Genomic DNA, 57,671 nt, shown 5'->3' with positions numbered 1-57,671 from the left:
GACAGGCATCATGAATCCGGACTTTGGCATGCCGAAAAACGGCCCTGTCGGCCCTATCGCTGTTGTCGGTATGTCGTGCCGTTTTCCGGGTGCCGAGGGCGGTCCTGGGGAGTTCTGGGAGGGGCTGGTCCGGGGTTTTGATGCGGTGGGCGAGGTGCCTTCGGACCGTTGGGACGGGGAGGGTTTTTATGATCCCGATCCGTCGGTGGTGGGGAAGTCGGTGGCTCGGCGTGCGGGGTTTTTGAGTCGGGTTGATGGTTTTGACGCGCGGTTTTTTGGTATTTCGCCGCGTGAGGCTGTGGCGATGGATCCGCAGCAGCGGTTGGTGTTGGAGTTGGCGTGGGAGGCGTTCGAGGACGCCGGTGTGGTGGCGGGTTCGGTGCGGGGGTCTGCCGCGGGTGTGTTCGTGGGGGCGATGGCGGACGATTATGCGGTTTTGGCGCGGCGGGGTGGTGTGGAGGGGATTGGTGCTTTCACGTCGACGGGTCTTGCGCGGAGTGTGATCGCGAATCGGGTGTCGTTTCTGTTGGGTTTGACGGGTCCGTCGTTGGTGGTGGATTCGGGTCAGTCGTCGGCGTTGGTGGCGGTTCATCAGGCGTGTGAGGCGTTGCGTCGTGGTGAGGTGTCGTTGGCGTTGGCGGGTGGGGTGAATTTGATGCTGGCGCCGGAGTCTTCGGTGGCGGTGTCGAAGTTCGGTGGGTTGTCGCCGGATGGGCGTGCGTTTGTTTTCGATGGTCGGGCGAATGGTTATGTGCGGGGTGAGGGTGGGGGTCTTGTTGTTCTGAAGCGGCTGGAGGATGCGGTCGCTGATGGTGATGATGTGGTGTGTGTGATCGCGGGGGGTGCGGTCAACAATGATGGTGGCGGTGATGGTCTGACGGCTCCGCGTGTGGAGGGTCAGGCCGGGGTGCTGCGGCTGGCGTGTGAGCGGGCGGGGGTGGCGCCCGGCGAGGTCGGTTACGTGGAATTGCACGGGACCGGAACGGCGCTGGGCGATCCGGTCGAGGCCGCGGCTCTAGGCATGGTGCTGGGGAATGCGCCGGGGCGGGTCGAGCCGTTGGTGGTGGGCTCCGCAAAGACGAACGTCGGGCATTTGGAGGGCGCGGCGGGCATTGTCGGTCTGATCAAGGCCGCGTTGTCGGTGCGGTATGGGGTGGTGCCGGCGAGTCTGAACTTCGAGTCCGCGAATCCCGCGATTGATCTGGACGGGCTGAATCTGCGGGTGCAGACGGAGGCGGGCGTCTGGGAGGGGTCTCGTGTTGCGGGTGTGTCGTCGTTCGGGATGGGTGGGACGAACTGCCACCTGATTCTGCGGCCGGCACCCGAGCGGGCTCCTGTGGTGCAGGGTGTGGAGCCGGGGCTGGTTCCGTGGTTGGTGTCGGGGCGGAGCGCGGAGGCGTTGCGCGCGCAGGCGGGGAAGCTTGCCGAGTTCGTACGTACTTCTGACGCGTCTTTGCTGGACGTGGGTTATTCGCTGGTCTCCTCGCGCACGGTTTTTGAACACCGTGCGGTGGTGGTGGGCGCGGACCGCGAAGAGCTAATCGCTGGCCTGGAGAAGGTTCGTACTGCGGGCGCCGTAGGCGCTGCGGGGACGGCATTCTTGTTCACCGGGCAGGGGTGCCAGCGGGCGGGGATGGGCCGGGAACTCTATGAGGCATTCCCCGTCTTCGCCCAAGCCTTCGATGAGGCGTGCGCGCACCTGGACGGACACCTGGGCCGGTCGCTGAAGGATGTGGTGTTCGGGGGTGATCCGGTGCTGGATCAGACCCGGTTCACGCAAGCCGCGCTGTTCGCGCTGGAATCCGCCCTGTTCACGCTGGTGTCGTCGTTCGGGGTGCGTCCCGATGCGCTGATCGGTCACTCGATCGGTGAGGTGACCGCCGCATGGGCGGCGGGGGTGTTCTCGCTGGAGGACGCGTGCGCTCTGGTCGCGGTACGAGGCAGGCTGATGCAGGCCGCCCGTGCGGGTGGGGCGATGCTCGCGATCGCCGCCCCGGAAGCCGATGTTCTGCCCGAGCTGGTTGAGGGTGTGTCCCTCGCGGCGGTGAACGGTCCCGCAGCCGTGGTCGTCTCCGGTGACGCGGACGCGGTCGGGATGCTTGAGGACCTGTTCCGTGGGCGTGGCGTCAAGGTCAAGCGGCTCACGGTCTCGCACGCGTTCCACTCCGCGCACATGGACACCGCCCTGACGGAGTTCGAGCAGGAGATCAGCTCCCTCACGTTCAACGAGCCCCGGATCACGGTCATATCGAACGTGACCGGTCAGGTCGCGGACGAGCTGACCAACCCCGCGTACTGGGCCCGCCAGATCCGCGCGGCGGTCCGCTTCCACGACGGCATCCGCACCCTGGACGCCCAGGGCATCACCACCTACCTCGAACTCGGCCCCGACCCCGTCCTGACGTCCCTGGTCCAAAGCACCCTGGACACCCCCACCGCCGCATCCACACTCAACGCCCGCAGCGAAGAGCCCCGCGCCCTGCTGCGGGCCCTGGCAGCCGCCTACTCCAGCGGGACCGACGTCGACTGGGCCGCTTTCCTTCCCGGTGTGAACCGGGTCAAGCTCCCCACCTACGCCTTCCAGCGCAAGCGCTACTGGATCGACGTCCCCGATGCCCCTGCCGGCCCCGTCGCCGTGGCCGCGCAGGAACCGGAACCGGAGCAGGAGCCGGAAGGCGTACTGGGGGAGTGGGCGAGCCGGGTGCGCAAGCTCACCGGCAAGCAGGGGGATCTCCTGCGCCAGAAGCTGATCGCGGGTCTGATCTGCCGCCACACCGCCGAGATCCTCGAATACGACAGCGCCGATGCGATCGACTCCGAGCTGCCCTTCAAGGACCTGGGCTACAACTCACTCACCTCCGTCGAGCTGCGCAGCCGCCTGGCCGCCGACCTCGGTATCGCTCTGCCGTCCTCGCTCGTCTACGACTACCCGACCCCCGCCGTTCTCGCCCGCCACATCGTGCGCGACCTGGTGGGCGCGCCCGACCCCGACGCCGTGGACGCGGTCCTTGCCGGAGTCGAGGACGTGTCCGATGAGCCGCTGGCGATTGTGGGTATGGCGTGCCGGTATCCGGGTGGGGTGGTCTCGCCGGAGGGGCTGTGGAGCCTGGTCGCCGAGGGCGGGGATGCCATTGGTGGTTGGCCGGAGGATCGTGGCTGGGATGCCGAGGGTCTGTACGACGCCGAGCGGGGTGTGCCGGGGAAGTCGTATGCGCGGTACGGCGGCTTCTTGCAGGGGGCGGACGGGTTCGACGCGGAGTTCTTCGGGATCTCACCGCGTGAGGCGTTGGCGATGGATCCGCAGCAGCGTTTGCTGTTGGAGACGTCGTGGGAGGCGCTGGAGCGGTCGGGGATTGTTCCGCAGTCGCTCAAGGGCAGCCGGACGGGTGTCTTTGTCGGTGCGATGACGGGGGAGTACGGTCCGCGTCTGGCGGAGCCGATGCCGGGGACGGAGGGGTATCTCCTCACCGGTAACACGGCGAGTGTCGCTTCGGGCCGTATCTCCTACACCCTGGGCCTGGAAGGCCCGGCGCTGACCGTGGACACGGCCTGTTCCTCCTCCCTGGTGGCCCTTCATCTGGCGGCGCAGGCGCTCCAACGGGGCGAGTGCTCGCTCGCCCTGGCCGGTGGTGCGACGGTGATGTCGTCGCCGGGGATGTTCGTGGAGTTCTCGCGGCAGCAGGGTTTGTCGCAGGACGGCCGGTGCAAGGCGTTCTCGGCGAGTGCGGACGGGACGGCGTGGGGCGAGGGCGCGGGCATCCTGCTGCTGGAGCGGCTGTCCGATGCCCAGGCCAACGGTCACCCGGTCCTTGCGGTGATCCGGGGTTCGGCGGTCAACCAGGACGGCGCGAGCAACGGGCTCAGCGCGCCGAATGGCCCCTCGCAGCAGCGGGTGATCCGCCAGGCGCTGGCCAACGCCGGGCTGGCGGGTACGGATGTCGATGTGGTGGAGGCGCACGGTACGGGGACCAAGCTCGGTGACCCCATCGAGGCGCAGGCCCTGCTCGCGACGTACGGGCAGGAGCGCACCCCCGAACACCCCCTGTGGCTGGGCTCGTTGAAGTCCAACATTGGGCACACCATGGCCGCCGCAGGCGTGGGTGGTGTGATCAAGATGGTCATGGCGATGCGTGAGGGGGTTCTTCCCCGGACGTTGAATGTCACTGATCCGACGTCCCATGTGGACTGGTCCCAGGGTGCGGTGGAGCTGCTGACCGAGCAGCGGCCGTGGCCTGAGCTGGATCGTCCGCGCCGTGCGGCCGTGTCGTCGTTCGGTATCTCGGGCACGAACGCGCACATGATCCTGGAGCAGGCCCCGGAGGCGTCGCTTCCGGAGGTCTCCGCCGGTGGTGTGGTGCCGTGGATGGTGTCCGGTCGGACTGAGGAGGCCGTGCGTGATCAGGTGGCCCGGCTGACGGAGTTCGTGGAGAGTGCCTCCGCGCTCGCGCCGAGTGCCGTTGCGACCGCTCTGGCCGCGCACCGCACGGTGTTCGGGCAGCGCAGGGTCGTGGTCGGCAGCACCCGTCAGGAACTGCTGGACGCCCTGCGCGCGGACGCCGGTGCATCGGGGGAGGCGGTCACGGGCGGTAAGACCGTGTTCGTGTTCCCGGGCCAGGGCTCGCAGTGGATCGGTATGGCGGCGGGCCTGTTCGAGGCGTCGCCGGCGTTCCGGGCCCGCCTGGAGGACTGCGCGCGTGCCCTGTCCGCCTACACGGACTGGGATCTGCTGCCGGTGCTGCTCCAGGGCGATCCGGAGGGCCTGCTGGAGCGGGTGGACGTGATCCAGCCCGCGTTGTGGGCGGTCATGGTCTCCCTCGCCGAAGCATGGCGTTCCTACGGGGTCGTCCCGGACGCGGTGGTCGGCCATTCGCAGGGCGAGATCGCGGCGGCCGTGGTGTCGGGTGCGCTGTCCTTGGAGGACGGCGCTCTCGTGGTGGCGTTGCGGAGCCGGGCCATCATCGCTCTGGCCGGTCGGGGCGGGATGCTCTCGGTTGCGCTGCCCGCCGATGCGGTCCGCCCGTATCTGACGCGGTGGGCGGACGATCTGGGTGTGGCGACGGTCAACGGCCCGTCGTCCACGGTCGTGTCGGGCACGGACAGCGCTCTGGACGAGCTGGTCGCGGTGCTCGACGCGGACGGGGTGCGTTCGCGTCGTATCGCGGTGGACTACGCCTCGCACTCCCCGCATGTGGAGTCGATCCGGGACGAGCTGGCGCGGCTTCTGGCACCGGTCACGCCGCGCCAGCCCGAGATTCCCTTCTACTCGACCGTCACGAACGAGGTGGTCGAGGACGCGATCCTGGACGCGGGGTACTGGTACCAAAACCTGCGTCAGACGGTCGAGTTCGAGAAGACGACCAGGGCCCTGCTCGCGGACGGTTTCACCACGTTCATCGAGTCGAGTGCCCACCCGGTCCTGACGATCGGCCTCCAGGAGACCTTCGAGGCCGCCGATGCGACCACGGCGCTCGCGGTGCCGTCACTCCGCCGGGACGAAGGCGGCCTGGAACGGTTCCTGCTGTCCGTCGGTCAGGCATGGACCCACGGCGTCCCCGTCGACTGGACGACGGCCCTCCCCGAGCCCCAGCGCCCCTTGACCTGCCCACGTACCCCTTCCAGCGCACCCGCTACTGGCTCGAATCCGCCCCCGCCACCGGCGACGTCACGATGGCCGGCCTCACCTCTGCCGAGCACCCCCTCCTCGGAGCGGTGACCGAGGTCGCCGGCAGCGGGTCCGCGGTGCTGTCCGGGCGGCTCTCGCTGAAGTCGCACCCGTGGCTCGCCGACCACGCCGTCTCCGGCACGGTCCTGCTGCCCGGCACCGCCTTTGTCGAGCTTGCCCTCCGCGCCGGGTACGAGACCGGCTACGAAGTCCTCGAAGAGCTGACCCTCCAAGCTCCGCTGCTGCTCGGCGCCACCGGGGCCGTCCGCCTCCAGGTCGTTGTCGACGCCGAGGAGGGCGGCCGCCGTGCCGTCACCGTGTACTCCCGCCCCGAGAGCGCGGAGGAGAGCGGGGACGACGGGACGGAGTGGACCCGGCACGCCACCGGCGAGCTGGGCCACGGCGGCGTCCCCGGCGCACCGGCCGATGGGGTGTGGCCCCCGGCCGGGGCGGTCCGGGTCGACACGAGCGCGCTGTACGAGGAGCTGGCGGCAGCCGGTTACGAGTACGGGCCCGCGTTCCAGGGCGTCCAGGCCGCATGGCGCAATGGCGACGAGGTCTTCGCCGAGGTCGCGCTCGCCGAGGACCAGCACAGCGACGCCGGTACCTTCGGCATCCACCCCGCCCTCCTCGACGCCACCCTCCACACCGCACTCCTCACCCCCGGCACCGCACTGCCCGCCCCCCGCCTCCCGTTCGCCTGGTCGGGCATCCACCTCCACGCCACCGGCGCCACCACCGTCCGCGTCCACATCACCCCCGCCCACACCGACAGCATCACCCTCCACATCACCGACACCACCGGACAACCCGTCGCCACCCTCACCTCCCTCGCACTCCGAGAGGTGCCGGCGGGCGGACTGGCGCCCGCAGCCGCTGCCCGTGCCGTCCCCTACGTCGTGGAGTGGGCCGAGGCAGTGCTCCCCGACGCGGACGCCTCCGAGGCGACGACTGTGCTCGGCGGTTCCCCCACAGCCCGCGCACTCGCCGAGGCACTGGGTGCCGGGCTCCACGAGGACGCCGCCGCCCTGCTGGAAGCCGTACAGCAGGGGACGGCCGCACCGGAGTCCGCAGTGCTCCTCGTCCCCGGGGCTTCCGCCGAGGACGGGCCCTCGCTGCCCGAGCGGGTCCGGGCCGAGGTCGGCCGGGCTCTGGAGGCGGTCCAGAAGTGGCTGGCCGACGAAGGACTCGCCGGCACCCGGCTGGTCGTCGCCACCCGCGGCGCGCTGGCCGCGCAGGAGGGCGAGGACGTGCGGGACCTCGCGGGCGCTGCCGTGTGGGGTCTGCTGCGCACCGCGCAGGCGGAGGAGCCGGGCCGCTTCGCCCTCCTCGATCTGGACCCGAGCGGCAACGACGACCCGGACGCCCTGGTCCGCGCCCTGTCGGGCGCGCCCTCCGAGCCCCAGCTCGCGGTGCGTGGCCGGGCCGTCCACGCGCCCCGGCTGGTCCGCGCCACCGACAGCCCGGCCGCGCTTCCCGCCCTCGATCCGGCCGGGACCGTACTCGTCACCGGGGCCTCCGGGACGCTCGGCGGGCTCTTCGCCCGGCACCTGGTCACCGCCTACGGGGTACGGCACCTGCTGCTGGCCAGCCGCCGGGGCGCCGACGCGCCCGGTGCGGCCGAACTGGACGCGCAGCTGCGGGAGATGGGCGCCGAGGCCACCTTCGCGTCCTGCGACGTCGGCGACCGGGACGCGCTCGCGGCCCTCCTGGCCACCGTCCCGACCGACCACCCCCTCACCGCCGTCATCCACACCGCGGGCGCCCTGGACGACGGCACGGTCACCGCCCTCACCCCCGAGCGCGTCGACACCGTCCTGCGCCCCAAGGCCGACGCCGCCTGGCACCTGCACGAACTCACCCGCGACACCGGCCTCGCCGCCTTCGTCCTCTTCTCCTCCGTCACCGCCACCCTCGGCAATCCGGGCCAGGGCAACTACACCGCCGCCAACGGCCTGCTCGACGGCCTCGCCGCCCACCGCCACGCGCTGGGGCTGCCGGCCACCTCCCTGGCCTGGGGCCTGTGGGGTCAGGCATCCGGACTGACCGGTCACCTCAGCGACACCGACCTGTCCCGGATGACCCGAGGGGGCATCGCCGCGCTCGACACCGGGGAAGGGCTCGCGCTGTTCGACGCCTCGCTGGCGACCGGGCGTTCCGCGACCGTTCCGGCCCGCCTCGACCTGGGCGCGCTGCGCGGCGAGGCGGCGGCGGGCCGGCTCCCGGCGCTGCTCCGTTCGCTGGTCCGGGTCCCCGCCCGGCGGACGGCCGCCGCAGCGGGCAGCGCACAGCCCGGCGCCTGGGCCGAGCGGATCGCCGCACTGCCCGAGGACGGGCGGGCCGAGGCGGTCGCCTCGGTCGTACGAGCCAGTGTGGCGACGGTCCTGGGGCACGGTTCGCCGGACTCGGTGAACGAGCAGCGGCCGTTCAAGGACTTCGGCTTCGACTCGCTCGCCTCCGTGGAGCTGCGCAACCGGCTCGCGGCCGCGACCGGCCTGACCCTGCCGGCGACCCTCGTCTTCGACTACCCGACGCCGCGCGCGGTCACCGGCTACCTGCTGGAGCGGGTCCTCGGCGCGAGCACCCCGGCCGCCGAACCGCTGCGGGACACGGGCACCGCCGGGGAGGACGAGCCGATCGCCGTGGTCGCGATGAGCTGCCGCTACCCGGGCGGGGTCACCTCGCCGGAGGACTTGTGGCGCCTGGTCGAGCAGGGGACCGACGCGGTCGGCTCCTTCCCCGCGTCCCGGGGCTGGGACGAGGAGAAGCTGTACGACCCGGACCCGGACGCGGTCGGCCGTACGTACTCCACGCAGGGCGGATTCCTGCACGGAGCCGAGGACTTCGACGCCGAGTTCTTCGGCATCAGCCCGCGTGAGGCCCTGGCCACCGACCCGCAGCAGCGGCTGCTGCTGGAGACCGCGTGGGAGGCCTTCGAGCGGGCCGGGATCGACCCGGCCACCGTGCGCGGCAGCCGTACCGGTGTCTTCGCCGGCGTCATGTACAACGACTACGCCTCGCGGCTCAAGCCCGCGCCCACGGGGTACGAGGGCTACCTCGGCAACGGCAGCATGGGCAGTGTTGCCTCCGGCCGCATCGCGTACACCTTCGGGTTCGAAGGCCCCGCGATCACCGTGGACACGGCCTGCTCCTCCTCGCTGGTGGCCCTGCACCTGGCCGCCGGGGCGCTGCGCTCGGGCGAGTGCACGATGGCGCTGGCCGGCGGTGTGACGCTCATGGCGACGCCCACCACCTATCTGGAGTTCAGCCGTCAGCGGGCCCTGTCGCCCGACGGCCGCTGCAAGGCATTCGCCGCCCAGTCCAATGGGACCGGCTGGGCCGAGGGCGTCGGCCTGGTGCTCCTGGAGAAGCTGTCCGACGCACAGGCCAACGGCCACCAGGTGCTCGCCGTGATCCGCGGCAGCGCCGTCAACCAGGACGGTGCGAGCAACGGCCTGACGGCCCCCAGCGGCCCCGCCCAGCAGCGGGTGATCCGCCAGGCGCTCGCGGACGCCGGGCTGAGCGGCGCCGAGGTGGACGCCGTGGAGGCGCACGGCACCGGCACCACGCTGGGCGATCCGATCGAGGCGCAGGCGCTGCTGGCCACCTACGGCGAGGAGCACAGCCCCGAACTCCCGCTGTGGCTGGGCTCGCTCAAGTCCAACATCGGGCACGCACAGGCCGCGTCCGGCGTCGCCGGAGTCATCAAGATGATCATGGCGCTGCGCAACAGGGTCCTGCCCCGGACCCTGCACGTCGATGCTCCGACCCCCCATGTGGACTGGTCCTCCGGGACGGTGGAACTGCTCACCGAGCAGCGGCCGTGGCCCGAGCTGGACCGCCCGCGCCGCGCGGCCGTCTCCTCCTTCGGCATCTCCGGCACCAACGCGCACCTGATCCTGGAGCAGGCGCCGCAGGACTCCCGGCCCGAGGGCGCGGCGGAGGCCGGGGCGCCGGCCGGGCCCGTTCCCGTGCCGTGGGTGCTGTCCGCCCGTACCGAGGAGGCGTTGCGGGACCAGGCGTCCCGTCTGCGCGACCAGGTGGCCGCCGAAGAACCGGCGGTGGCGGACGTGGCCCTCGCGCTCGCCACCACACGCGCCCGCTTCGAGCACCGCGCGGTGGTCGCCGGCACGGACCGGGCAGAGCTGATGGAGGCGCTGGCCGCACTCGCCGCGGGCACCGGCACGCCCGCCGTCGTCCGGGGGACGGCAGTCGGCATACCGAAGACCGCCGTGATGTTCACCGGCCAGGGCAGCCAGCGGCCCGGCATGGGACGCGATCTGTACGAGACCTTCCCGGTCTTCGCCGCCGCCTTCGACGCGGTCTGCGCCCACCTCGACCCCGAGCTGGGACGCCCGCTCAAGGAGATCGTCTTCTCGGTCCCGGACAGCCCCGAAGCCGACCTGCTGGACCAGACCGTGCACACCCAGGCCGCGCTGTTCGCCCTGGAGACCTCGCTGTTCAGGCTCGCCGAGCACGCGGGCCTCGCCCCGGCGCTCCTCATCGGCCACTCCGTGGGCGAGATCAGCGCCGCGCACGCCGCGGGAGTGCTGAGCCTCGCCGACGCCTGTACCCTGGTGGCCGCCCGTGGCCGGCTCATGCAGGCGGCCCCGGCCGGGGGCGCGATGATCGCGATCCGGGCCGCGGAGGCCGACGTACTGCCCCACCTGGAGCGGCACGCGGGCCGCCTCAGCCTCGCGGCCGTGAACGGGCCGGACTCGGTGGTGGTCTCCGGCGACCCGGACGCGGCCGACGAGGTCGCCGAGGACTTCCGCGCGCAGGGGATCAAGACCCGTCGGCTGACCGTCTCGCACGCCTTCCACTCGCCCCACATGGACGGCGTCCTCGCCGAGTTCGAGGAGGTCACCCGCACCCTGGACCTGCGGGAACCGGCCATCCCCGTCGTCTCCAACATCACCGGCCGGATCGCCGGACCCGGCGAGCTGACCGACCCCGGCTACTGGGCCCGGCACATCCGGGCCGCCGTCCGCTTCCACGACGGCGTACGCACCCTGCACGAGCAGGGCGTCACCAGCTACCTGGAACTCGGTCCCGACCCGGTGCTGACGGCCATGGTGCGCGGCGCCGTGGAAGGCGCCGACGCGGTGTCCACCCTGCGCGCCGGGCACCCGGAAGGGCGGTCCCTCCTCACGGCACTGGGCACGGTCCATACCCGGGGCGCCGCCGTGGACTGGCCGTCGCTGCTGCCGGCCGCGCGCACGGTGGAACTGCCGACGTACGCCTTCCAGCGCACCCGCTACTGGCTGGAGGCCCCGGCCGTCGCCCAGGACGCGGCCGCGGCGGGCCAGGAGGGCGCCGGCCATCCGCTGCTGAGCGCGGTCGTCGCCCTCGCCGGCGGCCAAGGGGCGGTGCTGACCGGCCGCATCGCCTCGGCCGGGCTCCCGTGGCTCGGCGATCACGTCGTCGCGGGCTCGGTCCTGCTGCCGGGTGCCGCCTTCGCGGACCTCGCGGTGTACGCCGGGGACCAGGTCGGCTGCGACACCGTCGAGGAACTGAACCTGGAGGCGCCGCTGGTGCTCCCGGAGCACGCCGCGCCGCGCCTGCAGATCCAGGTCACCGACACCGGCGACGGCAGCGGGCGGCACACCTTCACCGTCCACTCCGGCGGCGACGGCGGCGACGGCGACTGGACCCGGCACGCCACCGGCACCCTGGCACCGTCCGCGCCCACCGCCCCGCCCGCCGCGCCCTGGGCCGAGGCATGGCCCCCGGCCGGCGCCGAGCCGGTGGACGTGGACGCGCACGCCGACCGGCTCGTGGCCGCCGGGCTCGGCTACGGCCCCGCCTTCCAGGGACTGGTCGCGGCCTGGCGGGACGGCGACGTCCGCTACCTGGACGTACGGCTGCCCGAGGAAGCGGGCGCCGCCGAAGGGGACTTCGGCCTGCACCCCGCCCTGCTCGACTCGGCCCTGCGCACCCTCGCGCTGGGCGGCCACGGCCGGAGCGACGACGGGGAGGGCGAAGAGACCGACCGGATCCACGTCCCCTTCCTGTGGAGCGGGCTCCGCCTGCACGCCACCGGGGCGGGCACCCTCCGCGTCCGCGTCGCCCCCACGGGCGCCGAGGGCACGTACCGACTGGACCTCGCCGACCCGCAGGGGCGGACGGTCGCCACGGTCGACGCCCTCGCCGTACGCCCGCTCCCCGAAGGCGCCCTCGCCACCGCCGCCCGGAGCGGCCAGGGCACGGACGGCGGACTCCTGCGCCCCGACTGGATTCCCCTGCCGCTGGCGCAGAACGGCCCGGCAGGACCGGCGGACTGGGCCCTGCTCGGCCCGGTGCCCGAGGCGGCCGTCGTACCGCCGGAGACCACGCGGTACAGCGGGCTCGTCGCGCTCACCGAGGCCGTCCGGTCGGGGGCATCTGCGCCGCGCTTCGTCGTCACCGACGCCGTCGCACAGGCCGTGGTCCCGCCCGAGTTGCCGGCCGCCGCGAACACGACCCCGCCCGAGCGGCTCCGCGAAGCCATCGGCGGACTGCTGGGGCTCCTCCAGAGCTGGCCGGCCGAGGACGCGCTCGCCGACAGCACCCTCGTCCTGCTCACCCGGGGCGGCGCGCCCGTCGGCGCCGACGTCCCCGACCCCGTGGCCGCCGCCGTGCTGGGCCTGCTGCGCTCCGCCCAGGCGGAACACCCCGGACGCCTCGTCGTCCTGGACCTGGACGGGGATGCGGCCTCCGCGGCCGCCGTCCCCGCCGCGGCGCTCCTCGCCGTGGAGCACGGCGAGCCACAGCTCGCGGTGCGCGCGGGGGCCGTCCACGCTCCCCGCCTCGTGCCGGCCCGGCCCGACGACCCGGCCCCGGCCCCGGCGTTCCGGGAGGGCGGAACCGTCCTGCTCACCGGCGCCGGCGGGTTCCTGGGCGGGCTGGTCGCCCGGCACCTGGTGACCACGTACGGCGTACGGCACCTGCTGCTCGCGAGCCGCCGGGGTGCCGACGCACCTGGCGCGGCGGAACTGGGCGCGCAGCTGCGGGACCTGGGCGCCGAGGCCGTCTTCGCCGCCTGCGACGTCGCCGACCGCGACGCGCTCTCCGGCCTTCTGGCGCGGGTGGCAGAGGACCATCCGCTGACCTCGGTCGTGCACACCGCCGGTGTACTGGACGACGGGGTGCTGACCGGGCTCACCGCCGAGCGGTTCGACACCGTGCTGCGGCCCAAGGCCGACGCCGTGTGGAACCTGCACGAGCTGACCCGGGGGACCGCCCTCGACTCCTTCGTCGTGTTCTCCTCGGTCGCCGCGCTGCTCGGCACCGCGGGGCAGGCCAACTACGCCGCCGCCAACGCCTTCCTGGACGCCTTCGCCCATCAGCGCCGCGCGGCCGGACTGCCCGCGCTGTCCCTCGCCTGGGGGCTGTGGGGCGGCGACGGCGCCGGCATGGCCGAAGAACTCGGCGCCGCCGACCGCGCCCGGCTGGCCCGTACCGGCCTCGCCCCGATGTCCGCCGAACAGGGCCTGGCCCTGCTGGACGCGGCCCTGGCCGCCCGCTCGCAGCCGGCCCTCGCCCCGGTCCTGCTCGACTCCGCCGCCCTGCGGACCCGGGCCGGGGCGGGCACCCTTCCCGCGCCGCTGCGCGGCCTCGTCCGCACCCCGGCCCGGCGCAGCGCCGCGGCGGCCGCCACCGGCCCGGGCGGAGCGGCGACCTCGCTCGCGGACCGGCTCGCCGCACTCGGTGCCGAAGAGCGTGCCGACGTCGTCCTGGCCCTGGTGCGGGGCGAGATCGCCGGGGTGCTCGGCCACGCGGACGACCGGCAGGTCGATCCCGTACGCAGCCTCCAGGAACTCGGCTTCGACTCGCTCACCTCGGTCGAACTGCGCGACCGCCTCACCACGGCCACCGGGCTGCGCCTGTCGGCCACGCTCGTATTCGACCACCCGACGGCCCAGGCGCTCACCGCCGAACTGCTGGGCCGGCTCATACCGGAGGACTCTGCGGTCGGCGGGCTGTCCCGGGAGCTGGACCGGCTGGAGGCGGCCCTCGAAGCGGCCGAGGCCGGCACCGACGACCACGAACGCGCCGGCGGCCGGCTGCGCGAACTGCTGCGCAGGTGGCAGGCGGCCGCCGACGGCGCCGCCGAGCCGTCCGACGAGGGGCTGGCGGACATCTCCGACGCCGAACTGTTTTCCGCACTCGACGAGGAACTCAGTCAGTGAGACGTGGGCCCGGCTCCAACGGGCCCTGGTAAGTGGGGCATTGACATTTTCGGGTCACTGTCCCAGATTTTAGAGGCGAGCCACTTCGGTGGAGGACGAGGAGCATCCGTGAGTAAGTTGCGCGGGAACCCGTGGGCGGTCTTGATGACGCTCGGTCTCGGGTTCTTCATGACACTGCTGGACCTGACGATCGTGAACATCGCGATCCCCGACATGATGGAGAGACTCGGTTCCTCCCTTGACGAGGCCCTGTGGGTGGTCAGTGCCTATGCGCTCGTCCTCGCTGTCACCCTGATCACCTTCGGCCGCCTCGGTGACCTCCGCGGCCCCCGTACCCTGTTCGCCTCGGGCGTCGTGCTGTTCACCCTGGCCAGCGTCGCCTGCGGTCTCGCCGTCGACCCCGGCATGCTCATCGCCACCCGTGCGGTGCAGGGCCTGGGCGCGGCCATGATGGTGCCTCAGACCATGGTGATGATCATCGCGGTGTTCCCGGCGGACCGGCGCGGTGCGGCCATGGGCGTCTGGGGTTCCATCGCCGGCGTCGCCACCATCTCCGGGCCGACGCTCGGCGGGCTGATCGTCAGCACCGTCGGCTGGCGCTGGATCTTCTTCATCAACGTGCCCGTCGGCATCGCCGTGCTCGTGCTGACCTTCCTGCTCGTGCCCGACATCCGCCCGGCCCGCAGCCACAAGTTCGACATCGTGGGCGTTCTCATCGCCACCGTCGCGCTGTTCTGCCTGAGCTTCGGTCTTCAGGAGGGCGAACGCTACGACTGGAACGCGGGCATCGTGGCCCTGATCGTCGGCGGAGTGGCCCTGCTCGGCGTGTTCGTGCTCTACCAGCGCCGCAAGCAGGACGACGAGCCGCTCGTACCGTTCGCGCTCTTCAAGGACCGGAACTTCACCGTGATGACCGTGATCGTCGCGCTCATCTCGATGGCCCTGCTCGGTCTGGTGCTGCCGGTGAACATCTACCTTCAGTCCGTGCTCGGCATGTCCGCCGTGCAGGCAGGTCTGACCCTCGCCCCCTCGCCGCTGCTGTCGATGATGACCGCCCCGTTCGCGGGCCGCATGTCCGACAAGATCGGCGGCAAGAACGTGCTGCTGTTCGGCCTCGTCGTCTACGGCACCGGCATCTCGCTGGTCCTCGCCGTCGCCGCGGTGGACAGCCACTGGTACACCTTCACGCTGCCGATGGCCGTGGTGGGCCTGGGCACCGGCTGCCTGCTCGCGCCGATGGCCACCGAGGCCATGCGCAACGTACCGCCGCGCCTGGCGGGCGCCGCCTCCGGCGTCAACAACACCATCCGTCAGATCGGCTCGGTCCTCGGCGCTTCCGTCGTCGGCGCCGTCCTGCAGAGCCGGCTCGCCACCACCCTCCACGAGGAGGCCGCCACCCGCTCCTCCGGGCTGCCCGCCCAGAGCCGCGAAGGCTTCGTCGACGCCTTCTCCTCCGGCGCGAGCCCCGACGCCGGCACGATCAAGGAACTCGCCCAGGGCCTGCCGACGGCCGCCGCCCGGCAACTCGCCGCCGCGGCCGAGGCCGTCTACGACCACGGGTTCGTCACCACCATGCACAGCACGCTGATCCTGCCGCTCGGCGCCATCGTCGGCTCCGTGCTGCTCTGCCTGGCGGCCAAGAACCACCGCTCGGCCCAGAAGGCCGCCGCGGCCGAGCCGGTGACTCCGCCGCAGCCCGAGCCCTCCCGCTGATCCGCCGCTTCCGGCGGATCCCCCGACATCCGGCCCCCGCGTCATCCCCCGCCGCGGGGCCGGATCATGTCCTGGCACAGGACGCCGGGACACGAAGAGGCGGCGCGCCCCCACGGGACGCGCCGCCTCTTCGCGTGTGCGGACTACCAGGTGACCGGCAGCGAGGCCAGACCACCCGTCAGGGTGTCGTCACGGAACTGCAGCTCCGCCGGGTCCACCGCCAGCCGCAGGTCCGGGAACCGGACGAACAGCGTGGAGAACAGCGCCTGGAGCTCCAGCCGGGCCAGACCCGAACCGAGGCAGAAGCGCGGACCGTGACCGAAGGCCAGGTGCTGCGTGCTGTCCCGGGTGATGTCGAAGACGTTCGGGTCGGAGAAGATGTCCGGGTCGCGGTTGGTGGCCGTGAACGCCAGCATCACCAGGTCGCCCTTGGGAATGGTGGTACCGGCGATCTCGATGTCGTCGTGCGTGTAGCGGGGCAGCACGTCCTGCGTGGACGGCGCCGCCATCCGCAGGATCTCCTCGACCGCGCCCTGCACGAGGCCCTTCGGGTCCGCCTGGAGCTTCTTGCGCTCCTCGGGGTGGGTGAGCAGCAGCAGCGTCCCGAGGTCCAGCCGGGTCACCGTGGTCTCGTGCCCGGCGAACAGCAGACCGGCGGCCATCCGCGCGATCTCGTCGTCCGCCAGGCCCTCCTTCTCCTGTACGGCGACGAGGTCCGAGAACACGTCCTCGCCCGGGGTCCTGCGCTTCACCTCGATGAGGCTGCGCATGTAGCCGTGCAGCTCGCCCCAGGACGCCTTGGCCTTCTCCACGTCCGTCAGGCTGGTGGCACCCGCCGACATCCGGCGGAACTCCTCCCGGTCCTCGCCGGGCACGCCCAGCAGCTGGCAGATGACCAGCACGGGCAGCGGGAAGGACAGCGCCTCGTGGAAGTCCCCGGGGTTCGGGCCCTTCTCCAGGTTGTCCAGCAGCTGGTCGATGAGCTGCTGGACGCCGCCCTGGAGCTTCTGCACCCGGCGCGCCGAGAAGGCCGGGGCCAGCAGCCGGCGCAGCTTCGTACGGGTGGGCACCTCGTCCTCGGGCTTGCCCAGCGGGCCGGTCAGCACGGCGGCGTTGGCCACCCGGGAGGCCGTCTCCGGCGCGTGGTGGGAGCGGCCCAGCCGGGAGTCGTTGAGGAGCTGCTTGACCTCGCCGTAACGGGTGACGAGCCAGGCCTCGTCGCCGGCCGAGGTGGTCACGCGGACCACCGGCGACTCGGTGCGCAGCGAGCGGAACTTCGGCGCGATGCCGTTGACATCGTCGGGATCACGGTCGAAGGGAAGACGCGGCAGGTCCTGGATCTGGGTCACGATCGTGCTCCTCGGTGGTGTGGCGATACGCCCGTCGTCGCCGAAGGCTAGGAGGAGCTTCTAAAGCAGCCTTAAACCGCCGGGTGGCCGCCTCAGCGCGATGCCTGCTCCACCGCGGGAGCCAACAGGTCCAGGGTCCGGGCGAAGAGGTCGTCCAGATCCGGCTCCCCGTCCTGGTCCACCCAGAAGCGCAGGGTCTCGGCCACCGCGCCCCCGATCGCCGCCGCCAGCACCCGCGTCCGGTACCCCTCCGGCGCGTCGGGGTCCGTCCCGTCCCGGGCCGCCAGCAACCGGGCCAGCTCCCGCAGCCCCTCCTGGGTGCGCTGGGCGTTGAGGGCCCGCAGCTCCGGCACCCGGTTGATCATGCGCAACCGGGTCAGCAGCTCCGCACGGCCCTCGTCGAAGGCCCCGCTCTCGCGAACACCGGCCAGCATGACCCGCAGCCCGGCCAGCAGGGAACCGCCCTCGGGCAGACCGCCGTCCGCGAAGTGGAGCGGGTGCGCGTCGGGGGACGCCGCCGCCTCCGGCCCGCGGTCGTAGACCCCGGACAGGATCACGTCCTCCTTGGAGGAGTAGTAGCGGTAGAAGGTCGTCGTGGACACCTCCGCCGCGGCGGCGATCTCCTCGACCGTCGTCGCCCGGTATCCGCGTTCCTCGAACAGGCGCAGCGTCTCCCGCTGGATCGCCTGTCTGACCTTGAGTTTCTTCATCTCCCGCAGCCCCACGCCCACATCATGCTGCAAGCGCCACGAAAGAGCCGCACAAGGGCCGCCTGGGAAGGTGCCCCGTACCCTCCGAGGCTCTTCTGAAAGCGGGCGCACAGGATGAAAGTGGACAACGTGTACCTGGCCGGGATCGGCAGCTGGATACCTGACCGGGTCAGCGTCGACGAGGCCATCGAAAAGGGCTGGTACGACGAGACCCTGCGGGCGTCCAGCGGCATGATCTCGGTCGCGGTCGCCGGGGACGTGCCCGCCCCCGACATGGCGATCGCCGCGGCCGAGGAGGCCCTCAAACGCTCCGGGCACGAGCCGGAGGAGATCGCGGCGCTCATCCACACGCCCGTCTTCCACCAGGGCCCCGACATCTGGTCGGCCCCCCACTACATCCTGCACCGCACGGTGGACCGGCCCGTGCCCGCCCTGGAACTCCGCCAGGGCTGCCTCGGCATGATCACCTCGCTGCGGTTCGCCGCCACCATGCTGACCGCCGACCCGGCCGCCGGCGCCGTCCTGATCACCGCCGGCGACAACTTCTCCACCCCGGGCCTGGACCGCTGGCGGGTCAGCTCGAACTACGTACTCGGCGACGCGGGCTCCGCCGCCGTGCTCTCCCGGCGAGAGGGCTTCGCCAAGCTGCTGTCCGTCACCTCGATCTCCATTCCGGAGGCCGAGGTCCTGCACCGCGGCGGCGACCCGCTCTTCCCGCCGAGCATCACCCTGGGCCGCCCCCTCGACCTGGAGGCCCGCACCGACCACATCCGCGCCCAGTGGATGCAGGGCGTGGCCCCGCCCGTCTTCCACCTCGGTGACATCGTCGTCGAAGCCGTCACGGCCGCCCTCGAGGACGCCGGCCGCACCCTCGACGACATCACGCGCGTCGCGCACAGCGCCGTCGCCTTCGACCAGATCCGGAACGGCTTCCTCGAACCGCTCGGCATCGAGGAGTCGCGCGGGACCTGGGAGTTCAACCGCCGCGTCGGCCACTCCGGCGGCACCGACCAGATCGTCGGCCTCGAACACCTCCTCGCCTCCGGCGAACTGCGCCCCGGCGACCACGTCCTGCTGCTCGCGGCCGCCGTCGGCATGGAAGTGGGCTGCGCCGTTCTGGAGATCGTCGACATCCCGTAGTCCCGGACAGGACCAGAGAAGAAAGGGGCCCACCATGAGCCAGACCACCACCGCACCCACCGCCGACGAGATCCGCGAGGCCGTCGCCGAACTCGTCGGCTTCCACGCCCGGGACATCGCGGACGACGCCAACCTCATCGCCCTCGGCCTCAAATCGCTGCACATCATGCAGCTCATCAACGTCTGGCGGCGCGCCGGCCTGACCGTCTCCTTCAAGGAACTCGCGGGCGAGCCCACCGTGGCCGCCTGGGCACGCACATTCTCCTGACGCGACGGGTGCACGGTGAAGGGCCGGGGCAGACCGCCTCGGCCCTTCACCATGCACGTCTCCCGGAGGGGGAAACCGCCCCTCAGGCCCCCGGCGTCCCGAACCACTGCTCCAGCACCGGCCGCAGGGTGGCATCGCCCGGCTCACCGGCCCACGCCACATGCCCGTCCGGCCGTACGAGCACAGCGGACGCTCCGATCTCCGCCACCGGCTCGGCCGCCACCAGGTCGACGCGGTCCGCCCACGCCGCCACCGGGTTCGCCGCGCTCCCGGAGCCCGTCAGGTCCAGGAACACGCCCCGCCCGGCATGCAGCGCCGACGCCACACTGCCGGCGCCGGCCGCCGTCACGAGCGGTACGTGCGGCAGCCGGCGCCCCACGGGGGCGGCCGCGCCCTCCGGGGCATAGCTGACGTCCAGGCCCGTGGACAGCTCCAGCAGGTAGCGGTTCGCGTCCGGGAACTTCAGCAGCTCCGCCATCAGCGCCCGCACCGGCGCCACCTTCTCCACCGGGTGGATCAGGGCCAGCTGGGTGTCGGTCGCGGCAGCCGCGCGCAGGCCCTGCGGGCGCCGCTCCGCCGTGTAGGTGTCGAGCAGGTTGGGCGGGGCCCAGCCGAGCAGGTCCGCCGCCAGCTTCCAGCCCAGGTTGACCGCGTCCTGGAGCACCAGGTTCATGCGCAGCCCGGCCAGCGGGTAGAACGTGTGCGCCGCGTCGCCCACGAGGAAGACCCTCTCGGCCTGGTACGTCTCGGCGACGCGCGACGGGCCGCCGTAGCGGCGGATCCAGCGCACCGGAACATCCGGGAACGGCGTGTCGTTGAGCCGCTCGATGGCCCGGCGCAGCTCGCCCGCCGTCGGCTCCACCGACGCACCCGGCAGGTCCTTGTCGAACTCCGCGGTGATCACCCGGGTGACCCCCGGCTCCACGGGCACCGACGAGTACAGCCCGCCCACCGGGCAGAACCGGGCGCCCCGGTGGATCTCCGGCAGGTCCTGGATGTCGATCTCCACGTCCGCGACCAGACCGCAACTGGCCGGACCCGTACCGTGGAAGGCGATCCCGGCCAGTTCGCGGACCACGCTGTTCTCGCCGTCGGCGCCCACCAGGTAGCTGCCCCGCAGCTCGTACGTCCCGCCGTCGGCGCGGACCGTGACGCCGACCCCGAACTCGTCCTGGGTACAGCCCGCCAGCTCGTGCCCGTAGCGGACCTCGGCGCCACGCTTGAGCGCGTGCCGCTCCAACTCCTTCTCCAGGTACTCCTGAGCGAGCAGCAGGGCCGGCTGGTGGCGCCCTTCGAGCGGGGTCATGTCGAGCCACAGCAGGGAGAAATGGGTCCCCTGGACCGGAGTGGTGTGCTCCTGCAGACCCTCCAACAGCCCCCGCTGGTCCAGCAGTTCCACGACGGTGGTGTTGACGGCCTGGCCCACGGACCGGCCGCTGCGGGACGGCAGCCGCTCCAGCACGATGCTGTCGATGCCCCACAGTCCGAGCTCGTGGGCGAGCATCAGCCCTGCGGGCCCGCCACCCGCGATGATAACGGGATCGGACATATCCTGTTCCTCCGGTTTCTGGTGTGGTACGTGGTGCCTGGCGCGCGGCCCCGGGCCCGTCACGGGTCCGGGGCCGTGCGGCCTCAGGCGATGCCGAGCTCGTTGTCGATGAGGTCGAAGATCTCGTCGTCCGTCGCCACGGAGATCCGCTCGGCGGACCCCTCGTCCTCGCTCGCGGGTCCCGTCCCGCCGTGCTCCTCCAGCCGCAGCAGGAAGTCCTGCAGCCGGGCCGTCAGCCGGGCCACGGCCGCCGGAGACGGCTCGGTCGAACCCAACGCGCCCTGCACCAGGTCGAGTTCGCCGACAATGCCGGCGAAGACATCCCGCTCCGGGGGAGCGAGCAGTTCGTCCAGGTGCGCGGTCAGCGCGCCGGGGGTGGGGTGGTCGAAGATCAGGGTCGGGGTGAGGCGTTGGCCGGTGGCGGCGCCGAGCCGGTTGCGCAGCTCGACGGCGGACAGCGAGTCGAAGCCGAGCGACTGGAACAGCCGGTCCGCTCCCACACTGTCTGCCGAGGAGTGACCGAGCACGGCCGCGACATGCTCACCGACCAGCTCCGCCAGCCGCTTGCGCCGCTCCTGGGCCGACAGGGGAGCGAGCCTCTCGGCCAGCGGGACCTCACCCGCACCCCCGCCCGCCGAACGCCCGGCGGCACGCGCCACCGGACGCGGGCGCGCCTGTCGCACCAGGGCGCTGAACAGCGGATCCAGCAGGCCCGCCCGCGCCCGCTCGGCGAGCGTCGCCGGATCGAGCCCCATCGCTACGGACACGGGCTGGCGCAGCCCCAGCGCCGCGTCGAAGCGGGCCAGGCCGTCGGCGGAGGACAGCGCGGTCACACCGGTACGGGCCAGCCGGGCCAGCGCCGTCTCGTCCAGCTGCCCCGTCATCGTGCTCGCCTGGTCCCAGAGTCCCCAGGCGAGGGAGGTGGCGGGGAGTCCTTGGGTGTGGCGGTGGGCGGCGAGGGCGTCGAGGAAGGTGTTGGCGGCGGCGTAGTTGGCTTGTCCGGCGTTGCCGAGGATGCCGGCGGCGGAGGAGTAGAGGACGAAGGCGGCGAGGTCGGTGTCGCGGGTGAGTTGGTGCAGGTGCCAGGCGGTGTCGGCCTTGGGGCGCAGGACGGTGTCGAGGCGTTCGGGGGTGAGGGTGTCGATGGTGCCGTCGTCGAGGACGCCCGCGGTGTGGATGACGGCGGTGAGGGGGTGGTCGGTGGGGATGGTGTTGAGGAGTGCTGCGAGGGCGTGGCGGTCGGCGGTGTCGCAGGCGGTGAGGGTGACGGTTGCGCCGAGGGCTTCGAGTTCCGCGCGCAGGGTGTCGGCCCCGGGGGCGTCGGGGCCGCGTCGGCTGGTGAGGAGGAGGTGGCGGATGTCGTGGTGGGTGACGAGGTGGTGGGCGAGGAGGGTGCCCAGGGTGCCGGTGGCCCCGGTGATCAGGACCGTTCCCGCCGGATCCAGCTCACGCGGCAGCGTCAGCAGCGTCTTGCCCACATGCTGCGCCTGGCTGAGGTGGCGCAGAGCGGCCGGTGCGTGGCTCACGTCCCACGCGGTCAGCGGCGGCGGGCTCAGCACCCCGGCCTCGAACAGCTCCACCAGGACCCTCAGCATCTCCTTGGTCCGCTCCGGGCCCGCGTCCATGAGGTCGAAGGCCCGGTAGACGACACCCGGGTGCGCGGCGGCCACCTCCTCGGCATCCCGGATGTCCGTCTTGCCGATTTCCAGGAAGCGGCCGCCGTGGGGTTGGAGGCGCAGGGTGGCGTCGACGAACTCCTTGGCGAGGGAGTCGAGTACGACGTCGAAGCCGTGTCCTTCGGTGGCGGTGGTGAACTGCTGCTCGAAGTCGAGGGTGCGGGAGTTGGCCAGGTGGGTGTCGTCGAAGCCGAGCGCGCGCAGGGTGTCCCACTTGCCGGGGCTGGCCGTGCCGAACACCTCGGCGCCCAGGTGCCGGGCGATCTGGGTGGCGGCCATCCCGACCCCGCCCGCCGCCGAATGGATCAGCAGCCGCTCACCCGCCCGCAGCCCCGCCAGATCCGTCAGACCGTAATACGCCGTCAGGTACACGACCGGGATGACGGACGCCTGGCCGAAGGAGAGCCCTCGCGGGATCCGGGCGGTCAGCCGGTGGTCGGTGACCCCGACCGGCCCCAGCCCGCCCGAGGGGAACATGCCGAACACCCGGTCACCGACGGAGAGCCCGGTCACCTCGGAGCCGGTCTCCAGGACGACACCCGCGCCCTCGCCGCCGATCATGGCGTCGTCGCCCGGGTACATGCCGAGGCCGATCATCACGTCACGGAAGTTGAGACCACCCGCGCGCATCGCCACCCGGATCTCGTGGGCGGCGAGCGGACGCTCCCCCTCGGGGTGCGGTACGAGCGCCACATTGCCGAGCGTGCCCTTGCTGGTGACATCGACGCGCCAGGAGTCCACGCCGACGGGCGGGGTCAGCACCCCTGCGGCGTCCGCCGGCCGCACCAGCCGGGGTACGTGGGCGCTCCCGTCCCGGACCGCGGCCTCGGGCAGCTCCTCCCTCAGCACCTGTAGCACCGCGTCCGCCGCCGCCGAGGCGACGTCCGGCATGGCGTCCAGGTCCAGGAGCGCGAAGCGCTCCGGGTTCTCCGTCCTCGCCGAACGCACCAGACCCCAGACCGGAGCCGCCGCGAGGTCCCGGATCTCCGGTCCCGGCCGAGTGGCGACGGCGCTACGCGTCACGACGACCAGCCGGGACCGCGCGAACCGTTCGTCGGCCAGCCACTCCTGCACCAGGCCGGTGGCCCCGTACAGCACGGCCCGGGTCGCCGTCAGGACGTCGGTGGTGTCCGCGCCTTCCCCGGCCACGCTCACCAGGACCAGGCCGGGTGCCTCGGCGCCCGCGTCCACGGTGGCGCCCAGCGCCGCCAGATCCTCGTAGCGGGTGCAGCCCCCGAGCACGGGGGCCAGCCCCAGCGGGTCGGCCGTCCCGAGCAGGGCCACCGACTCCGGCGCCGGCACGTCCTCGGCCGGGGGCAGCGGAGACCAGTCGAGCAGATGGACACCCGATTCGTCCGTGGCGCCGGCCGCCGCGCCGAGCTGCTGTCGGCTGACGGGCCGGGTGGTGAGCCCGCCGATTCGGGCGACCGGGCCGCCGCTGCCGTCGAACAGGGTCAGTTGGACGGTGTCGGGGGTGGTGGGGGTGAGGTGGACGTGGAGGGTGGTGGGGTGGGTGGCGTGGAGGGTGATGTTGTTCCAGGCGAAGGGGATGCGCTGGGTGGTGTTGTCGGTGTTGGTGGTGTTGAGGATGAGGGGGTGGAGGGCGGCGTCGAGGAGGGCGGGGTGGAGGGTGTGGTCGGTGGGTTGGGTGGGGGTGGGGAGGTGGATTTCGGCGTAGAGGTCGGTGCCGTGGTGCCAGAGGTGGGTGAGTCCTTGGAAGGCGGGTCCGTAGGTGTAGCCCTGAGTGGCGAGGTGGTCGTAGATGTCGGTGAGGTCGTGGGGGGTGGCGCCGGTGGGGGGCCAGGTGGTGGGTGCGGGGGGTGCGGGTTGGGTGTCGGGAGTGAGGGTGCCTGAGGCGTGGGGGGTCCAGGTGTCGGTGGTGTCGGTGCGGGAGTGGATGGTCAGGGCGCGTCGGCCGGTGGGGTCGGGGGTTCGACGGTGACCTGGATGCGGGTGGGGGTGTGGGGGGTGAGGGTGAGGGGTGCGGCCAGGACCAGGTCTTCGATGGTTTCGAGGCCGGTGAGCTGGGCGGCGTGGAGGGCGAGGTCGACGAACGCGGTGCCGGGCAGGAGGGTGGTGCCGGCGATGGTGTGGTCGGTGAGCCAGGGCAGCCGCTGCTCGCTCAGGAGTCCGGTCAGGACGAGGTGTCCGGTCTCGGCGATCTCGACAGCGGCGCCGAGCAGGGGGTGCCCGCCGGAGTCGAGTCCGGCCGCGGCGACATCGGTCTGGTCGACCGGGTGGAGCCAGAACTCCTCGTGCTGGAAGGCGTAGGTCGGCAGATCCACGCGGTTCCCGCCGGGCAGGAGAGCGGTCCAGTCGATGTCCGTGCCGCTGGTGTAGGCGGTGGCCAGGGCTTGGAGCAGGGCGCGGGGCTCTTCGCTGCGGGCGTTGAGTGTGGATGCGGCGGTGGGGGTGTCCAGGGTGCTTTGGACCAGGGACGTCAGGACGGGGTCGGGGCCGAGTTCGAGGTAGGTGGTGATGCCCTGGGCGTCCAGGGTGCGGATGCCGTCGTGGAAGCGGACCGCCGCACGAATCTGGCGGGCCCAGTACGCGGGGCTGGTCAGCTCGTCCGCGACCTGGCCGGTGACGTTCGATATGACGGTGATCTGCGGCTCGTTGAAGGTCAGGGAGCCGATCTCCTGCTCGAACTCCGTCAGGGCGGTGTCCATGTGCGCGGAGTGGAACGCGTGCGAGACCGTGAGCCGCTTGACCTTGACCCCACGGCCACGGAACAGCTCCTCCAGGACGCTGACCGCGTCCGCGTCACCGGAGACGACGACCGCTGCCGGGCCGTTCACCGCCGCGAGCGAAACGCCCTCGACCAGTTCCGGGACCACCTCCGTCTCCGGGGCGGCGATCGCGAGCATCGCTCCGCCCGCACGGGCGGTCTGCATCAGCCTGCCTCGTACCGCGACCAAAGCGCACGCGTCCTCCATCGAGAACACCCCTGCTGCCCATGCGGCGGTCACCTCACCGATCGAGTGACCGATCAGCGCATCAGGACGCACCCCGAACGACGAGACCAGCGTGAACAACGCGGACTCCAGCGCGAACAGCGCGGCTTGGGTGAACCGGGTCTGATCCAGCACCGGATCACCCCCGAACACCACATCCTTCAGCGACCGGCCCAGATGTCCATCCAGGTATGAGCACGCCTCGTCGAACGCCTCCGCGAACACCGGGAACGCCTCGTACAGCTCGCGGCCCATCCCCGCCCGCTGGCACCCCTGCCCCGTGAACAAGAACGCCGTCCGCGCAGCCCCCGCCACCGGCCGGCCGCCACTCACCGCCTTCAGGCCCGCCACCAGCTCCGTACGGTCCGCACCGATCACCACCGCACGGTGCTCGAACACGGTTCGCGCCGACGCCAGCGAGTAGCCGACATCCAGCAGCGAACCGCCCTCAAAGGCAGCCAAGTTCGCCGCCTGCGCACGCAGCGCCTCCGCACTCCGCGCCGAGACCACCCACGGCACCAGTCCCGGTCCCGCTTCCTGTACGGCAGGTTCCTGCTCGGGGGCCTGTTCCAGGATGACGTGGGAGTTCGTCCCGGAGATCCCGAACGAGGACACCGCCGCACGGCGGGGCCGCTCGACCTCGGGCCAGGGACGCTGTTCGGTCAGCAACTCGACCGCGCCCGCGGACCAGTCGACATGGGAACTCGGCTCGTCCACATGCAGGGTCCGGGGCAGGATCCCGTGCTGCATGGCCATGACCATCTTGATGACCGCCGCGACACCCGCCGCGGCCTGCGTGTGACCGATGTTCGACTTCAGCGAGCCCAGCCACAACGGCCGCTCCGCCGAGTGCTCCTGCCCGTACGTCGCGATCAGGGCCTGCGCCTCGATCGGGTCACCCAGCCTCGTCCCCGTGCCATGCGCCTCGACCACATCCACGTCCGCGGCCGACACCCGGGCGTTCGCCAGCGCCTGCCGGATCACCCGCTGCTGCGAAGGACCATTCGGCGCCGTCAGACCATTGCTCGCACCGTCCTGATTGACCGCCGAACCCCTGATCACCGCCAGCACCGGATGACCGTTGCGCCGCGCGTCCGACAGACGCTCCAGCACCAGCCACCCCACACCCTCGGCCCAGCCCGTTCCGTCGGCGGAGTCGGAGAATGCCTTGCAGCGGCCGTCCGGGGAGAGCCCCCGCTGACGGCTGAACTCGACGAACGTGGTGGGGGTCGCCATGATGGCCACCCCTCCCGCGAGCGCGAGTGAGCACTCGTCCTTGCGCAGCGCCTGCCCGGCCTGGTGCAGGGCGACGAGGGACGAGGAGCAGGCGGTGTCCACGGAGACGGCCGGGCCTTCGAGGCCGAAGGTGTACGCGATCCGTCCCGAGGCGATGCTGCCCAGGCTGCCGTTGACCAGGTAGCCCTCGAAGTTCTCGGGCGCGGGCCGCAGCCGGGAGGCGTAGTCGTTGTACATGACGCCGGCGAAGACTCCGGTGTTGCTGCCCTTCAACGCCTCGGGCACGATCCCGGCCCGCTCGAACGCCTCCCACGCCGTCTCCAGCAACAAACACTGCTGCGGATCCATCGCCAACGCCTCACGCGGCGAGATACCGAAGAACTCCGCGTCAAAACCCGAAGCCTCGTACAGGAACCCACCCCGCCGCGTCATCGACTTACCCGCCACGGCCGGATCCGGATCGAACAGACCCTCCACATCCCAGCCACGGTCCGACGGGAACTCACCGACCGCGTCCCCACCCCGCTCCACCAGATCCCACAAGCCCTCCGGAGACGTCACACCCCCGGGGAACCGGCACGCCATACCCACGATCGCCAACGGCTCATTCGCCCGCTCCTCCACATCGGAGAGCTCCCGCCGGGCCTGTCGCAGATCGGCGGTGGCCCGCTTGAGGTATTCGCGGAACTTGTCTTCGTTGTCAGCCACTGGAGAAAGACCCTTTTCTGGGGAGCGGGCAAGCGGGCAAGCGGGCAAGCGAACGGGCCGTCAGGCCGGGATTTCCTCGACTTCGATGGCGAGCGACGGGCAGCGCCGCGCCGCGTCCTTCACCTCGGCGTGCAGCGACGGCTCGGGGTCCTTGTCGAGCAGGAAGACGACGCCGTCCTCCTCACGCTGGTCGAACACGTCCGGCGCGGTCAGCGCGCAGATACCGGAGGAGCAGCACTCCTCTTCCTTGATGGTGATCAGCAGTCGTGCCTGGCTCACCAGGTCACCTCCAGTCGGTGGATTCCGAATACGGTCGCGTCCTTGAACGGAAGGTCTTCCGGGGGACCGACCAGGCGCAGTCCGGGGATGCGCCGGAAAAGGGTGTCGTAGACGATCTCGAGCTCGGCCCGGGCCAGGTTCTGGCCGAGGCAGGCGTGCACGCCGAAGCCGAACGCGACGTGGCCGGACGTCTGGCGCCCCAGGTCGAGAGTGGCCGCGTCGGGGAAGACCCGCTCGTCGTGATTGGCGGCGGCAGCCGACGCGATGAAGCCCTCGCCGGCGCGTACGACGACGTCACCGACCTCGATGTCCTCCAGGGCCACGCGGGCGGTCGGGTAGTCCACGATGCTGAACCAGCGCAGCAGTTCCTCGACCGCGCCCGGGGTCGTGGACGGGTCGGCGGTGAGCGTGGCGAGCTTCTCCGGCTCCCGCAACAGGGCCGCCACCCCGAGCGAGATCATGTTCGCCGTCGTCTCGTGACCGGCCAGGAGCAGGAGCATCGCGAAGCCGGTGAGCAACTCGTGGTCGTAGATGCCCGCTTCCCGGTACTTCACGGCGAGGCGGCTGAGCAGCGCGTCATCGGGCGCGTCGTCCTTGCTGGACACCAGGTCGCCGAGGAACGCGCGCAGAGCGCCGAAGGCGGCCCCGCGTTCCTCGGGCGTACTGGACCGCTCCAGCAGCACCTCGGTGTACTTCTGGAACGTGCCGCGGGTCTCGTACGGAACCCCGAGCAGCTCGCAGATGACGAGTGAGGGGACCGGCAGCGAGAGTTCCTGGACCAGATCCACCGGCCCGCCACCCGCGCCGGCCTCCAGAACGCGGTCCACGCATTCATCCACGATTTCCTGAATACGTGGACGCAGGCGGCGGACGCGATTGAGCGTGAATTCACTGGTGACCATGCGCCGGTGCAGCGAGTGATCCGGGGAGTCCATCGACAGCAGAAATCCCTTCTGCGCGAAAGCCCCCACATTGGCGACGGTCGCGGGAAAGGCGGGATGGGCTCTGCTGGCCGAGGTGGCCGGATGGCTGAGAAGAGTGCGTACGTGCTCGTGGCGGGTGGCCAGCCAGGCCGACTTTCCGTTCTGGAGCACCACCTGGGACATGGGCCCTTCGGCGCGCAGCGGCGCGTACTCGGCGGGCGGACTGAACGGGCAGGTCCGGGCAAAGGGAAAGGGCGGTATGTCGGAGCTATCGGAATCGGACATGGTGGTGACCTCTCGAGACAGAGCGCTTCGCGCCGCAAGGTATGCGCAGGGGCTTAATTGCTGCTAAACGCGGCAGCGCTTTAGGTCTGATTAAGGCCAAGGCAAGCAACGCGGAGGAGGGTGGCGAGCCGAACGGGTGGCCCGGTAGCCCAAGGGGATGGCTCTGCATGCCGAATGAAGACAAGCTTCGCGACTACCTCAAGCGTGTGACGGCTGATCTTCAGCAGACACGCCGCCGCCTCTCCGATGTGGAGGAGCGGGCGAATGAGCCGTTGGCGATCGTGGGTATGGCGTGCCGGTTCCCCGGGGGTGTGACGTCTCCGGAGGGCTTGTGGGATCTGGTCGAGCGGGGTGGGGACGCGGTCGGTGAGTTCCCGTCGGACCGTGGCTGGGATGTGGAGGGTCTGTTCGATCCGGATCCGGCCGTGGCGGGTAAGTCGATGACGCGTCGGGGCGGGTTCCTGTACGAGGCTTCGGGTTTTGACGCGGAGTTCTTCGGTATCTCGCCGCGTGAGGCGTTGGCGATGGATCCGCAGCAGCGTTTGTTGCTGGAGACGGCGTGGGAGGCGTTCGAGCGGGCCGGGATCGTGCCCGAGGCGTTGAAGGGCAGCAACACCGGAGTCTTCGCCGGCGCCATCCCGCAGGACTACGCGCCCGAGGTCGACAGGGTCCCCGCCGATGTCGAGGGCTACGTCGGCTCCGGCGTCCTCACCAGTGTCGCCTCCGGCAGGATCGCGTACACCTTCGGTCTCGAAGGCCCGGCCGTCTCCGTGGACACCGCCTGCTCCGCCTCCCTGGTGGCCCTGCACCTGGCGGCTGAGTCCCTGCGGCGCGGCGAGAGCTCACTGGCCCTGGCCGGCGGCGTCACCGTGATGTCCACGCCGCGCATCTTCGTGGAGTTCAGCCGTCAGCGAGGGCTCTCCCCGGACGGCCGCTGCAAGGCATTCGCGGACGACACGGATGGCACCGGGTTCTCCGAGGGTGTGGGGTGGCTGGTGCTGGAGCGTCTGTCGGACGCGCGGCGCAACGGTCATCCGGTGCTCGCGGTGATCAGGGGTTCGGCGGTCAATCAGGACGGTGCGAGCAATGGTCTGACGGCGCCGAATGGTCCTTCGCAGCAGCGGGTGATCCGGCAGGCGTTGGCGAATGCTCGGGTGTCGGCCGCGGATGTGGATGTGGTCGAGGCGCATGGTACGGGGACGAGGCTGGGTGACCCGATCGAGGCGCAGGCGCTGATCGCGACGTATGGGCAGGAGCACTCGGCGGAGCGGCCGTTGTGGCTGGGTTCGTTGAAGTCGAACATCGGTCACACGCAGGCCGCGGCGGGTGTCGCGGCGGTCATCAAGATGGTCATGGCCATGCGGCACGGGATCCTGCCCCGGACCCTGCATGTGGAGGAGCCGAGTTCCCATGTCGACTGGTCCGCGGGCGCGGTCGAGCTGCTGACCGAACAGCGTCCCTGGCCCGAGGTCGATCGGCCGCGCCGTGCGGCGGTGTCGTCGTTCGGGATCTCCGGGACGAACTCCCACGTCATCCTGGAACAGGCCCCGAGCAGGAACCTGCCGTACAGGAAGCGGGACCGGGACTGGTGCCGTGGGTGGTGTCCGGGCGGAGTGCGGAGGCGCTGCGTGCGCAGGCGGGCAAGCTCGCCGAGTTCGTACGTATTTCTGACGCGTCGCTGCTCGATGTCGGGTACTCGCTGGCGTCCGCCCGCACTGCTTTCGAGCACCGCGCGGTGGTGGTGGGCGCGGCCCGGGACGAGCTGGTCGCCGCACTGGAAAACGTTCGCGTTACGGGCCCTGCCGGGCCGGCGCGGACGGCGTTCTTGTTCACGGGGCAGGGGTGCCAGCAGGCGGGGATGGGGCGGGAGCTGTATGAGGCGTTCCCGGTGTTCGCGGAAGCGTTCGATGAGGCGTGCTCATACCTGGATGGACATCTGGGCCGGTCGCTGAAGGATGTGGTGTTCGGGGGTGATCCGGTGCTGGATCAGACCCGGTTCACCCAAGCCGCGCTGTTCGCGCTGGAGTCCGCCCTGTTCAGGCTGGTGTCGTCGTTCGGGGTGCGTCCTGATGCGCTGATCGGTCACTCGATCGGTGAGGTGAGCGCCGCGTATGCGGCGGGGGTGTTCTCGCTGGAGGACGCGTGTGCGCTGGTCGCGGTACGAGGCAGGCTGATGCAGGCCGCCCGTGCGGGCGGAGCGATGCTCGCGATCGCCGCCCCGGAAGCCGATGTTCTGCCCGAACTGGTTGAGGGCGTGTCCCTCGCGGCGGTGAACGGTCCCGCAGCGGTCGTGGTGTCCGGTGACGCGGACGCGGTTGAGGTGCTGGAGGAGCTGTTCCGTGGCCGTGGGGTCAAGGTCAAGCGGCTCACGGTCTCGCACGCCTTCCACTCCGCGCACATGGACACCGCCCTGGCCGAGTTCGAGGAGACGATCCGCTCACTCACGTTCAACGAACCCCGGATCACGGTCATATCGAACGTGACCGGCCAGGTCGCGGACGAGCTGACCAGCCCCGCGTACTGGGCCCGCCAGATCCGTGCGGCGGTCCGCTTCGCTGATGGCATCCGCACCCTGGACACCCAGGGCATCACCACCTACCTCGAACTCGGCCCCGACCCGGTCCTGACATCCCTCGTCCAAAGCACCCTCGACACCCCGACCGCCGCTGCCTCCGTACTCAACGCCCGCAGCGAAGAGCCCCGCGCCCTGCTCCAAGCCCTGGCCACCGCCTACACCAGCGGCACGGACATCGACTGGACCGCTCTCCTGCCCGGCGGGACCCGCGTGGATCTGCCGACCTACGCCTTCCAGCACGAGGAGTTCTGGCTCCACCCGGTCGACCAGACCGATGTCGCCGCGGCCGGACTCGACACCGGCGGGCACCCCCTGCTCGGCGCCGCCGTCGAGATCGCCGAGACCGGACACCTCGTCCTGACCGGACTCCTGAGCGACCAGCGACTGCCCTGGCTCACCGACCACACCATCGCCGGCACCACCCTCCTGCCCGGCACCGCGTTCGTCGACCTCGCCCTCCACGCCGCCCAACTCACCGGCCTGACCACCATCGAAGACCTGGTCCTCGCCGCCCCCCTCACCCTCACCCCCACACCCCCACCCGCCTCCAGGTCACCGTCGAACCCCCCGACCCCACCGGCCGACGCGCCCTGACCATCCACTCCCGCACCGACACCACCGACACCTGGACCCCCCACGCCTCAGGCACCCTCACCCCCGACACCCAACCCGCACCCCCCGCACCCCCACCTGGCCCCCACCGGCGCCACCCCCCACGACCTCACCGACATCTACGACCACCTCGCCACCCAGGGCTACACCTACGGACCCGCCTTCCAAGGACTCACCCACCTCTGGCACCACGGCACCGACCTCTACGCCGAAATCCACCTCCCCACCCCCACCCAACCCACCGACCACACCCTCCACCCCGCCCTCCTCGACGCCGCCCTCCACCCCCTCATCCTCAACACCACCAACACCGACAACACCACCCAACGCATCCCCTTCGCCTGGAACAACATCACCCTCCACGCCACCCACCCCACCACCCTCCACGTCCACCTCACCCCCACCACCCCCGACACCGTCCGGATCAGCGCGACCGACGAGACCGGGCAGCCGGTGGCGACCATCGGTGAGTTGGTGCTCCGGCCGATCGGCACCGAGCCGCAGGCCGCCGACGAGGGAATCCTGCTGGGCGTCGACTGGACCCCGGTACGGGCTGACGAGTCCGGGACCCCGGACGCCCCGGTCGCGGCCGTGATCGGCGCGCCCGGGCCGGAGCTGGCCGCCGGACTCGGCGGGGAAACCGTGCGCCACCCGGACCTGACGGCCCTGTTCGCCGCCGAGGGCCCGGTGCCGCAGACGGTGTTCCTGCCGGTCCCGGCCGGTCAGGAGACCCGTGGCGCTCTCGCGTACGTCCTGGAGGCCGCGCAGCAGTGGCTGGCCGAGGGCCGGTCCGCGGATTCGCGGCTCGTCGTCGTCACGACCGGCGCCGTCGCCACTCACCGCGGCGACCTGCTGGACGATCTGGCCGGCGCCGCCGTATGGGGATTCGTGCGTGCCACGCAGACGGAGAACCCGGACGCGTTCGTCCTGCTGGACCTCGCTCCGGACGATCCGGCCGACGCCGCCGCACTGGCCGTCGCCGTGTCCGCCACCGACGAGGAAGCCCAACTCGCCCTCCGCCAGGGCACGGTGTACGTCAACCGACTCGCCCGGGGGACCGCTGCCGACGGCGTACTGGCCCCGCCCGACGGCACCGGTGCATGGCGCCTGGGCAGCACCGGCAAGGGCACCCTGGAGAACATCGCCCTGGTCCCGTCACCGGACGCCACCGGACCGCTCGCCGCAGGCCAGGTCCGGGTCGCCGTACGGGCCGTGGGCGCCAACTTCCGCGATGTCCTCATCGCCCTCGGCAGCTACCCCGGTGAGGCGCCGATGGGCAGCGAGGGCGCGGGCGTCGTCCTGGAGACCGGTCCCGGGGTCACCTCCCTCGCCGTGGGCGACCGGGTGATGGGCCTGTTCTCCGACGGCGCCGGGCCCGTCGCCGTCACCGACCACCGCACGCTCGGCCACGTACCGACCGGCTGGACGTTCACCGAGGCGGCGGCTACCCCGATCGTCTTCCTGACGGCGTATTACGGGCTGACGGATCTGGCGGGGCTGCGGGCGGGTGAGCGGCTGCTCATTCATTCGGCGGCGGGCGGGGTCGGGATGGCCGCCACCCAGATCGCCCGGCACCTGGGCGCCGAGGTGTTCGGCACGGCCAGCCCCGGCAAGTGGGACACCCTGCGCGCGCTCGGCTTCGACGACACCCACCTGGCCAACTCCCGCACCCTCGACTTCGAGCAGCAGTTCACCACCGCCACCGAAGGACACGGCTTCGACGTCGTACTCGACTCCCTCGCCAAGGAGTTCGTCGACGCCACCCTGCGCCTCCAACCCCACGGCGGCCGCTTCCTGGAGATGGGCAAGGCCGACGTCCGCGACCCGGAGCGGGTGGCCCAGGAGCACCCGGGCATCGCCTACCGGGCCTTCGACCTCATGGAAGCCGGCCCGGAGCGGATCCAGGAGATGCTGGGCGAGCTGAGGAACCTGTTCGAGGCGGGCGCCCTGCACCCGCTGCCGGTCCGGTCGTGGGACGTCCGGTACGCGCGTGACGCCTTCCGCTTCCTGGGCCAGGCCCGGCACATCGGCAAGGTCGCCCTCTCGCTGCCGCGTGAGCTGGATCCGGCGGGGACGGTCCTGATCACCGGGGCCACCGGCACCCTGGGCACCCTCCTCGCCCACCACCTCGTCACCCACCACGACATCCGCCACCTCCTCCTCACCAGCCGACGCGGCCCCCAAGCCCCCGGCGCCGACACCCTGCGCGCCGAACTCGAAGCCCTCGGCGCAACCGTCACCCTCACCGCCTGCGACACCGCCGACCGCCACGCCCTCGCAGCACTCCTCAACACCATCCCCACCGACCACCCCCTCACCGCCGTCATCCACACCGCGGGCGTCCTCGACGACGGCACCATCGACACCCTCACCCCCGAACGCCTCGACACCGTCCTGCGCCCCAAGGCCGACACCGCCTGGCACCTGCACCAACTCACCCGGGACACCGACCTCGCCGCCTTCGTCCTCTACTCCTCCGCCGCCGGCATCCTCGGCAACGCCGGACAAGCCAACTACGCCGCCGCCAACACCTTCCTCGACGCCCTCGCCGCCCACCGCCACACCCAAGGACTCCCCGCCACCTCCCTCGCCTGGGGACTCTGGGACCAGGCAGGCGGCATGGGCGGCACCCTCGCCCGGGCCGACCTGGACCGGCTCGCCGACACCGGCACCGCCGCCATCACCGCCGAGCAGGGCCTGGCCGCCTTCGACGCCGCGCTCGGCCACCACCGGCCCGCGCTCCTCGCCGTACCGATGAACACCACCGCCCTCCGGGCCCGCGCCAAGAGCGGCTCACTCGCTCCGCTCCTGCGCGGCCTGGTCCGTACACCGGTACGCCGAGCCGCTGCCGCCCGGGCCGGGGCGACCGGTGCCACCTCGCTCGCCCAGCGCCTCGCCACACTGCCGGCCCCGAGCAGGACCGGCTGCTGCTGGACCTGGTCCGGGAGGAGGTGGCCGCCGTGCTCGGCCGGTCCGACGCCGCCGTGCTGGACCCGAGCAGGACCTTCACCACGCTCGGCTTCGACTCGCTGTCCGCCGTCGAGCTGCGCAACCGGCTCGGCGCCGCCACCGGCCAACGCCTCACCCCGACCCTGATCTTCGACCACCCCACCCCCGGCGCGCTCGCCGCCCACCTGCGCGACACGCTGCTCGGCACGCAGGCCCCCGCCCCGGCCCCCGCCACCACGGCCCCAGCGGGTGCCGGTGGAGACGACGCCATCGCCATCGTCTCCATGGGCTGCCGCTTCCCCGGCGGGATCACCACACCGGAAGACCTCTGGCAGCTCGTGAAGGGCGGCGTGGACACCGTCGGCGGCTTCCCGGAGAACCGCGGCTGGGACCTCGACGGCCTCTACGACCCCGACCCGGAAGCCACCGGCACCTCGTACACCCGGCAGGGCGCCTTCCTGCGCGACGCCGACACCTTCGACGCCGACTTCTTCGGCATCAACCCGCGCGAGGCGCTGGCCATGGACCCGCAGCAGCGCCTGCTCCTTGAGACGGCCTGGGAGACGCTCGAACGCGCCGGGATCGACCCGGACCGGCTGCGCGGCAGCGACACCGGAGTCTTCGCGGGCGTCATCACGGGTGACTACGTGACCCGGCTGGACCGGCTCCCCGAGGGCCTGGAGGGGTACGTCTCCACCGGCACCACCACCAGCGTCGCCTCCGGCCGGGTCTCCTACACCCTCGGCCTGGAGGGTCCGGCGCTGACCGTGGACACGGCCTGCTCCTCCTCCCTGGTCGCCCTTCACCTGGCGGCGCAGGCGCTGCGCAGGGGCGAGTGCTCGCTCGCCCTGGCGGGGGGTGCGACGGTGATGGCGGGACCCATCAACTTCGTGGAGTTCTCGCGGCAACGTGCCCTGTCGCCCGACGGCCGCTGCAAGGCGTTCTCCTCCACGGCCGACGGCACCGGATGGGGCGAGGGCGTGGGCCTGGTCCTGCTGGAGCGGCTATCCGACGCACAGGCCAACGGACATCAGGTGCTGGCCGTGCTCCGGGGCTCGGCGACGAACCAGGACGGCGCCAGCAACGGCCTGACCGCTCCCAGCGGCCCCTCGCAGCAGCGGGTGATCCGGCAGGCCCTCGCTGACGCGGGCCTGACCGGCGCCGACGTCGACGTCGTGGACGCGCACGGTACGGGCACCAAGCTCGGCGACCCCATCGAGGCGCAGGCCCTGATCGCCACCTACGGGCAGGAGCGGGACCCCGAACAGCCCCTGTGGCTGGGCTCGTTGAAGTCCAACATCGGGCACACCCTGGCCGCTGCCGGTGTCGCCGGCGTCATCAAGATGGTGCAGGCCATGCGGCACGGGGTGCTGCCCCGCACGCTGCATGTGGACGAACCGACCCCGCACGTCGACTGGGAGGTCGGCGCGGTCGCGCTGCTGACCCGGGAACAGCCGTGGCCCGAGCTGGACCGCCCGCGCCGCGCGGCCGTCTCGTCCTTCGGCTTCAGCGGTACGAACGCCCACGTAATCCTGGAACAGGCTCCCGAGGCTCCGGCGGCGGACGAGCCCGCCGCGCCCGTGGCCGAGGGGGTCGCGCCGTGGGTGATCGCGGCGAAGAGCCCGGCCGCTCTGCGAGAGCAGGCCGCGCGGCTCGCGGCGTTCGCAGACAGCCACCCCGAGGCGGCGGCGTCCGAGGTGGGTGCCGCACTGGTGGCCACGCGTACGCCCTTCGCGCACCGGGCGGTCGCCGTCGGCACGGACCGCGAGGAACTGCTCCGATCGGTACGCGGACTGGCCGCAGGCGACCAGTCCGCCGGAGCCGTGACCGGTGAGGTCGCGGGGGGCAAGACCGTGTTCGTGTTCCCCGGTCAGGGCTCGCAGTGGGTGGGTATGGCGGCGGGTCTGTTCGAGGCGTCGCCGGTGTTCCGGGCGCGGCTTGAGGAGTGCGCGCGTGCCCTGTCGGTTCATACGGACTGGGAGCTGCTGCCGGTACTGCTGGAGGGTGATGCGGAGGGTCTGCTGGAGCGGGTGGACGTGATCCAGCCCGCGTTGTGGGCGGTCATGGTCTCCCTCGCCGAAGCATGGCGTTCCTACGGAGTCGTCCCGGACGCGGTCGTGGGGCACTCGCAGGGCGAGATCGCGGCGGCCGTGGTGTCGGGTGCGCTGTCCTTGGAGGACGGCGCTCTCGTGGTGGCGTTGCGGAGCCGGGCGATCAAGGCCCTGGCGGGCCGGGGCGGGATGCTCTCGGTCGCGCTGCCCGCCGACGCGGTCCGCTCGTACCTGATGCGGTGGCCGGAGGACCTGGGTGTGGCCACGGTCAACGGCCCGTCCTCCACGGTCGTTTCAGGCACGGACAGCGCCCTGGACGAGCTGGTCACGGTGCTTCGCGCGGAGGGTGTCCGCTCGCGTCGTATCGCGGTGGACTACGCCTCCCACTCCCCGCATGTGGAGTCCATCCAGGCCGAGCTGGCCGGGCTTCTGGCGCCGGTCGCTCCTCGGGTGCCGGAGATCCCGTTCTACTCCACCGTCACGAACGAGGTGGTCGACAGCGCGATCCTGGACGCGGAGTACTGGTACCAAAACCTGCGTCGGACGGTCGAGTTCGAGAAGACGACCCGGGCCCTGCTCGCTGACGGTTTCACCACGTTCATCGAATCGAGCGCCCACCCGGTCCTGACGATCGGCCTCCAGGAGACCTTCGAGGCCGCCGGTTCGGTCGCGGCGCTCGCGGTGCCCTCATTGCGCCGTGACGAAGGCGGCCTGGAACGGCTCCTGCTGTCCCTCGGCCAGGCATGGGCCCACGGCGTCCCCGTCGACTGGTCCACAGCCCTCCCCGAGCTTCAGCACCCGCTCGACCTCCCCACGTACCCCTTCCAGCGCGCCCGCTACTGGCTGGAGTCCACGCCCGCCGACGGCGACGTGTCCACCGCCGGTCTCGCCGCCACCACGCACCCCCTTCTCGGGGCGGCCGTGGCCGTGGCCGGGTCGGAGACGGTGCTGTTCACCGGTCGGCTGTCCCTGGCCACCCATCCGTGGCTCGCCGACCACACGGTCGCCGGCACGGTCCTGCTGCCCGGCGCGGCCTTTGCCGACCTCGCCCTGTTCGCCGCCGCCCAGCTCGATGCGGGCGTCGTCAACGACCTGGTGCTGCACGCCCCGCTCGCCCTCCCGGTGACCGGAGCCGTGCAGATCCAGCTCACCGTCCACGGCCCGGACTCCTCCGGCCGCCGCGAACTCTCCGTCCACGCCCGCCCCGAGACCTCCTCCGACGCCGATGCCGCCGAGTGGACCCTGCACGCCCAGGGCCTCCTCGTCGCCGAGGCGCCCGCCCACCCGGCAACCGCGGGCTCCGACTGGCCCCCGGCCGGTGCCACCCCGGTGGACCTCGCCGACGCCTACGGGCGGCTCGCCGACCAGGGATACGAGTACGGTCCCGCCTTCCAGGGCCTGACCGCTCTGTGGCAGAGCGCTGGAACGCTGTACGCCGAGGTCGAACTCGCCCCCGGCACCGCCACCGCCGGACACGCCCTGCACCCGGCGCTCCTCGACTCGGCCCTGCACCCGCTGGTCGTGACCGCCCTGGCCGAAGCCGGCGACGACGGCCTGCGGCTGCGCGTCCCGTACTCCTGGACCGGGCTGACGGCCCCCGCCACCGCGCCGTCGGCGCTGCGGGTGACCCTCGACCCGACCGGGGACGACACCATCCGGCTGCGCTTCACCGACACCTCGGGCGCTCCTCTCGGCGGAGTCGACACGCTCACCGTGCGGGCCACCGACCGGGCCGCCCTCGCCGCGCTGCGCACCGACCGGCTGCCGCTGCACCACGTCCGCTGGGAGCCCGTCGAGCTGCCCGTCGCCGAGAGCGCCCCCGACCGGGCCGTGTGGCTCGGCGCCGACCCGGCGGGGCTCCGCGGCCCGCTCGGCATCGCCCAGGGACCGTACGACGACATACGGGTCCTCGCGGCGGCCGTCGCCGGAGGCGGCACCGCGCCGCAGTACATCCTGACCGCCCCGCCCGCCGACGCGGATCCGGGCACGGCCGTGCACCGGCTGCTGGAACTCGTGCAGTACTGGCTCGCCGAGGACGGCCTGGGCGGGAGCACGCTCGTCCTCCTCAGCCGGGGCGCCACTGACGGAACGGACCCGGTGGCGGCGGCCATGTGGGGGCTGCTCAGGGTCGTCGGCTCCGAGAACCCGGGCCGCGTCGTCCTGATCGACACGGGCACCGGCACCGAAACGGCCGCCGACACCGCACGCGGCACGCTGTCCGCGCTGGCCGCGGGGGAGCCCGAACTGCTCCTGAGCGGCGGTGCTGCCGCCCGCCCGCGGCTCGCCCCGGCCCGGCCGGACCAGGCCGCCGCAGCCATCCGGTTCACCCCGGAGGGCACGGTCCTGGTCACCGGCGGCACCGGTGCGCTCGGCGCGCTCTTCGCCCGCCACCTGGTCACCGCGTACGGGGCCCGCCACCTGCTCCTGACCAGCCGCCGGGGTGCCGACGCCCCCGGGGCCGACACCCTACGCGCCGAACTCGAAGCCCTCGGCGCGACCGTCACCCTGGCCGCCTGCGACACCGCCGACCGCGACGCCCTCGCCGCCCTCCTGGCCACCGTCCCGACCGACCACCCGCTCACCGCGGTGGTCCACAGCGCGGGCGTCCTCGACGACGGCATCGTGCAGGGGTTGACCCGTGAACGCTTCGCGGCGGTGTGGCGGCCCAAGGCCGACGCCGCGCGCCACCTGCACGAGCTGACCGCCGGCCTGGAACTGGACGCCTTCGTCCTCTTCTCCTCGCTCGCCGGCCAGGCGGGCAACGCCGGTCAGGCCAACTACGCGGCCGCCAACGCCTACCTCGACGCCCTCGCCGAACAGCGCCGCACCCAGGGGCTGCCCGCGGTCTCCCTGGTGTGGGGCCTGTGGGGCGAGACCTCGGGCGAAGGCACCGGGCTGGCCACCCGCCTCGACGCGGCGGGCCTGGCCCGGGCCGGACGCGGCGGCCTGCTGCCGCTGTCCGCCGCCGAAGGGCTCGGACTGTTCGACGCGGCGCTCGCCGACCCGGCCCCGGTCCCGGTCGTGGCCCGCTTCGACGCGGCGGCACTGCGCGCCCAGGCCGAGGCGGACACCCTGCCGGACCGGCTGCGCGGCCTGGTCCGTACGCCCGTCCGCCGCGCCGCCGGTGCGCAGACCCCGTCCGACACCGGGCTCACCGACCGGCTGACCGGCCTGGGCCGCCCCGCACAGGAGGAAATCGTCCGGGAGCTGGTCCGTACGACCATCGCGGTCGTACTCGGCCACGCCGACACGGCCCGGATCGAGGACGACCTGTCCTTCAAGTCCCTCGGCTTCGACTCACTGACCGCCGTCGAACTGCGCAACCGGCTCGGCGCGGCCACCGGCCTCGCCCTGCCCTCCACCCTCGTCTTCGACCACCCGAACCCCCGCGAACTCACCGAGTACATCCACAAGCTGGCCGAACCCGCCGTCGACAGGCAGCCCGTACTCGCCGACCTCGACCGGCTCGAAGCCTCACTCGTGGGCCTGGCCGCCGATGCCGGTGGCGACGAGCTGCGCCGCACCGTCGCGGCCCGGATGGAAGAGCTGCTGGCCGGGTGGGCGGCGGCGGACGGCGCGGCGGCCCGGGACGGCGCCGCCGACATCGAGTCCGCCTCCGCGACCGAGCTGCTCGACCTGATCGACCAGGAGTTCGGCGGGAGCTTCTAGCCCCCGAGCCCCGTGTCCGGCCGCAGCACCCGAACCGACCGACCCTTCACCACAGAACGGAACCGGAACCCCATGACCAGCCTCAGCACCTGGAAAGAGCTCATCGCCGGCGACACCGACGAGGTCGTCCTCGCCGTCGACTTCGACGCGACCGGCCGTGGCGAGGCCCGTTTCAGCGACTTCGTCCCGCTCCTCGGAACCGGCTTCACCGTCTGGGAGACCCTTCCCGCGGCCGTGGCCTCCCGCCCCGACCTGCCCGCCGACGCGTACGTCAAGCAGTGGGTCGACGAGGTCCGCACCAGCGGCAAGCGGGTCAAGGCCGTCCTGGCGTTCTGCGCGGGCAGCGTCTACGCGGCCGCCATCGCCGAGGAGGTCGAGAAGTGGCAGGGCTCCTTCCCGCAGACGATCCTCTTCGACCCGGAGCGGGCCGCGGCCGCCAGCATGTACTGGCAGTTCCACAAGGCCGTCGGCCAGATGGAACCCGCCGTCGGTGCCGCCGAGGTCGGCCGCGTCCAGGACTCCGCACAGCGCGCCCAGGAGACCTGTGTGAGCCTCGGCGACCTCGCCCGCCGGCTCCTCCTGCTCTACCACGCCCTCGCCCAGACGGCCTGCGACAAGCTCGGCCTGGACGACCGGCGCCGCGCGGAGATGACGGAGACCGCGGGCGCGTTCCTCACCTACCTCTCGACCGCCGAGCAGATCGAACCGGCGGCCGCCTGGCTGCGCTCCACGGCCATCACCTCCGCGACCGCGACCAGCGGACTCAACGGGTTCCGCATGCTCAACCCGGACCACAAGGCCGCCCTCGTCGCGGACGAGCTCCGCTTCGACACCCCCATGTGGAACTGCTCAGCAGCCCCGTGGTTGCCCAGGCCGTCACCGAGCTCCTGCTCGCTTCCTGACCCCGCGCGCACGGCCGGCCGTACTCCCTCTCCCAGGTCACAGACAGGAATCCGGAATGCTCACCTCAGCCCAGACCCCGGGGAACGGCCCGGCCCACGCCGTACTCACGGCGGCCAGCCGCAAGGAGCAGGCGCTGTGGCTGCTCGAAAAGCTCGTCCCCTCCGGCGCCGTCAACAACCTCTCGGTCGTCTTCACCACCGAGGAACCGCTCGGGGAGTGGGAGCTGCAGCAGACCCTGGACGCCCTGGTACGGAGGCACCCGGCGCTGCGCACGGTCTTCCACGGCACGGACGGCGGACTCGTCAAGCAGACCGTCCCGGCCGACCGGTTCGCCGCCACCGTCAGCACCATGACGGTCGCGGCCGGCGGCACCGACGCGGCGGTGGCCGCGCTCGTCGCCCGCCCCTTCACGTTCGACGGGCAGCCGCTGCTGCGCGCCGGGCACCTCCAGGGCCCGGAGGGGGACGTCTTCTGCCTGGTCGTCCACCACATCGTCTTCGACACCGTCTCCGCCGCGATCCTGCTCGACGAGTTCACCCGCGTCTACGAGGCCGTCGCCGCCGGTCTCGACGTGCCCGAGGACCTCGCCGCCCCCCAGCCGGCCCTCGCCACCGCCGCCCCCACCGACGAGAGCCTCGCCTACTGGCGCGAGCACCTGAAGGACTTCGACCCCTCGGCCCTCGGGCTGGACTGCGGCACCGAGGACCGGCCCGACCCCACGCTGACCGGCGACTCCGTCCTGCACACCCTGTCCGCCGAGGCCCACGAAGCCGTCCGCCGCCTCCAGCGAGAGGTACGGGCCCCCGAAGCCGTCGTCCTCCTCGCCGCCTACTACCTGCTGCTCGCACGGCACGGCGCCGGCCCCGACCTCGTGGTCGGCTCGCCCGCCAACGTCCGCCCCGCCCACGCCGCCGGAACGGTCGGCTACCACGTCAACACCCTCCCCCTGCGCGCCCGGGTCGACATGGGCGCCGGCTTCCGGGCCCTCGCCGCCGAGTCCCGGGAAGCCTTCTTCGGCGCCATCACCCACGCCGACGTGCCGGTGGACGTCCTGCTCCCGGAGATCGAGCACACCGGCGCGACCTGGCGCAACACCGTCTTCCGGCACCTGTTCAACTACGTGCCCAACGCCGGGCAGACCAGCTTCGACATCGACGGCGTCCCCGCCCGGCGGCTGCTCGTCGAGAACGGCTACAGCAAGTTCGACCTGGAGTTCTTCTTCCTCGCCTCGCCCGAGGAGATCCGCATCCGCGGCGTCTTCTACACCGAGGTCCTCTCCCGCGACGACACCGAGTTCCTGCTGGAGCGTTACGACGCCCTGCTCGTCGCCCTGGGACAGGACCCCGACCGCCCCCTCGGCGAACTGCCCCTGCACGGGCCCCGGGACCGGGCCGTCATCGACGCCGCCAACGCCACCGGCACCGAGGTCACCCCCGCCACCCTGCTGGAGGCCGTCGCCGCCACGGTCGCCGCCAGCCCCGGCGCCGTCGCAGTCGAGGACGGCGAACACACCACGACCTACCAGCAGCTGTGGGACACCGCGCTCGCCGACCGGGACCTGCTGCGCGCCGCCGGAGCCCGCCCCGGCGACATCGTCGCGCTCGCCGCCCGGCGCGGCCCGCGACTCGCCGCCGCCGTCCTCGGAGCCTGGCTGGCGGGCACCGCCTACCTCGCCCTCGACCCCGACCACCCGGCCCAGCGCACCGCCTACCTGCTGGAGGACTCCGGCGCCGCCGTGGTCCTCGCCGCGCCCGGCATCGACGTGGCCGCCGGGCCCGCCGTCAGCGTGCGCCCCATGGCGGCCGTGGCCCCCGTCACGCCCCCGCAGGGCGCGGACCGGACCGCCGAAGAGCTGGTGGACCTCCCCGGCCCCGATGCCACCGCCTTCCTCATCTACACCTCGGGCTCCACCGGCAAGCCCAAGGGCACCGTCATCACCCACCGGGGCGCCGCCAACGTCATCCACCACTTCCGCCACGAACTCGGCGCCGGTGCCGCCGACGTGACGCTGTGGCTGACCACCTTCACGTTCGACATCTCCGCCCTGGAACTCTTCCTCCCCCTCGTCACCGGCGGCCGGATCGCCGTCGCCCCCGAAGCGGCCCGCAGCGACGGCCAAGCCCTCCTCGAGGTCCTCGAACGCCACGACGTCGGCATCATCCAGGCCACCCCCACCACCTGGCGGCTCATCGCGGACCAGGCGGGCCACCGGCTGGCCGGGCGGCGCGGCGTCACCGGCGGCGAACCCATGCCGCCCGCGCTCGCCCGCCGTATCACCGCCGCCGGCTGCACCCTGCGCAACGCCTACGCCCCCTCCGAGACCACCATCTACTCCACCTGCGGCACCGTCCCCGACGGCGCCACCGCCATCGACATCGGCCGCCCCATGAACAACACCCGGGCCTTCATCACCGACCCGGACGGGCGCGAACTGCCCGTCGGCGTCCGCGGCGAACTGTGCATCGCCGGCACCGGGGTCGCCCTCGGCTACCACGGCCGCCCCGACCTCACCGCCGAACGCTTCGCCACCCACCCCGAACACGGCCGCTACTACCGCACCGGCGACCTCGCCTGCTGGCTCCCCGACGGGCGCCTCGCCCTGCACGGCCGGGCCGACCGCCAGGTCAAGCTGCGCGGCAACCGCATCGAACTCGGCGAGGTGGAAGCCGTACTCCTGGAACACCCGCAGGTGCGCGGAGCGGCCGTCGTCGTCGACGAGGACGCCCCCGGCGGGCCGCTGCTCGTCGCCTTCGTGGAGCCCGCCCAGGACACCGGCCCGGCGGCCCTCGCCGACCTGCTGTGGGAACACGCCCGGGCCGGCCTGCCCGGCGCCGCCGTCCCCAGGAATTCCTGGCCGTCGACACATTCCCGACCACCGTCAGCCAGAAGACCGACTACCTGGCCCTCAAGAGCCTCGCCGGCCGGCTCCGCAGCCAACGAGGCGCGGACACCGGCGGCACCACCCACCAGGGCGACGAGCTCACCGTCGCGCTCATCGCCCTCTGGCAGCAGCTCCTGGAACGCACGGACGTCGACGCCGACGCCAACTTCTTCGCGCACGGCGGCCACTCGCTGCTCGGCGCCCAGCTCGTCCAACGGGTCGAGGACGCCACCGGAACGACCCTCGCCATGGCCGACCTGTACGCCGACCCGACACCCGCCCGGCTCGCGGCCCGCATCCGCAAGACGAACAACCAGTGACGCACCACCCACCAGGGAAGGGGGAGACATGACGACCGCGACCGGCGAAGACGCCAGGCTGCTCGACTACCTCAAGCGGATGACGATCGATCTGCGCGAGGCCCGGCAGCACATCAGGGACCTGGAGGACCGGCATCACGAGCCGATCGCCGTCGTCGGCATGGCCTGCGCCTACCCGGGAGGCGTCGCCGGGCCCGACGACCTGTGGGAGCTGGTCGCCTCCGGCACCGACGCCGTCGGAGACTTCCCGGCCGACCGGGGCTGGGACCTCGACGCCCTCTACGACCCCGACCCCGAGGCCCCCGGCACCTGCTACACGCGCCACGGCGGCTTCCTCCCCGAAGCCGCCTCCTTCGACGCCGGGCTCTTCGGGATCACCCCCAAGGAAGCCCTCACCATCGACCCCCAGCAGCGACTGCTGCTCGAACACGCCTGGGCGGCCGTCGAACAGGCCGGCATCGACCCCCGGACCCTGCGCGGCAGCCGCACCGGAGTCTTCGTCGGCGTCATGTACAACGACTACGGCGCACGGCTGAACCCCGCCCCGAGGGCTTCGAGGGCTACATCGGCAGCGGCAGCGCCGCCAGCGTCGCCTCCGGCCGCATCTCGTACACCCTCGGCCTGCACGGTCCCGCCCTCACCGTGGACACCGCCTGCTCCTCCTCCCTGGTCTCCCTGCACCTCGCCGTCCAGTCGCTGCGCCGCGGCGAATGCGCCTCCGCCCTCGCGGGCGGCGTCACGGTCATGGCCACCCCGACCGTCTTCACCGAGTTCGCCCGCCAGCGCGGGCTGAGCACGGACGGCCGCTGCCGGTCCTTCTCCGCCGAGGCCGACGGCACCGGCTGGGCCGAGGGCGTCGGCGTCCTCTACCTCGAACGCCTCTCCGACGCCCGGAAGGCCGGGCACCCCGTCCTCGCCGTCATCCGGGGCAGCGCCGTCAACCAGGACGGCGCCAGCAACGGCCTGACCGCCCCCAACGGCCCCGCCCAGGAGCGGGTCATCCAGGAGGCCCTGGCCGACGCCCGGCTCACCCCCGGCGAGGTCGACGCCGTCGAGGCCCACGGCACCGCCACCACCCTCGGCGACCCCGTCGAGGGCCAGGCCATCCAGGCCGCCTACGGCCCCGGACGCGAGCCGGGCCGCCCGCTGCGCCTGGGCTCCCTCAAGTCCAACATCGGGCACAGCCAGGCCGCCGCGGGCGTCGGCGGCGTCATCAAGACCGTCATGGCCCTGCGCAACCAGCTCCTGCCGCGCACGCTGCACGCCGAGAACCCCACCCCCACATCGACTGGAGCTCCGGCAGCGTCGCCCTGCTCCAGGAACCCGTCGCCTGGCCGCGCGACCCGGCACGTCCGCGCCGCGCCGGAGTCTCCTCCTTCGGCATCAGCGGCACCAACGCCCATGTGATCGTGGAGGAGGCCCCGCAGGAGGACGAACGCCCCGCCGCACGCGACACCGCCGTCGCCTGGCCGCTCGCCGCCCGGACCCCCAAGGCCCTGCGCGACCAGGCCGCCCGCCTCGCCGCGCACCTGCACCGCACCCCCACCGCCCCCGTCGACGTCGCCCACACCCTGGCCACCGGCCGCACCCCCTTCGCCCACCGGGCCGTCCTCGTCGGCAGCGAGCCCGCCCAGCTGATCCAGGGCCTGGAGAAGCTCGCCCGCGGCACCGGTGCCGCCGGCCTCACCAAGGGCGCCCCCGACCCGGCCGCCAAGGCGCCGCTGGCCGTGGTGTTCTCCGGGCAGGGCTCCCAGCGGCCCGGGATGGGCAGCGAGCTGTACGCCCGCTTCCCCGCGTTCGCCCAGGCCTTCGACAAGGTCTGCGCGGAGCTCGACCGCCACCTCGACATCCCGCTGCGTACGGTGCTCCTCGGCGACGACCCGGCGGTCGACGGCGAACTCGTCCACCAGACCGCGTACACCCAGGCGGGCATCTTCGCCGTCGAGGTGGCCCTGTACCGCCTCCTCGAACACTTCGGCGTCACCCCGGACTTCGTCTCCGGCCACTCCGTCGGCGAACTCGCGGCCGCCCATGTCGCCGGTGTCTGGTCGCTGTCCGACGCGGCGGCCCTCGTCGCCGCCCGCGGCCGCCTCATGCAGGCCCAGCCCGGGGGCGGCGCCATGCTGGCCGTCGAGGCGACCGCCGCCGAAGCGGAACCGCTCCTCGCGGGCCGGGAGCACGAGGTCTCCCTCGCCGCCGAGAACGGCCCCTCCTCCGTCGTGCTCTCCGGTGATCCGGAAGCCGTACGGGAGATCGGCGCCGCCTTCACCGCGCAGGGCCGCCGCACCAAGCTGCTCAAGGTCAGCCACGCCTTCCACTCCCCGCACATGGAGGGGATGCTCGCCGAATTCGAGACCGTGGCCCAGCAGCTCATCTACCAGCGGCCGACCATTCCGGTCGTCTCCAACCTCACCGGGGACGTCGCCGGGGACGAACTCCTCACCCCCGGCTACTGGGCCGACCACGTCCGCCGCCCCGTCCGCTTCGCCTCCGGCATCCGCCGACAGGCCGAACTGGGCGTCGCCACCTTCCTGGAGGCCGGCCCGGACAGCGTCCTGACCTCGATGATCACCGAGATCCTCGCGGACACCCCCGACAGCGCCCGCGCCGGTGTCATCGCCCTGGCCCGCCGCGACCAGGACGAACCCCTCGCCTTCCTGGCCGCCCTGGCCCGCCTGCACGTCGGCGGCCGTTCCGTGCACTGGCCGGCCGCGACGGCCGGCTCCGCCCCCGTACGGTCGCCCTTCCCCCGTACGCCTTCCAGCACCGCCGGTACTGGCTCGACGAGGTCGCGCCCCGGGTCACCGCCGGTCCCGGGCGCTCCGGCACCGACACCGCCGTACGGGTGCTTGCGGACGAGGCCCCCGAGGACAGCGCACCGTCCACCGCGGCCCGCCTGGCGGCGGCTCCGGCGGCGGACCGCCCCGCGCTCATCCTGGCCGCCGTTCTGGAGGTCGCGGCCGAGGTGATGGGCCTCGACTCGCCGTCCGAGGTGAACGTCGAAACCCCGCTGCTGGAACTCGGCTTCACCTCCCTGATGGCGGTCGACCTGCGGAACAAGGTCATGGAGTCGACCGGTGTCGACCTGCCCGCCACGGTCGTCTACGACCACCCCACTTTCGAAGCGCTGGCGAGCTATGTGGACTCGCTCATGAACACGGATCGAGGCTGAACCAGATGAACGAGTCCATGGCCATTGCCGTTGTCGGAATGTCGTGCCGTTTCCCGGGTGCCGAGGGTGGGCCGGGGGAGTTTTGGGAAGGGCTGGTCGGTGGGCTCGATGCGGTGGGCGAGGTCCCTTCGGACCGTTGGGACGGGGAGGGTTTTTATGATCCCGATCCGTCGGTGGTGGGGAAGTCGGTGGCTCGGCGTGCGGGGTTTTTGAGTCGGGTTGATGGTTTTGACGCGCGGTTTTTTGGTATTTCGCCGCGTGAGGCTGTGGCGATGGATCCGCAGCAGCGGTTGGTGTTGGAGTTGGCGTGGGAGGCGTTCGAGGACGCCGGTGTGGTGGCGGGTTCGGTGCGGGGGTCTGCCGCGGGTGTGTTCGTGGGGGCGATGGCGGACGATTACGCGGTTTTGGCGCGGCGGGGTGGTGTGGAGGGGATTGGTGCTTTCACGTCGACGGGTCTTGCGCGGAGTGTGATCGCGAATCGGGTGTCGTTTCTGTTGGGTTTGACGGGTCCGTCGTTGGTGGTGGATTCGGGTCAGTCGTCGGCGTTGGTGGCGGTTCATCAGGCGTGTGAGGCGTTGCGTCGTGGTGAGGTGTCGTTGGCGTTGGCGGGTGGGGTGAATTTGATGCTGGCGCCGGAGTCTTCGGTGGCGGTGTCGAAGTTCGGTGGGTTGTCGCCGGATGGGCGTGCGTTTGTTTTCGATGGTCGGGCGAATGGTTATGTGCGGGGTGAGGGTGGGGGTCTTGTTGTTCTGAAGCGGCTGGAGGATGCGGTCGCTGATGGTGATGATGTGGTGTGTGTGATCGCGGGGGGTGCGGTCAACAATGATGGGGGTGGGGATGGTCTGACGGCTCCGCGTGTGGAGGGTCAGGCCGGGGTGTTGCGGCTGGCGTGTGAGCGGGCGGGGGTGGCGCCGGGCGAGGTCGGTTACGTGGAGTTGCACGGGACCGGGACGGCGTTGGGTGATCCGGTCGAGGCGGCGGCTTTGGGGATGGTGCTGGGGAATGCGCCGGGGCGTTCCGGGCCGTTGGTGGTGGGGTCGGCGAAGACGAACGTCGGGCATTTGGAGGGCGCGGCGGGGATTGTCGGTCTGATCAAGGCCGCGTTGTCGGTGCGGTATGGGGTGGTGCCGGCGAGTCTGAACTTCGAGTCCGCGAATCCCGCGATTGATTTGGACGGGCTGAATCTGCGGGTGCAGACGGAGGCGGGCGTCTGGGAGGGGGCCTCTCGTGTTGCGGGTGTGTCGTCGTTCGGGATGGGTGGGACGAACTGCCACCTGATTCTGCGGCCGGCACCCGAGCGGGCTCCTGTGGCGCAGGGTGTGGAGCCGGGGCTGGTTCCGTGGGTGGTGTCGGGGCGGAGTGCGGAGGCGCTGCGCGCGCAGGCGGACAAGCTTGCCGAGTTCGTACGCGATTCTGAGTCGTCGCTGCTCGATGTCGGGTATGCGCTGGTCTCCTCGCGCACGGTCTTCGAACACCGCGCGGTGGTGGTGGGCGCGGACCGCGAAGAGCTAATCGCTGGCTTGGAGAAGGTTCGTACTGCGGGCGCGGCAGGCGCTGCGGGCACGGCATTCCTGTTCACCGGGCAGGGGTGCCAGCGGGCGGGGATGGGGCGTGAGTTGTATGAGGCGTTCCCGGTGTTCGCCCAAGCGTTCGATGAGGCGTGCTCGTACCTGGACCGATATCTCGGCCGGTCGCTGAAGGACGTGGTGTTCGAGGGCGATCCGGTACTGGATCAGACCCGGTTCACCCAAGCCGCGCTGTTCGCGCTGGAATCCTCCCTGTTCACGCTGGTTTCGTCGTTCGGCGTGCGCCCCGATGCGCTGATCGGTCACTCGATCGGTGAGGTGAGCGCCGCGTACGCGGCGGGGGTGTTCTCGCTGGAGGACGCGTGTGCGCTGGTCGCGGTACGGGGCCGGCTGATGCAGGCCGCCCGTGCGGGCGGGGCGATGCTCGCGATCGCCGCCCCGGAAGCCGATGTTCTGCCCGAACTGGTTGAGGGCGTTTCGCTGGCTGCGGTGAACGGCCCGGCAGCGGTTGTCGTGTCCGGTGACGCGGACGCGGTCGGGGGCCTGGAGGAGCTGTTCCGTGGCCGTGGGGTCAAGGTCAAGCGCCTCACGGTCTCGCACGCGTTCCACTCCGCGCACATGGACACGGCCCTGGCGGAGTTCGAGGAGACGATCGGCTCCCTCACGTTCAACGAACCCCGGATCACGGTCATATCGAACGTGACCGGCCAGGTCGCGGACGAGCTGACCAGCCCCGCGTACTGGGCGCGCCAGATTCGTGCGGCGGTCCGCTTCCACGACGGCATCCGCACCCTGGACGCCCAGGGCATCACCACGTATCTCGAACTCGGGCCGGACCCGGTCCTGACGTCCCTCGTTCAGAACACCCTCGACACTCCCACCGCCGCCTCCGCACTCAAGAGCGAGCGTGACGAGGCCAGAACACTGCTCCGGGCCCTGGCAGCCGCCTACTCCAGCGGGACCGACGTCGACTGGGGCGTTCTCCTGCCGGGTGGGAACCGGGTCAAGCTCCCCACCTACGCCTTCCAGCGCAAGCGCTACTGGATCGACGTCCCCGACGCCCCCCAGGCGTCCTCCGCCTCCGCCTCCGCCCCGCAGCAGGAGGCCGACGAGGCCGAGGCGGACGGGACGACCTGGGCCGGCAGGCTGCGCGGGCTGAACGAGAAGCAGCGGGAGTCGCTGATCGCCGACCTCATCTGCCGCCACACCGCAGATGTGCTGGAGTACGACGCGACCGACGTGCTCGACCCTGCCCTGCCCTTCAAGGAACTGGGCCACAACTCCCTGTCGTCCGTCGAGCTGCGCAGCCGCCTGGCCGCCGATCTCGGCATCGCTCTGCCGTCCTCGCTCGTCTACGACTACCCGACCCCCGCCGTTCTCGCCCGCCACATCGTGACGGCGCTGCTCGGCGCCACCGATGCGCTCGACCTCCCCGACGCCGCTTCCGTCTCCGGCTCCGACGAGCCGTTGGCGATTGTGGGTATGGCGTGCCGGTATCCGGGTGGGGTGGTGTCGCCGGAGGGGTTGTGGGGGCTGGTCGCTGAAGGCCGGGATGCGATCGGGGACTGGCCGGAGGATCGTGGCTGGGATGCCGAGGGTCTGTACGACGCCGAGCGTGGAGTGTCGGGGAAGTCGTACCTGCGTTATGGCGGCTTCTTGCAGGGGCGGACGGGTTCGACGCGGAGTTCTTCGGGATTTCGCCGCGTGAGGCGTTGGCGATGGATCCGCAGCAGCGTTTGCTGTTGGAGACGTCGTGGGAGGCGCTGGAGCGGTCGGGGATTGTTCCGCAGTCGCTCAAGGGCAGCCGAACGGGTGTCTTTGTCGGTGCGATGACGGGGGAGTACGGTCCGCGTCTGGCGGAGCCGGTGCCGGGGACGGAGGGGTACCTCCTTACCGGTAATACGGCGAGTGTCGCTTCGGGCCGTATCTCCTACACCCTGGGCCTGGAAGGCCCGGCGCTGACCGTGGACACGGCCTGTTCCTCCTCCCTGGTGGCCCTTCATCTGGCGGCGCAGGCGCTCCAACGGGGTGAGTGCTCGCTTGCCCTGGCGGGTGGTGCGACGGTGATGTCGTCGCCGGGGATGTTCGTGGAGTTCTCGCGGCAGCAGGGTTTGTCGCAGGACGGCCGGTGCAAGGCGTTCTCCGCGAGTGCGGACGGGACGGCGTGGGGCGAGGGCGCGGGCATCCTGCTGCTGGAGCGGCTGTCCGATGCCCAGGCCAACGGTCACCCGGTCCTTGCGGTGATCAGGGGTTCGGCGGTCAATCAGGACGGTGCGAGCAACGGGCTCAGCGCGCCGAATGGCCCCTCGCAGCAGCGGGTGATCCGCCAGGCGCTGGCCAATGCCGGGCTGAGCGGTACGGACGTCGATGCGGTGGAGGCGCACGGTACGGGGACCAAGCTCGGTGACCCGATCGAGGCGCAGGCCCTGCTCGCGACGTACGGGCAGGAGCACGCCCCCGAACAGCCGCTGTGGCTGGGCTCGTTCAAGTCGAATGTCGGGCACACCATGGCCGCTGCCGGTGTCGGTGGTGTGATCAAGATGGTCATGGCGATGCGCGAGGGAATCCTCCCGCAGACCCTGCACGTAACCGACCCCACGTCGCACGTCGACTGGTCCCAGGGTGCGGTGGAGCTGCTGACCGAGCAGCGGCCGTGGCCCGAGGTGGACCGCCCGCGTCGTGCGGCTGTGTCGTCGTTCGGGATCTCGGGCACGAACGCGCACATGATCCTGGAGCAGGCTCCGGAGGCGTTGCTGCCGGAGGTTTCTGCGGGTGGTGTGGTGCCGTGGATGGTGTCCGGTCGGACTGAGGAGGCCCTGCGTGATCAGGTGGCCCGGCTGACGGAGTTCGTGGAGGGTGCCCCCGCGCTCGCGCCGAGTGCCGTCGCGACCGCTCTGGCCGCGCACCGCACGGTGTTCGGGCAGCGCAGGGTTGTGGTCGGCAGTAGCCGTCAGGAACTGCTTGACGCCCTGCGCGCGGATGCCGGTGCATCGGGCGAGGCGATCACGGGTCGCACGGTGTTTGTGTTCCCGGGTCAGGGCTCGCAGTGGGTGGGTATGGCGGCGGGTCTGTTCGAGGCGTCGCCGGCGTTCCGGGCTCGCCTGGAGGACTGTGCGCGTGCTCTGTCGGTTCATACGGACTGGGATCTGCTGCCGGTGCTGCTCCAGGGTGATCCGGAGGGTCTGCTGGAGCGGGTGGACGTGATCCAGCCCGCGTTGTGGGCGGTCATGGTCTCCCTCGCCGAAGCATGGCGCTCCTACGGGGTCGTCCCGGACGCGGTCGTGGGGCACTCGCAGGGCGAGATCGCGGCGGCTGTCGTGTCGGGTGCGCTGTCCTTGGAGGACGGCGCCCTGGTGGTGGCGTTGCGGAGCCGGGCCATCATCGCCCTGGCGGGCCGGGGCGGCATGCTGTCCGTCGCGCTGCCCGCCGACGCGGTCCGCTCGTACCTGACGCGGTGGCCGGACGACCTGAGTGTGGCCACGGTCAACGGCCCCTCATCCACCGTGGTCTCTGGTACGGACAGCGCCCTGGACGAACTCGTCGCGGTGCTCGACAAGGACGGGGTGCGTTCGCGGCGTATCGCGGTGGACTACGCCTCGCACTCTCCTCATGTGGAGTCCATCCAAGAGGAGCTGGCCGAGCTTCTGGCGCCGATTGCTCCCCGGGTACCGGAGATTCCGTTCTACTCGACCGTCACGAACGAGGTGGTCGAGGACGCGATCCTGGACGCGGAGTACTGGTACCAAAACCTGCGCCAGACGGTCGAGTTCGAGAAGACGACCCGGGCCCTGCTCGCGGACGGCTTCACCACGTTCATCGAATCGAGCGCTCACCCGGTCCTGACGATCGGCCTCCAGGAGACCTTCGAGGCCGCCGACGCGACCACGGCGCTCGCGGTGCCGTCACTCCGCCGGGACGAAGGCGGCCTGCAACGGTTCCTGCTGTCCGTCGGTCAGGCATGGACCCACGGCGTCCCCGTCGACTGGTCCACAGCCCTCCCCGAGCCCCAGCACCCGCTCGACCTCCCCACCTACCCCTTCCAGCGCACCCGCTACTGGCTCGACCCCGTCAAGACGACCGGCGACGTGTCCACGGCCGGGCTCACCACCGCCGCGCACCCGCTCCTGGGTGCCGTCGTCGACCTGGCCGGCTCCGACGGCACCGTCCTCACCGGGCGGCTCTCGCTGAAGTCGCACCCGTGGCTCGCCGACCACGCCGTCTCCGGCACGGTCCTGCTGCCCGGCACCGCCTTTGTCGACCTCGCGCTGCACGCGGCCGACGAGACCGGCTGCGACACCGTCGAAGAACTCACCCTGCAAGCCCCCCTCGTCCTCGCCGGTTCCACCGCCGTCCTCCTGCGCGTCGAGGTCGGTGAGCCCGACGAGCACGGCCGCCGCAGCATCGGCATCCACTCCCGCCCCGACACCGAGGGCACCCTCTGGACCCGCCATGCCACCGGCGAGCTGGGCCACGGCGGCGTCCCCGGCGCACCGGCCGATGGAGTGTGGCCCCCGGCCGGGGCGGTCCGGGTGGACACGAGCGCGCTGTACGAGGAGCTGGCGGCAGCCGGTTACGAGTACGGGCCCGCGTTCCAGGGCGTCCAGGCCGCATGGCGCAATGGCGACGAGGTCTTCGCCGAGGTCGCGCTCGCCGAGGACCAGCACAGCGACGCCGGTACCTTCGGCATCCACCCCGCCCTCCTCGACGCCACCCTCCACACCGCACTCCTCACCCCCGGCACCGAACTGCCCGCCCCCGTCTCCCGTTCGCCTGGTCCGGTATCCACCTCCACGCCACCGGCGCCACCACCGTCCGCGTCCACATCACCCCCGCCCACACCGACAGCATCACCCTCCACATCACCGACACCACCGGACAACCCGTCGCCACCATCACCTCCCTCGCACTCCGAGAGGTGGCCCCTGCCCAGCTGGGGCAGGGTCCCGGTGGCGCCGACGACGCGCTGTTCCACCTGGACTGGACCCCGGCGCATGCCGCCCAGGACGCCGACGCGCGGCCGTTCGCCGTCGTCGGGGCCGGGCCCGCTTCCGTACGGGCCACCCGGCACGCGGACCTCACCGCTCTCCGCGACGCGTGGACGGACGGGGACTCCACCGACGCCCTGCTGTTCCTGACCCCGGGCGAGACGGACGACCGGTGCACGCCGGACGCCGCCCGGGCCGCCGTCCACCAGGTGCTCACCGCCGTACAGCAGTGGCTCGCCGAGGACCGGTTCGCCGACGCCCGCCTGGTCGTCGTGACGCGCGGGGCCGTCGCGACGGACTCCGCGACCGCGCCCGAGGCACCGGCGTACGCACCCGTCTGGGGTCTGCTGCGCACCGCCCAGACGGAGAACCCCGGGCGCTTCGTCCTCGTGGACATGGACGAGGACCCGGCGTCCGCCACGGCCCTGACGGCCGCACTCGGCGGCGGCGAGCCGCAGTTCGCCCTGCGCGCGGGCAAGGTGCTCGTCCCGCGCCTCGCCCGTGCGGCGGGGCGCGCCGACATCCTGCTCCCGCCGGCCGGGGACGAGCCCTGGCACCTGGACGTCACCGCCCGCGGCACCCTGGAGGCCCTCACCCTGGTGACCGGCGCCGAGGCGGCCGCCCCGCTCGGGCCGCTGGAGGTGCGGGTCGCGGTCCGGGCCGCCGGGCTCAACTTCCGTGACGTGCTGATCGCGCTCGGCGTCTATCCGGGCGAGGCGTCCATGGGCACCGAGGGCGCCGGTGTGATCACCGAGACCGGCGCGGACGTCACCGGTCTCGCCGTCGGCGACCGGGTCACCGGCATGCTGCCCGGCTCCTTCGGACCCGTATCGGTCGTGGATCACCGGCTCGTCGTACGTATCCCCGACCAGTGGTCGTACGAGGACGCGGCCGCCATGCCCATCGTCTTCGGCACCGCCTACCACAGCCTGGTCGAACTCGCCGGGCTGCGGTCCGGCGAGACCCTTCTCGTACACGCCGCCGCCGGCGGAGTCGGCATGGCGGCCGTGCAGCTCGCCCGCCACCTGGGCGCCGAGGTCTACGGCACCGCCGGACCCACCAAGTGGGACGCGCTGCGGGCCTCCGGCCTGGACGACGCCCACATCGCCTCCTCGCGCACCCTCGATTTCGAGGACCGGTTCCGGGAGGCGACGGACGGCCGCGGCATGGACGTCGTACTCGACTGCCTGGCGCGGGAGTTCGTGGACGCCTCGCTACGGCTGCTGCCGCGCGGCGGGCGCTTCGTGGAGATGGGCAAGACCGACATCCGCGACGCGGACGAGGTCGCCGCCGCCCATCCCGGGGTGGCCTACCAGGCGTTCGACCTGATCGAGGTCGCGCACCGGGACCCCGAGAGGTTCCGGCACATGCTGACCGAGATCGTCGCCCTCTTCGAGTCGGGCGCACTGCACCACTCGCCGGTCCGGGCCTGGGACATCCGCCGGGCCCCGGAGGCCTTCCGGTTCCTGAGCCAGGCGCAGAACGTCGGCAAGATCGTGCTGACCGTGCCGCCCGCACTCGACCCCGAGGGAACGGTCCTGGTCACCGGCGGCACCGGTGCCCTCGGCGCGCTCTTCGCCCGCCACCTGGTCACCGCGTACGGGGCCCGCCACCTCCTCCTGACCAGCCGCCGGGGCGCGGACGCCCCCGGGGCCGACACGCTGCGGGCCGAACTGGAAGCCCTCGGCGCGACCGTCACCCTGGCCGCCTGCGACACCGCCGACCGCGACGCCCTCGCCGCCCTCCTGGCCACCGTCCCGACCGACCACCCCCTCACCGCGGTCATTCACACCGCGGGCGTCCTCGACGACGGCACGGTCACGGCGCTCACCCCCGAGCGCATCGACACCGTCCTGCGGCCCAAGGCCGACGCCGCCTGGCACCTGCACGAACTCACCCGCGACACCGACCTCGCCGCCTTCGTCCTCTTCTCCTCCGTGATGGGGGCCATCGGAGGCGCAGGCCAGGCCAACTACGCGTCCGCCAACACCTATCTCGACGCCCTCGCCGCGCACCGCCGGGCCGCCGGCCTCCCCGCCACCTCGCTGGCCTGGGGCTTCTGGGACCAGCGCAGCGAACTCACCGGTGACCTGGACGAGGCCGACCTGGCCCGCATGACGCGGGCCGGTCTGGTGCCGCTCGGCTCGGCCGAGGGGCTGGCCCTCTTCGACCGGGCGCTCGCCGACCCCGGCGCCGCCCTGGTCCCGGCCCGTCTCGACCTCGCCCGGCTGCGCACCCAGGCCGACCGCGGCTCGCTGGCGCCCGTGCTCTCCGGGCTCGTCCGCGCTCGTACGGCGCGCCGGGCCGCCGCGTCGGCCGCCGCCGGGGCTGCCGGTGACCGCTTCGCCGGACTCACCGGCAGCGACCTGGACCGGGCCCTGCTGGACCTCGTACGGACCAACGCGGCGACCGTGCTGGGGCACTCCTCCCCGGCGTCGATCCGCCCCGACAGCAAGTTCAAGACGCTCGGCTTCGACTCCCTCTCCTCCGTCGAACTGCGCAACCGGCTCGGTGAGGCGACCAAGCTGCGCCTGTCCGCCACCGCCGTCTTCGACCATCCGACCCCGGACGCGATGGTCGCCCACCTGCGCGGCCTGCTCGGCGTCGAGGACACGACCGCGGCCCCGGCGGCCGTACGCCAGGGCCCGCCGACCGACGGCGCCGGGACCGCCGACGACCCCATAGCCATCATCGGCCTCGGCTGCCGGCTGCCCGGCGGGGTGTCCTCGCCCGAGGAACTGTGGGAACTGCTCGCCGCGGGCGCCGGCACCGCCGCCGACCTGCCCGACGACCGCGGCTGGGACCTGGAGGCCCTGTACGACGCCGACCCCGACCGCTCCCGCAAGAGCTATGTCCGCAAGGGCTCCTTCCTCTATGAGGCGGCCGAGTTCGACGCCGACTTCTTCGGGATCTCGCCGCGTGAGGCGCTTGCCATGGACCCGCAGCAGCGCCTGCTGCTGGAGACCGCCTGGGAGGCGTTCGAACGCGCGGGCATCCCGCCGGAGTCGGTCCAGGGCAGCCAGGCCGGGGTGTTCGTCGGCGCACTCTTCCAGGAGTACGGCTCCCTCATGCACGAGGCCACGGAAGGAGTCGACGGCCTGCTGCTCACCGGCAAGACCACCAGTGTCATATCCGGCCGCCTCGCCTACTTCCTCGGCCTCGAAGGCCCCGCGATCACCGTGGACACGGCCTGCTCCTCCTCGCTGGTCGCCCTGCACCAGGCCGCGCAGTCCCTGCGCGGCGGAGAGTGCTCGCTCGCCGTCGCGGGCGGCGTCTCGGTGATGGCCACGCCCGGCATGTTCACCGAGTTCAGCCGCCAGCGCGGCCTGGCCACCGACGGCCGCATCAAGGCGTTCGCGGACGCGGCCGACGGGACGGCGTGGGGCGAGGGCGCGGGCGTCCTGC

Annotated in this window: 12 protein-coding genes and 6 pseudogenes (1 of these 18 cut by a window edge); 10 read left to right on the top strand and 8 right to left on the bottom strand. The window is 72.1% G+C overall.

Annotation, left to right across the window (positions count from 1 at the left end; genetic code table 11):
- Window positions 1-10: 10 nt before the first annotated feature.
- The 3 genes and pseudogenes from NEH16_RS31735 to NEH16_RS31725 all read left to right on the top strand — a co-directional run.
- Window positions 11-5,491: pseudogene (locus NEH16_RS31735) on the top strand (type I polyketide synthase); the annotation flags it as partial.
- Between the two features lie 44 nt (window positions 5,492-5,535).
- Entirely contained in the window at window positions 5,536-13,833 is an 8,298-nt protein-coding gene (locus tag NEH16_RS31730; RefSeq protein ID WP_265546569.1) for a type I polyketide synthase, read from the top strand.
- Window positions 13,834-13,941: 108 nt separating this feature from the next.
- Entirely contained in the window at window positions 13,942-15,546 is a 1,605-nt protein-coding gene (locus NEH16_RS31725) for a DHA2 family efflux MFS transporter permease subunit (RefSeq protein ID WP_265546568.1), read from the top strand.
- A gap of 143 nt (window positions 15,547-15,689) precedes the next feature.
- Here the strand turns inward: NEH16_RS31725 and NEH16_RS31720 are convergent, their stop codons facing one another.
- Both NEH16_RS31720 and NEH16_RS31715 read right to left on the bottom strand, forming a co-directional pair.
- Entirely contained in the window at window positions 15,690-16,895 is a 1,206-nt protein-coding gene (locus tag NEH16_RS31720) for a cytochrome P450 (protein ID WP_073969440.1), read from the bottom strand.
- A 92-nt stretch (window positions 16,896-16,987) separates the two neighbouring features.
- Window positions 16,988-17,620: a TetR/AcrR family transcriptional regulator gene (locus NEH16_RS31715; protein WP_265546566.1), complete on the bottom strand. Its 633-nt coding sequence runs from the start codon at window positions 17,618-17,620 to the stop codon at window positions 16,988-16,990.
- Between the two features lie 105 nt (window positions 17,621-17,725).
- Between NEH16_RS31715 and NEH16_RS31710 the strand changes: the two genes are divergently transcribed.
- Both NEH16_RS31710 and NEH16_RS31705 read left to right on the top strand, forming a co-directional pair.
- Window positions 17,726-18,745: a ketoacyl-ACP synthase III family protein gene (locus NEH16_RS31710; RefSeq protein WP_265546565.1), complete on the top strand. Its 1,020-nt coding sequence runs from the start codon at window positions 17,726-17,728 to the stop codon at window positions 18,743-18,745.
- A gap of 34 nt (window positions 18,746-18,779) precedes the next feature.
- On the top strand, window positions 18,780-19,013 hold the full coding sequence (locus NEH16_RS31705; RefSeq protein WP_073969438.1) for a phosphopantetheine-binding protein: 234 nt from the start codon (window positions 18,780-18,782) through the stop codon (window positions 19,011-19,013).
- Between the two features lie 82 nt (window positions 19,014-19,095).
- Here NEH16_RS31705 and NEH16_RS31700 read toward each other — a convergent pair whose 3' ends face one another.
- From NEH16_RS31700 to NEH16_RS31685, 6 genes and pseudogenes are all read right to left on the bottom strand, one after another.
- On the bottom strand, window positions 19,096-20,562 hold the full coding sequence (locus tag NEH16_RS31700; RefSeq protein WP_265546564.1) for an FAD-dependent monooxygenase: 1,467 nt from the start codon (window positions 20,560-20,562) through the stop codon (window positions 19,096-19,098).
- 83 nt (window positions 20,563-20,645) lie between these two features.
- On the bottom strand, window positions 20,646-23,540 hold the full coding sequence (locus tag NEH16_RS33775; RefSeq protein ID WP_265869896.1) for an SDR family NAD(P)-dependent oxidoreductase: 2,895 nt from the start codon (window positions 23,538-23,540) through the stop codon (window positions 20,646-20,648).
- Between the two features lie 135 nt (window positions 23,541-23,675).
- A pseudogene (locus NEH16_RS33770) lies at window positions 23,676-24,002 on the bottom strand (polyketide synthase dehydratase domain-containing protein); the annotation flags it as partial.
- Between the two features lie 137 nt (window positions 24,003-24,139).
- On the bottom strand, window positions 24,140-27,136 hold the full coding sequence (locus tag NEH16_RS33765; RefSeq protein ID WP_343299526.1) for a type I polyketide synthase: 2,997 nt from the start codon (window positions 27,134-27,136) through the stop codon (window positions 24,140-24,142).
- Between the two features lie 60 nt (window positions 27,137-27,196).
- Entirely contained in the window at window positions 27,197-27,415 is a 219-nt protein-coding gene (locus NEH16_RS31690; protein WP_330315488.1) for a ferredoxin, read from the bottom strand.
- Window positions 27,412-28,623 (bottom strand): cytochrome P450, encoded by a 1,212-nt coding sequence (locus tag NEH16_RS31685; RefSeq protein WP_265546563.1) that lies wholly within the window; start codon window positions 28,621-28,623, stop codon window positions 27,412-27,414. Before NEH16_RS31685 ends, NEH16_RS31690 begins: the two co-directional genes overlap by 4 nt.
- A 167-nt stretch (window positions 28,624-28,790) precedes the next feature.
- Between NEH16_RS31685 and NEH16_RS34040 the strand changes: the two are divergent.
- The 5 genes and pseudogenes from NEH16_RS34040 to NEH16_RS34025 form a co-directional block, all read left to right on the top strand.
- Window positions 28,791-40,479 (top strand): annotated as a pseudogene (locus NEH16_RS34040) (SDR family NAD(P)-dependent oxidoreductase).
- A 958-nt stretch (window positions 40,480-41,437) separates the two neighbouring features.
- A pseudogene (locus tag NEH16_RS31655) lies at window positions 41,438-44,215 on the top strand (non-ribosomal peptide synthetase); the annotation flags it as partial.
- Window positions 44,182-44,583: a phosphopantetheine-binding protein gene (locus tag NEH16_RS34035; RefSeq protein ID WP_430523785.1), complete on the top strand. Its 402-nt coding sequence runs from the start codon at window positions 44,182-44,184 to the stop codon at window positions 44,581-44,583. The pseudogene NEH16_RS31655 and the gene NEH16_RS34035, both read left to right, overlap by 34 nt.
- 28 nt (window positions 44,584-44,611) lie before the next feature.
- A pseudogene (locus tag NEH16_RS34030) lies at window positions 44,612-47,755 on the top strand (type I polyketide synthase).
- A gap of 23 nt (window positions 47,756-47,778) precedes the next feature.
- Window positions 47,779-57,671, top strand: a pseudogene (locus tag NEH16_RS34025) (SDR family NAD(P)-dependent oxidoreductase) (its annotated part continues 2,311 nt past the right edge of the window); the annotation flags it as partial.

It is taken from the genome of Streptomyces drozdowiczii (assembly GCF_026167665.1).
In the GTDB taxonomy this organism is placed as follows: Bacteria; Actinomycetota; Actinomycetes; order Streptomycetales; family Streptomycetaceae; genus Streptomyces; species Streptomyces drozdowiczii_A.
Note: the sequence above shows the minus strand (reverse complement) of the source record. Positions and strands in the feature narration are given on the sequence as shown.

What these genes read in the sequence shown, in the direction of transcription:
- NEH16_RS31730 (WP_265546569.1), top strand. Translation starts at nt 5,536, where the DNA reads ATGGACCCACGGCGTCCCCGTCGACTGGACGACGGCCCTCCCCGAGCC.
- NEH16_RS31705 (WP_073969438.1), top strand. Translation starts at nt 18,780, where the DNA reads ATGAGCCAGACCACCACCGCACCCACCGCCGACGAGATCCGCGAGGCC.
- NEH16_RS31700 (WP_265546564.1), bottom strand. Translation starts at nt 20,562, where the DNA reads ATGTCCGATCCCGTTATCATCGCGGGTGGCGGGCCCGCAGGGCTGATG.
- NEH16_RS31685 (WP_265546563.1), bottom strand. Translation starts at nt 28,623, where the DNA reads ATGTCCGATTCCGATAGCTCCGACATACCGCCCTTTCCCTTTGCCCGG.